This is a genomic window from Rhodococcus sovatensis, from assembly GCF_037327425.1.
Lineage (GTDB): Bacteria > Actinomycetota > Actinomycetes > Mycobacteriales > Mycobacteriaceae > Rhodococcoides > Rhodococcoides sovatense.
The window spans coordinates 4,028,083-4,085,591 of record NZ_CP147846.1 but is presented as its reverse complement, the minus strand read 5'-3'; the positions used below and the strand labels follow the sequence as shown (position 1 = coordinate 4,085,591).

The 57,509-nt window shown below is 63.7% G+C and carries 54 protein-coding genes (1 of these 54 running past the window's edge); 35 read left to right on the top strand and 19 right to left on the bottom strand.

The window, feature by feature from the left end; all coding sequences use genetic code 11:
• Window positions 1-48: 48 nt before the first annotated feature.
• The 11 genes from WDS16_RS19015 (at window position 49) to WDS16_RS18965 (ending at window position 14,825) form a co-directional block, all read left to right on the top strand.
• Complete coding sequence (locus tag WDS16_RS19015; protein WP_338886798.1) at window positions 49-1,347, top strand: DUF6779 domain-containing protein; 1,299 nt, start codon at window positions 49-51, stop codon at window positions 1,345-1,347.
• A gap of 148 nt (window positions 1,348-1,495) precedes the next feature.
• Complete coding sequence (locus tag WDS16_RS19010; RefSeq protein WP_338886796.1) at window positions 1,496-2,446, top strand: Rossmann-like and DUF2520 domain-containing protein; 951 nt, start codon at window positions 1,496-1,498, stop codon at window positions 2,444-2,446.
• Window positions 2,443-3,342, top strand: a complete 900-nt coding sequence (gene panC / locus WDS16_RS19005; protein WP_338886794.1) for a pantoate--beta-alanine ligase — start codon at window positions 2,443-2,445, stop codon at window positions 3,340-3,342. The genes WDS16_RS19010 and panC overlap by 4 nt, the downstream gene beginning before the upstream one ends.
• Before the next feature lie 75 nt (window positions 3,343-3,417).
• A complete protein-coding gene (gene panD, locus WDS16_RS19000) occupies window positions 3,418-3,849 on the top strand; it encodes an aspartate 1-decarboxylase (RefSeq protein WP_338886792.1) in 432 nt (143 codons plus the stop codon).
• Between the two features lie 2 nt (window positions 3,850-3,851).
• A complete protein-coding gene (locus tag WDS16_RS18995; RefSeq protein WP_338886790.1) occupies window positions 3,852-4,652 on the top strand; it encodes a type III pantothenate kinase in 801 nt (266 codons plus the stop codon).
• Between the two features lie 222 nt (window positions 4,653-4,874).
• The gene (locus WDS16_RS18990; RefSeq protein ID WP_338893534.1) at window positions 4,875-5,387 is read left to right on the top strand and encodes a cysteine dioxygenase family protein; all 513 of its coding nucleotides are present in this window, start codon (window positions 4,875-4,877) and stop codon (window positions 5,385-5,387) included.
• Complete coding sequence (locus WDS16_RS18985) at window positions 5,384-5,806, top strand: rhodanese-like domain-containing protein (protein ID WP_068376772.1); 423 nt, start codon at window positions 5,384-5,386, stop codon at window positions 5,804-5,806. Before WDS16_RS18990 ends, WDS16_RS18985 begins: the two co-directional genes overlap by 4 nt.
• Window positions 5,807-5,917: 111 nt before the next feature.
• Entirely contained in the window at window positions 5,918-7,435 is a 1,518-nt protein-coding gene (gene lysS / locus WDS16_RS18980; RefSeq protein ID WP_338886787.1) for a lysine--tRNA ligase, read from the top strand.
• Window positions 7,436-7,744: 309 nt separating this feature from the next.
• The gene (locus WDS16_RS18975) at window positions 7,745-10,282 is read left to right on the top strand and encodes an ATP-dependent Clp protease ATP-binding subunit (RefSeq protein WP_338886785.1); all 2,538 of its coding nucleotides are present in this window, start codon (window positions 7,745-7,747) and stop codon (window positions 10,280-10,282) included.
• A gap of 283 nt (window positions 10,283-10,565) precedes the next feature.
• A complete protein-coding gene (locus WDS16_RS18970; RefSeq protein WP_338886783.1) occupies window positions 10,566-12,182 on the top strand; it encodes an MFS transporter in 1,617 nt (538 codons plus the stop codon).
• 267 nt (window positions 12,183-12,449) lie between these two features.
• A complete protein-coding gene (locus tag WDS16_RS18965; protein ID WP_338886780.1) occupies window positions 12,450-14,825 on the top strand; it encodes a bifunctional diguanylate cyclase/phosphodiesterase in 2,376 nt (791 codons plus the stop codon).
• Window positions 14,826-14,837: 12 nt separating this feature from the next.
• Here WDS16_RS18965 and mhuD read toward each other — a convergent pair whose 3' ends face one another.
• Window positions 14,838-15,155: a mycobilin-forming heme oxygenase MhuD gene (mhuD, locus tag WDS16_RS18960; RefSeq protein ID WP_338886779.1), complete on the bottom strand. Its 318-nt coding sequence runs from the start codon at window positions 15,153-15,155 to the stop codon at window positions 14,838-14,840.
• Window positions 15,156-15,234: 79 nt separating this feature from the next.
• On the opposite strand from mhuD, the gene WDS16_RS18955 reads away from it, so the two are divergent.
• Both WDS16_RS18955 and WDS16_RS18950 read left to right on the top strand, forming a co-directional pair.
• Complete coding sequence (locus WDS16_RS18955) at window positions 15,235-15,972, top strand: alpha/beta hydrolase (protein WP_338886778.1); 738 nt, start codon at window positions 15,235-15,237, stop codon at window positions 15,970-15,972.
• Window positions 15,969-16,784 carry an alpha/beta hydrolase gene (locus WDS16_RS18950; protein ID WP_338886776.1) on the top strand — a complete coding sequence of 272 codons (816 nt, stop codon included), beginning with the start codon at window positions 15,969-15,971 and terminating at the stop codon, window positions 16,782-16,784. Before WDS16_RS18955 ends, WDS16_RS18950 begins: the two co-directional genes overlap by 4 nt.
• Here the strand turns inward: WDS16_RS18950 and WDS16_RS18945 are convergent, their stop codons facing one another.
• The gene (locus WDS16_RS18945) at window positions 16,785-17,681 is read right to left on the bottom strand and encodes an A/G-specific adenine glycosylase (protein WP_338886773.1); all 897 of its coding nucleotides are present in this window, start codon (window positions 17,679-17,681) and stop codon (window positions 16,785-16,787) included.
• Between the two features lie 70 nt (window positions 17,682-17,751).
• Between WDS16_RS18945 and WDS16_RS18940 the strand changes: the two genes are divergently transcribed.
• Window positions 17,752-18,375 carry a carbonic anhydrase gene (locus tag WDS16_RS18940; protein WP_338886772.1) on the top strand — a complete coding sequence of 208 codons (624 nt, stop codon included), beginning with the start codon at window positions 17,752-17,754 and terminating at the stop codon, window positions 18,373-18,375.
• Window positions 18,376-18,451: 76 nt separating this feature from the next.
• Complete coding sequence (locus WDS16_RS18935) at window positions 18,452-19,189, top strand: hypothetical protein (protein ID WP_338886770.1); 738 nt, start codon at window positions 18,452-18,454, stop codon at window positions 19,187-19,189.
• A 22-nt stretch (window positions 19,190-19,211) separates the two neighbouring features.
• Here WDS16_RS18935 and disA read toward each other — a convergent pair whose 3' ends face one another.
• The 3 genes from disA to WDS16_RS18920 all read right to left on the bottom strand — a co-directional run bounded on the left by disA (window position 19,212) and on the right by WDS16_RS18920 (window position 22,514).
• Window positions 19,212-20,309, bottom strand: coding sequence for a DNA integrity scanning diadenylate cyclase DisA (disA, locus tag WDS16_RS18930; RefSeq protein WP_338886768.1), 1,098 nt, complete (start codon window positions 20,307-20,309; stop codon window positions 19,212-19,214).
• Between the two features lie 82 nt (window positions 20,310-20,391).
• Entirely contained in the window at window positions 20,392-21,801 is a 1,410-nt protein-coding gene (gene radA / locus WDS16_RS18925; RefSeq protein WP_338886766.1) for a DNA repair protein RadA, read from the bottom strand.
• 35 nt (window positions 21,802-21,836) lie between these two features.
• Window positions 21,837-22,514 carry a hypothetical protein gene (locus WDS16_RS18920; protein ID WP_338886764.1) on the bottom strand — a complete coding sequence of 226 codons (678 nt, stop codon included), beginning with the start codon at window positions 22,512-22,514 and terminating at the stop codon, window positions 21,837-21,839.
• Window positions 22,515-22,891: 377 nt separating this feature from the next.
• On the opposite strand from WDS16_RS18920, the gene carD reads away from it, so the two are divergent.
• The 6 genes from carD (at window position 22,892) to WDS16_RS18890 (ending at window position 28,076) form a co-directional block, all read left to right on the top strand.
• Entirely contained in the window at window positions 22,892-23,380 is a 489-nt protein-coding gene (gene carD, locus WDS16_RS18915; protein WP_068376833.1) for an RNA polymerase-binding transcription factor CarD, read from the top strand.
• 3 nt (window positions 23,381-23,383) lie between these two features.
• A complete protein-coding gene (ispD, locus tag WDS16_RS18910) occupies window positions 23,384-24,067 on the top strand; it encodes a 2-C-methyl-D-erythritol 4-phosphate cytidylyltransferase (protein ID WP_338886760.1) in 684 nt (227 codons plus the stop codon).
• The gene (ispF, locus tag WDS16_RS18905) at window positions 24,064-24,528 is read left to right on the top strand and encodes a 2-C-methyl-D-erythritol 2,4-cyclodiphosphate synthase (protein WP_338886758.1); all 465 of its coding nucleotides are present in this window, start codon (window positions 24,064-24,066) and stop codon (window positions 24,526-24,528) included. Before ispD ends, ispF begins: the two co-directional genes overlap by 4 nt.
• Before the next feature lie 23 nt (window positions 24,529-24,551).
• Window positions 24,552-25,967, top strand: coding sequence for a cysteine--tRNA ligase (gene cysS, locus WDS16_RS18900; RefSeq protein ID WP_338886757.1), 1,416 nt, complete (start codon window positions 24,552-24,554; stop codon window positions 25,965-25,967).
• On the top strand, window positions 25,967-26,944 hold the full coding sequence (rlmB, locus tag WDS16_RS18895; protein ID WP_068376846.1) for a 23S rRNA (guanosine(2251)-2'-O)-methyltransferase RlmB: 978 nt from the start codon (window positions 25,967-25,969) through the stop codon (window positions 26,942-26,944). The genes cysS and rlmB overlap by 1 nt, the downstream gene beginning before the upstream one ends.
• A gap of 133 nt (window positions 26,945-27,077) precedes the next feature.
• Window positions 27,078-28,076: an iron-siderophore ABC transporter substrate-binding protein gene (locus tag WDS16_RS18890; RefSeq protein WP_338886755.1), complete on the top strand. Its 999-nt coding sequence runs from the start codon at window positions 27,078-27,080 to the stop codon at window positions 28,074-28,076.
• Between the two features lie 31 nt (window positions 28,077-28,107).
• Here the strand turns inward: WDS16_RS18890 and WDS16_RS18885 are convergent, their stop codons facing one another.
• Genes WDS16_RS18885 through WDS16_RS18860 form a run of 6 tightly spaced genes read right to left on the bottom strand, consistent with a single transcriptional unit; the run spans window position 28,108 to window position 33,045 of the window.
• Window positions 28,108-28,968, bottom strand: a complete 861-nt coding sequence (locus WDS16_RS18885; protein WP_338886753.1) for a biotin-dependent carboxyltransferase family protein — start codon at window positions 28,966-28,968, stop codon at window positions 28,108-28,110.
• Window positions 28,965-29,567, bottom strand: a complete 603-nt coding sequence (locus WDS16_RS18880) for an allophanate hydrolase subunit 1 (RefSeq protein ID WP_338886751.1) — start codon at window positions 29,565-29,567, stop codon at window positions 28,965-28,967. Before WDS16_RS18880 ends, WDS16_RS18885 begins: the two co-directional genes overlap by 4 nt.
• Window positions 29,567-30,325 (bottom strand): 5-oxoprolinase subunit PxpA, encoded by a 759-nt coding sequence (locus WDS16_RS18875; protein WP_338886749.1) that lies wholly within the window; start codon window positions 30,323-30,325, stop codon window positions 29,567-29,569. The genes WDS16_RS18880 and WDS16_RS18875 overlap by 1 nt, the downstream gene beginning before the upstream one ends.
• Before the next feature lie 10 nt (window positions 30,326-30,335).
• The gene (locus WDS16_RS18870) at window positions 30,336-31,181 is read right to left on the bottom strand and encodes a metal ABC transporter permease (RefSeq protein ID WP_422395844.1); all 846 of its coding nucleotides are present in this window, start codon (window positions 31,179-31,181) and stop codon (window positions 30,336-30,338) included.
• 29 nt (window positions 31,182-31,210) lie between these two features.
• Complete coding sequence (locus WDS16_RS18865) at window positions 31,211-32,032, bottom strand: metal ABC transporter ATP-binding protein (protein ID WP_338886746.1); 822 nt, start codon at window positions 32,030-32,032, stop codon at window positions 31,211-31,213.
• A gap of 38 nt (window positions 32,033-32,070) precedes the next feature.
• Window positions 32,071-33,045 carry a metal ABC transporter solute-binding protein, Zn/Mn family gene (locus tag WDS16_RS18860; RefSeq protein ID WP_338886745.1) on the bottom strand — a complete coding sequence of 325 codons (975 nt, stop codon included), beginning with the start codon at window positions 33,043-33,045 and terminating at the stop codon, window positions 32,071-32,073.
• Window positions 33,046-33,173: 128 nt separating this feature from the next.
• Between WDS16_RS18860 and WDS16_RS18855 the strand changes: the two genes are divergently transcribed.
• On the top strand, window positions 33,174-34,262 hold the full coding sequence (locus WDS16_RS18855; RefSeq protein ID WP_338886744.1) for a LacI family DNA-binding transcriptional regulator: 1,089 nt from the start codon (window positions 33,174-33,176) through the stop codon (window positions 34,260-34,262).
• A 216-nt stretch (window positions 34,263-34,478) separates the two neighbouring features.
• Here the strand turns inward: WDS16_RS18855 and otsB are convergent, their stop codons facing one another.
• A complete protein-coding gene (otsB, locus tag WDS16_RS18850) occupies window positions 34,479-37,025 on the bottom strand; it encodes a trehalose-phosphatase (protein WP_338886743.1) in 2,547 nt (848 codons plus the stop codon).
• Between the two features lie 52 nt (window positions 37,026-37,077).
• Window positions 37,078-37,752: a cholesterol catabolism transcriptional regulator KstR gene (gene kstR / locus WDS16_RS18845; protein ID WP_338886741.1), complete on the bottom strand. Its 675-nt coding sequence runs from the start codon at window positions 37,750-37,752 to the stop codon at window positions 37,078-37,080.
• A gap of 93 nt (window positions 37,753-37,845) precedes the next feature.
• Between kstR and WDS16_RS18840 the strand changes: the two genes are divergently transcribed.
• The 6 genes from WDS16_RS18840 to WDS16_RS18815 all read left to right on the top strand — a co-directional run bounded on the left by WDS16_RS18840 (window position 37,846) and on the right by WDS16_RS18815 (window position 44,650).
• The gene (locus WDS16_RS18840; RefSeq protein ID WP_338886739.1) at window positions 37,846-39,963 is read left to right on the top strand and encodes an acyl-CoA dehydrogenase; all 2,118 of its coding nucleotides are present in this window, start codon (window positions 37,846-37,848) and stop codon (window positions 39,961-39,963) included.
• An 89-nt stretch (window positions 39,964-40,052) separates the two neighbouring features.
• Window positions 40,053-41,063 carry an acyl-CoA dehydrogenase family protein gene (locus tag WDS16_RS18835; protein ID WP_338886738.1) on the top strand — a complete coding sequence of 337 codons (1,011 nt, stop codon included), beginning with the start codon at window positions 40,053-40,055 and terminating at the stop codon, window positions 41,061-41,063.
• Complete coding sequence (locus WDS16_RS18830; RefSeq protein WP_338886736.1) at window positions 41,048-42,199, top strand: acyl-CoA dehydrogenase family protein; 1,152 nt, start codon at window positions 41,048-41,050, stop codon at window positions 42,197-42,199. Before WDS16_RS18835 ends, WDS16_RS18830 begins: the two co-directional genes overlap by 16 nt.
• Complete coding sequence (locus WDS16_RS18825) at window positions 42,196-43,107, top strand: bifunctional MaoC family dehydratase N-terminal/OB-fold nucleic acid binding domain-containing protein (protein ID WP_338886734.1); 912 nt, start codon at window positions 42,196-42,198, stop codon at window positions 43,105-43,107. The genes WDS16_RS18830 and WDS16_RS18825 overlap by 4 nt, the downstream gene beginning before the upstream one ends.
• Window positions 43,107-43,484, top strand: coding sequence for a MaoC family dehydratase (locus WDS16_RS18820; RefSeq protein WP_338893533.1), 378 nt, complete (start codon window positions 43,107-43,109; stop codon window positions 43,482-43,484). Before WDS16_RS18825 ends, WDS16_RS18820 begins: the two co-directional genes overlap by 1 nt.
• Window positions 43,481-44,650 (top strand): lipid-transfer protein, encoded by a 1,170-nt coding sequence (locus WDS16_RS18815; RefSeq protein WP_338886732.1) that lies wholly within the window; start codon window positions 43,481-43,483, stop codon window positions 44,648-44,650. The genes WDS16_RS18820 and WDS16_RS18815 overlap by 4 nt, the downstream gene beginning before the upstream one ends.
• On the opposite strand, the gene WDS16_RS18810 is transcribed toward WDS16_RS18815, so the two are convergent.
• Window positions 44,622-45,365 (bottom strand): FadR/GntR family transcriptional regulator, encoded by a 744-nt coding sequence (locus WDS16_RS18810; RefSeq protein ID WP_338886730.1) that lies wholly within the window; start codon window positions 45,363-45,365, stop codon window positions 44,622-44,624. The two genes, WDS16_RS18815 and WDS16_RS18810, sit on opposite strands and share 29 nt — an antisense overlap.
• A gap of 70 nt (window positions 45,366-45,435) precedes the next feature.
• Between WDS16_RS18810 and WDS16_RS18805 the strand changes: the two genes are divergently transcribed.
• The 6 genes from WDS16_RS18805 to WDS16_RS18780 all read left to right on the top strand — a co-directional run bounded on the left by WDS16_RS18805 (window position 45,436) and on the right by WDS16_RS18780 (window position 49,306).
• Window positions 45,436-46,332: an alpha/beta hydrolase gene (locus WDS16_RS18805; RefSeq protein WP_338886728.1), complete on the top strand. Its 897-nt coding sequence runs from the start codon at window positions 45,436-45,438 to the stop codon at window positions 46,330-46,332.
• A 317-nt stretch (window positions 46,333-46,649) separates the two neighbouring features.
• Window positions 46,650-47,144, top strand: a complete 495-nt coding sequence (locus tag WDS16_RS18800; protein ID WP_338893532.1) for a gluconokinase — start codon at window positions 46,650-46,652, stop codon at window positions 47,142-47,144.
• A 149-nt stretch (window positions 47,145-47,293) separates the two neighbouring features.
• Complete coding sequence (locus tag WDS16_RS18795; RefSeq protein WP_338886726.1) at window positions 47,294-47,596, top strand: WhiB family transcriptional regulator; 303 nt, start codon at window positions 47,294-47,296, stop codon at window positions 47,594-47,596.
• Between the two features lie 11 nt (window positions 47,597-47,607).
• Window positions 47,608-47,952, top strand: a complete 345-nt coding sequence (locus tag WDS16_RS18790) for a hypothetical protein (RefSeq protein WP_338886724.1) — start codon at window positions 47,608-47,610, stop codon at window positions 47,950-47,952.
• A 48-nt stretch (window positions 47,953-48,000) separates the two neighbouring features.
• Window positions 48,001-48,729: a DUF2637 domain-containing protein gene (locus tag WDS16_RS18785; RefSeq protein WP_338886723.1), complete on the top strand. Its 729-nt coding sequence runs from the start codon at window positions 48,001-48,003 to the stop codon at window positions 48,727-48,729.
• 79 nt (window positions 48,730-48,808) lie between these two features.
• On the top strand, window positions 48,809-49,306 hold the full coding sequence (locus tag WDS16_RS18780; RefSeq protein ID WP_338886722.1) for a DUF427 domain-containing protein: 498 nt from the start codon (window positions 48,809-48,811) through the stop codon (window positions 49,304-49,306).
• A gap of 3 nt (window positions 49,307-49,309) precedes the next feature.
• Here the strand turns inward: WDS16_RS18780 and bluB are convergent, their stop codons facing one another.
• The 5 genes from bluB to kstD form a co-directional block, all read right to left on the bottom strand.
• On the bottom strand, window positions 49,310-49,951 hold the full coding sequence (gene bluB, locus WDS16_RS18775; RefSeq protein ID WP_338886720.1) for a 5,6-dimethylbenzimidazole synthase: 642 nt from the start codon (window positions 49,949-49,951) through the stop codon (window positions 49,310-49,312).
• Window positions 49,948-52,185 carry a bifunctional diguanylate cyclase/phosphodiesterase gene (locus WDS16_RS18770; protein WP_338886719.1) on the bottom strand — a complete coding sequence of 746 codons (2,238 nt, stop codon included), beginning with the start codon at window positions 52,183-52,185 and terminating at the stop codon, window positions 49,948-49,950. The genes bluB and WDS16_RS18770 overlap by 4 nt, the downstream gene beginning before the upstream one ends.
• A gap of 108 nt (window positions 52,186-52,293) precedes the next feature.
• On the bottom strand, window positions 52,294-54,015 hold the full coding sequence (locus WDS16_RS18765; protein ID WP_338886717.1) for a cholesterol oxidase substrate-binding domain-containing protein: 1,722 nt from the start codon (window positions 54,013-54,015) through the stop codon (window positions 52,294-52,296).
• Window positions 54,016-54,066: 51 nt separating this feature from the next.
• The gene (locus tag WDS16_RS18760) at window positions 54,067-54,927 is read right to left on the bottom strand and encodes a MaoC/PaaZ C-terminal domain-containing protein (RefSeq protein ID WP_338886715.1); all 861 of its coding nucleotides are present in this window, start codon (window positions 54,925-54,927) and stop codon (window positions 54,067-54,069) included.
• Window positions 54,924-56,588 carry a 3-oxosteroid 1-dehydrogenase gene (kstD, locus tag WDS16_RS18755; protein WP_338886713.1) on the bottom strand — a complete coding sequence of 555 codons (1,665 nt, stop codon included), beginning with the start codon at window positions 56,586-56,588 and terminating at the stop codon, window positions 54,924-54,926. Before kstD ends, WDS16_RS18760 begins: the two co-directional genes overlap by 4 nt.
• A 116-nt stretch (window positions 56,589-56,704) precedes the next feature.
• On the opposite strand from kstD, the gene WDS16_RS18750 reads away from it, so the two are divergent.
• Window positions 56,705-57,509, top strand: partial view of an FAD-binding protein gene (locus WDS16_RS18750; protein WP_338886712.1) — the 5' portion only. The gene runs 821 nt beyond the window's last position; 805 of the gene's 1,626 nt are visible here — the first part of the coding sequence; its start codon is at window positions 56,705-56,707; the stop codon falls past the right edge of the window.

Below are 57,509 nucleotides of genomic sequence, written 5' to 3'. Positions count from 1 at the left end.
AATCGAGGTTGACCTTTAGCCGGCGATTCGCCAGCTACGCTGGTTGGCATGACCGAACAGACTCGCGCGAAAGCCGGCCGTCGCTCGCGGCGCAGTGCGAGCCAACTGTTCATCGCAGCGCTCGTCATGTTCGGGATAGCCGCGAGCGTTCTTCTGTTGTTCAGTGAGAACATCCAGTGGCTTCGTGTCGGACTGGTGTCGGCGCTGTGGGCCGCGATTGTCGGCGCCTTCGCGATGACCAAGTACCGGCGGGAATCTGTCGCCGACCAGACGAAGGCGAAGGACCTCCAGACCGTGTACGAGCTACAGCTCGCACGCGAGATCTCCGCGCGTCGCGAGTACGAACTCGGCGTCGAAGCTCGGGTCCGGAGTGAGGTGCAGGTCGAGACAAGCGAGATCGCGGCGCTACGTGCAGAGCTCGCTCACCTCCGGAACAACCTGCAGATGCTGTTCGACGGCAACCTCCCGACCGAACGCGTCGCCCTGCGCGCGGAAGCGACCAGGATGGCGGAACTCGGCGGCAGTCGAAATTACGACAGCTACCAGCCTGCACCGTCGGGACTGTACGTGCCCGGACGGCCGAATGCGGCAGGCTCGCACGACGCAGAGGTCCCCGACGGCGCAGATGCCGGACAAGTCGGGTCGGTGCCGGGTCTCGCTACCCCGTACGACGAACCAGTCACAGCCGAAACCTCGGTCGTGTATCCGGATACGTCGAACGGTCGCGCACCAACTCGCGATTACTACTCTGAATCGACGCGAGTGACCCCTTCTCGACGTCCGGAGCCACGAGTACCTGGTGGCGGCCGACCGACCCCGACGCCTCCGCGCGTGTCGGGACCCGTGCGGCGACCTACAACTCCTGCTGATTCGGATGCTGCCGACTACGGCAGTGCTGTCGAGAACGTCGGTGAAGTGCAGGGACCGGAGAGCAGTACAGCGACGTCGTGGGATGACTACGCAACGGAATCCGACTCGCCGCCGGCCTTCGAGCAGGCGGACGCTGCCGAAACCGCGGACTACCCGCGGGATGCGGGCGATGCCGTGTTGTCGCAGCCGTCGGACGATTTCGCCCCAGCCCCAGCCCCAGCCCCAGCCCAGACCCCCGACCCGACCCCGGCACCGACCCAGACCCCTGACCCGGAGCCGGCGAGCGCCAACGAGTCCACGTCCGGACAATGGGATCTCCCCGAGCCTGCTCCGCGCCGTCGGCGTCGGGCAGACCCGGACGCGGCGGCGAGCTCGGGAGCTCACTCCAACGGCCGGTCCGTGGCGGAAATCCTCGCTGGGCTTCAGACAGGTGAAAACGAGCCGACCGAGCGTCGACACCGCCGCCGCGCCGACTGACGCCCCGAACGTGCATGCGTCGAGACAGCCGGAAGAGTGAAGTAGATCACCGGTAACTTCGTGGCCGCAGCACATCCATGCCGCTATCCTTCCTGCAGGACGTCTGGTACCCGCCGAGCGGGACTGGAACGAACGAGAGGACTTTTCGGTGAACTCACCTGAGCTCACTGCTGACCCTGCACCCGCGCGTTTGACGGTAGGAATCGTCTCGGCCGGACGTGTGGGCACAGCCCTCGGCGAGGCTCTCGAGCGCGTCGGGCACCTGGTGGTGGGTTGTGCGGCGGTATCGGAGGCTTCGCTTCGCCGCGCTCGAACTCGACTCCCCGACTCGCAGATCCTGCCGGTCGACGAGGTCGCCACCCGCGCCGAACTGCTCGTTCTCGCTGTTCCGGACACCGAGCTCGGATCGCTCGCCGCCGGGCTGGCGGCGACGGGCGTCATCGCACCGGGCAAGCTCGTCGTACATACCTCCGGCGCCAACGGAATAGGCGTACTCGAACCGCTGACAGCTCTTGGGGCGATCCCGCTCGCAATCCATCCCGCGATGACGTTCACCGGGTACCCCGAGGACACCGATCGACTGTCCCGCGCGTGTTTCGGAATCACCGCGGCCGACGAGATCGGCTACGCAGTCGCCCAGGCGATCGTTCTGGAACTGGGCGGGGAACCTGTCCACGTCACAGAAGCGAACCGTGCGCTGTATCACGCGGCCCTCGCGCACGGCTCGAATCATCTCGTCACTCTTATCGCAGATGCAGTCGACGCTCTTCAGGTTGCTCTCGACGGCCCTGGATTCCCGGGTACGGACACCGACCATGACTGGGAGCGCAGCCCGCGGAGTGGCCGTGAAACCGAGGTGGCCCAACGTGTTCTGGCTCCGCTGGTGACTGCGGCTCTGGAGAACGCGCTACAACGCGGGCAGTCGGCACTGACTGGTCCGGTTGCGCGTGGCGACCTGGACGCCGTGCGCACCCACCTCGACGTGTTGGGAGCGGTAGATCCGCGTATCGCGGCCGGCTACCGAGCACTGTCTCTTCGTTCGGCGCAGCGAATCGGAGCTTCTGCCGAACTCCTCGACTTTCTGAAAGGTGATCGATGACGCTGGCAGGTAGCTTCAAGGCGGGTGAAACGACCGTCCACCATGACCCTCTTGTGGTGAACTCGGTGTCGAAAGCTCTTCGGGCCGTAGGTAAGACCGTGTCTCTGGTGCCGACCATGGGGGCGTTGCATGCGGGGCACCTCCATCTCGTCCGCCAGGCAAAGCGGACGGGTGCGGTCGTCATCGTGTCGATCTTCGTCAACCCGCTTCAGTTCGGCGCCGGCGAAGACCTCGACGCGTACCCGCGGACGCTCGACGCGGACGTCGAACTGCTGCGTGCGGAGGGCGTCGAGCTCGTCTTCGCGCCCTCGGCTGCCGATATGTATCCCTCGGGACCTCGAACGACCGTCCATCCTGGTCCGCTCGGCGGCGAGCTGGAAGGTGCGAGCCGGCCGACGCATTTCGAGGGAATGCTGACCGTCGTCGCGAAACTGTTGCAGATCGCTGCTCCCCACGCCGCCTATTTCGGCGAAAAGGACTACCAGCAACTGACGCTGATCCGGCAGATGGTGCGGGACTTGAATTTCGACGTCAAGATCTTCGGCGTTCCGACCGTTCGGGAGCAGGACGGGCTGGCGCTGTCCTCACGTAATCGTTTCCTCGATGCAGGACAGCGGGATGCCGCTGTGGTCCTGTCTGCTGCTCTTGTTGCGGGTGCACATGCCGCGGCCGGGGGAGCGCCGGCGATCCTGGCCACGGCGCGTGGGGTTCTCGACTCTGTGGCCGAGGTGAAGGTCGACTACCTCGAACTCCGGGGAGTGGATCTCGGCCCTGCTCCCGAGTTCGGCGACGGTCGACTGCTCGTGGCAGCCAGGGTCGGAACCACACGATTGATCGACAACGTGGGGGTCGCCGTGGGCACCGGTTTTCTGGCAGGAATGGAGCTTGCGGAATGACCCTTGTTGCCGGAATGGAGCATACGGAATGACGAGAATGACCGGTCCAAACGTTTCGAGGGTTCAGGAGAGATTATGTTTCGCACGATGATGAAGTCGAAGATCCATCGAGCAACGGTGACTCATGCCGACCTGCATTACGTGGGATCGGTGACCGTCGACCAGGATCTGATGGAGGCCGCTGATCTGCTCGAAGGCGAGCAAGTCACCATCGTCGACATCGACAACGGTGCCCGTCTGGAAACCTACGTGATCACCGGTGAGCGTGGCAGTGGCGTCATCGGAATCAACGGTGCAGCAGCGCATCTGGTGAACCCGGGCGATCTTGTCATTCTGATCGCATACGGCGTGATGGACGAGCAGGAATGCAAGGACTACGCGCCGCGGGTTGTGTTCGTGGACGAGAAGAACCGTCCGGTAGAGCTGGGCAGTGACCCTGCATATGCGCCGGAGGGGTCCGGCCTGATCACCCCTCGCACGCTGCGTGCAGACTCCGTGCTGGTGTAGCGATGCTTCTCGCAGTCGACATCCGCAACACGTCGACGACCCTCGGGCTGTTCAGCGGTAGTGGCGATCATGCGAAGTTGTTGCGCGACTGGCGGATGCGAACCGATCCACGGGTCACCGCTGATGAACTGGCGCTGATGGTGCGCGGGCTCATCGGTGCCGAAGTGGATCAGATCACCGGAGTGTCGGCCCTGTCCACGGTGCCGTCGGTGCTACGTGAGACTCGGACGATGCTCGGGCGGTACTGGGAGCATGTTCCCCATGTCGTCGTGGAACCCGGTGTGCGTACCGGTGTCCCACTGCTCGTGGACAATCCGAAAGAAGTCGGCGCAGACCGCATCGTGAATACCTTGGCGGCCCACGATCTGTACGGAAGCGCTTGCATCGTAGTAGATTTCGGGACGACGACCTGTGTGGACGTCGTATCGGCGAAAGGCGAGTTTCTCGGTGGAGCAATCGCGCCTGGCCTCGAAATCTCGACGGCGGCGATGGCGTCGAGATCAGCGGCGCTGCGTGAAGTCGAGTTGATGCGTCCGCGATCGGTCGTCGGAAAGAACACGGTCGAGTGCATGCAGGCCGGCGCTGTCTTCGGTTTCGCGGGCCTAGTGGATGGACTCGTCGGGCGAGTCAGACGCGAATTGGCCGAGTTCGCGGGTAGCGACGTGGCGGTGATCGGAACCGGTGACAGTGCACCGCTGATCATGGCGGAGAGCTCGGCGATCGAGCACCACGAACCGGATCTGACGCTCGAGGGGCTGCGGTTGGTCTTCGAGCGCAATCTCGCCAAAAGGCGCATTCGCTAGCGCTCGCCGCGTGCCTGTGTAACAATCTTCAGCGTGATGACGTGCATGGGACCCCAGGAGTGTTGTCGAGGCTGACCGCTGCCTCGTTCAATTACCGACCCTGGAGTAGTCCCTGTGCTGTCCACACCTGTCTTTTCTGGATCTGTCTCGTCCAGACCCTCTCTCAGATCTGCGTCCGCTAGAACTGGATCATCGAGATCCGCCTCGTCGCCGCGGCTCACGCTGCCGACCCGGTTGCAGCCCCATGACCTGCTACGCATCACCGATGAAGGCGCCTCCGATGTCCTCGAAGGCCGGTTCGATCACCTGCTTCCCGACGGCGGGGTCTGGCCCACCGAGGAACGTTGGGCGACCCGACTGCACACCGACGACGACCTCGACGTCTGGCTCATCAGTTGGGTCCCGGACCGTTCGACCGAGCTGCACGACCACGCCGGCTCGCTCGGTGCATTGACAGTCCTGAGTGGCTCACTCGTCGAATATCGTTGGGCTGGTGCCGGACTCAAGCGTCGGCGTCTCGACGCTGGTGATCAAGCCTCGTTCCCGCTCGGGTGGGTTCACGACGTGATGAGGGCCCCTGCAGCCGACATCCCGACACCCGAAGCGCCGACGTTGAGCGTGCACGCCTATTCACCGCCACTGACGGCTATGTCGTACTACGAAGTGACAGACAAGTCCTCGCTCCGCAGAACCCGATCCGAGCTGACCGACGAACCCGAAGGGCCTTCGAAATGACCATCGCCCGGATGTTGGAAGAAGCACGCGCCAAGATCGACCGCATCACCGTCTTCGAGTTGCGCGACGCTGTCGCCCGCGGTGCGATCGTCGTCGACATTCGGCCGCAGGCGCAGCGAGCCGTCGAAGGAACGCTGCCCGGCGCGCTGGCGATCGAGCGCAATGTCCTCGAGTGGCGTCTCGATCCGACTTCGGATGCGCGCCTGGTTGCGGCAGTCGATCACGACATCGAGTGGATCGTCATCTGCTCCGAGGGATACACCTCCAGCCTGGCTGCGGCGTCGCTGCAGGAGCTCGGGTTGCACAAGTCCACCGATCTGGTCGGTGGGTACAAGGCACTCAAGTCCGCAGGCCTGCTCGGTGTGCTGACTCAGGCCGCGCACTGCGTGCGCGAAGCCGAGGCCATCTCGGCGCACTGAGCCGCCGCGGTTCAGGCGGTAGCGATTCTGGTTTGCCGAGCGGTAGCGATTCTGGTTTGCCGAGCGGTAGCGATTCTGGTTTGACGGACGTGGCAGATAAAGTGTGCGTCTGTGACTGACGCAGCTGCCCCGACGATCGACGACACTCCGGAACAGCTACGGATTCGTCGTGCCAAGCGGGACCGGCTGCTCGAACAGGGCCAGGAGCCCTATCCCGTCTCGGTTGCGCGTACGCACTCGCTTCGCGAGATCCGCGACCTCTTTCCGGCGCTAGAGGCCGATTCGACGACGGGCCAACTCGTCGGTGTGGCGGGCCGAGTCATCTTCGTCCGCAATACCGGAAAGCTGTGCTTCGCGACGCTCCAGGAGGGCGACGGCACTCAGCTCCAGGCGATGATCAGTCTGGCTGGGGTCGGCGAGGACGCGCTCGTTGCGTGGAAGTCCGACGTCGACCTCGGTGACTTCGTGTTCGTGCACGGCGAGGTCATCTCCAGCCGTCGCGGCGAGCTCAGCGTGATGGCCGACTCCTGGCAGATCGCGTCCAAGGCGCTGCGTCCACTTCCCGTCGCACACAAGGAACTGAACGAAGAGACGCGGATCCGGCAGCGCTACCTGGACCTCATCATGCGACCGGAAGCCCGCGAGGTCGCCCGCAAGCGCATCGCCGTCGTTCGTGAACTGCGCAACGCGCTTGAACGTCGCGGATTTCTCGAAGTCGAGACTCCGATGCTGCAGACGTTGCACGGCGGTGCTGCCGCTCGGCCGTTCGTGACGCACTCCAACGCGTTGGACACCGATTTGTTCCTGCGAATCGCACCGGAGCTGTTCCTCAAGCGCTGCGTAGTCGGAGGAATCGAGAAGGTCTTCGAGATCAACCGGAACTTCCGCAACGAGGGCGCCGACTCGTCGCACTCACCGGAATTCGCGATGCTCGAGACCTACGAGGCCTACGGCACGTACGACGACTCGGCGAGGATGACTCGTGAGCTGGTCCAGGAAGTCGCGCAGGCAGCTCTCGGTACGCAGGTTGTCCTGCTTCCCGACGGCACTACCTACGACCTGAGCGGCGAGTGGACGACGCTCGAGATGTACCCGTCGTTGTCGGAGGCCATCGGTGTCACCATCACCCCGGAGACCGGCGTCGACGAGCTCCTCCAGCTGGCCGACAAGGTCGGACTGGAGATTCCGCGCAAGGATGGCAAGCCCATCTATGGGCACGGCAAGCTCGTCGAGGAACTGTGGGAACACCAGATCGGCGACGACCTGTTCGCGCCGACGTTCGTTCGAGATTTCCCGGTCGAGACTTCCCCGCTGACTCGTCAGCACCGCAGCATTGCAGGCGTCACCGAGAAGTGGGATCTCTACGTTCGCGGATTCGAGCTGGCAACCGGCTACTCGGAGCTGGTCGATCCTGTGATCCAGCGCGAACGGTTCGAGGATCAGGCGCGTCAGGCTGCGGCAGGCGACGACGAGGCGATGGTGCTCGACGAAGACTTCCTTGCGGCGATGGAACAAGGCATGCCGCCCACCACCGGAACCGGAATGGGAATCGATCGCCTGCTGATGGCGTTGACCGGACTCGGTATTCGCGAAACGATTCTGTTCCCGATCGTCAAGCCGCAGGGCTGACCGGCGCCCGTCGGGGCTGAGACGCTGTTCGCCAGCAGCGGACAGAAAATCGGAAACGAAATCGCATCTGCCCGCGTTATCACCTATAAGCAGGCACTGGACTACCCCGCGTCGACGAGAACCGTCCTCGTTAAGGGGGGCCGAGGGTCGGCAAGTGAACCACCGGCCAACTACAGTAAAGGTGGAGACGCGGACGCAACAGTGTTGGCGTTATACCTTCAGTGCCGAGCGAACCCGCGTTACTGGATACTGTGGTGCTAGAAGACCTGGTGGGAAGTGCTACCACCCACCAAGAAGTGAGGGAGAGCGATGTTCGAGAGGTTCACCGATCGCGCGCGGCGTGTTGTCGTCCTGGCTCAAGAAGAAGCCCGGATGCTCAACCACAACTACATCGGCACGGAGCACATTCTGCTTGGCCTCATCCACGAGGGTGAAGGCGTCGCAGCCAAGTCTCTGGAGTCGTTGGGTATCTCCCTTGAAGGAGTCCGCAGCCAGGTCGAAGAGATCATCGGCCAGGGTCAGCAGGCTCCGTCCGGTCATATCCCGTTCACCCCGCGCGCCAAGAAAGTACTCGAGCTCAGTTTGCGTGAAGCGCTGCAGCTCGGCCACAACTACATCGGAACCGAGCACATTCTGCTGGGTCTGATTCGCGAAGGCGAAGGCGTCGCGGCTCAGGTTCTGGTCAAGCTCGGAGCCGACCTCAACCGGGTGCGCCAGCAGGTCATCCAGTTGCTGTCCGGGTACCAGGGCAAGGAACCGTCGGAATCCGGCAGCAGTCGCGGCGAGGCGGGAACGCCGTCCACGTCGCTCGTGCTCGATCAGTTCGGTCGCAACCTGACCCAGGCTGCACTCGAAGGCAAGCTCGACCCGGTTATCGGGCGCGCAAAGGAAATCGAGCGCGTCATGCAGGTCCTGAGCCGCCGCACCAAGAACAACCCTGTCCTCATCGGCGAGCCCGGTGTCGGTAAGACCGCTGTCGTCGAGGGCCTCGCACAGGCCATCGTCAACGGCGAGGTACCCGAGACGCTCAAGGACAAGCAGCTCTACACCCTCGACCTCGGATCCCTGGTCGCAGGCAGCCGCTACCGCGGTGACTTCGAAGAGCGCCTGAAGAAGGTTCTCAAGGAGATCAACACTCGCGGCGACATCATCCTGTTCATCGACGAGCTGCACACGCTCGTGGGTGCAGGTGCGGCCGAGGGCGCTATCGACGCGGCCTCGATCCTCAAGCCGAAGTTGGCTCGTGGCGAGCTGCAGACCATCGGTGCGACCACGCTGGACGAGTACCGCAAGTACATCGAGAAGGACGCGGCACTTGAGCGTCGTTTCCAGCCCGTCCAGGTCGGCGAGCCGACCGTCGAGCACACCATCGAGATCCTCAAGGGTCTGCGCGACCGCTACGAGGCTCACCACCGCGTCTCGATCACCGACGGTGCTCTCGTGGCGGCGGCAACACTCGCCGACCGGTACATCAACGATCGGTTCTTGCCGGACAAGGCAATCGACCTCATCGACGAGGCGGGCGCGCGGATGCGCATCCGCCGGATGACCGCGCCGCCAGACCTGCGGGAATTCGACGACAAGATCGCCGACGCTCGCCGCGAGAAGGAATCTGCGATCGACGCGCAGGACTTCGAGAAGGCTGCGAACCTGCGTGACAAGGAAAAGCAGCTCGTTCAGCAGCGCGCCGAGCGGGAAAAGCAGTGGCGAAGCGGTGACCTCGACGTCATCGCCGAGGTCGACGACGAGCAGATCGCCGAGGTTCTCGGAAACTGGACCGGTATCCCCGTCTTCAAGCTCACCGAGGAGGAGACCACCCGTCTGCTCCGCATGGAAGACGAGCTGCACAAGCGGATCATCGGGCAGGTCGAGGCCGTCAAGGCAGTCTCGAAGGCCATCCGTCGTACGCGTGCGGGTCTGAAGGATCCCAAGCGTCCGTCCGGCTCGTTCATCTTCGCCGGCCCGTCCGGTGTCGGTAAGACCGAGCTGTCGAAGGCACTCGCGAACTTCCTGTTCGGCGAGGACGATGCACTCATCCAGATCGATATGGGCGAGTTCCACGACCGCTTCACCGCGTCGCGACTCTTCGGTGCTCCTCCCGGATACGTCGGATACGAAGAGGGCGGCCAGCTCACCGAGAAGGTCCGTCGCAAGCCGTTCTCCGTCGTGCTGTTCGACGAGATCGAGAAGGCACACCAGGAGATCTACAACACGCTCCTGCAGGTGCTCGAAGACGGTCGTCTCACCGACGGCCAGGGACGCACGGTCGACTTCAAGAACACCGTGCTGATCTTCACCTCGAACCTCGGTACCTCGGACATCTCGAAGGCAGTCGGCCTCGGCTTCTCCTCGGGTGAGGGCACCGGCTCCAACTACGAGCGGATGAAGCTCAAGGTCAACGACGAGCTGAAGAAGCATTTCCGCCCGGAGTTTCTCAACCGTATCGACGACATCGTCGTGTTCCACCAGCTCACCAAAGACGAGATCATTCAGATGGTCGATCTCATGCTCAACCGAGTCGAAGGTGCGCTCAAGAACAAGGACATGGCGATCGAGGTCACCGAGAAGGCGAAGTCGCTCCTCGCGAAGCGCGGATTCGACCCGGTACTGGGTGCGCGGCCGTTGCGCCGCACCATCCAGCGCGAGATCGAGGATCAGCTGTCCGAGAAGATCCTGTTCGGCGAGATCGAGGCCGGACAGATCATCCTGGTCGACGTCGAGAACTGGGACGGCGAAGGCCAGGGCGAGGACGCCAAGTTCACGTTCCGTGGCGAGAAGAAGGCAATCGTCGTTCCCGACGAGCTGCCCGTCGACCTGGCCAAGGCCGCAGGCGACGACAGCGAGTAAGTAGCCGTAGCTCTACCGAAGCGGGCCGTACCCATGTACCGGGTGCGGCCCGCTTTGCTGTGTGTCCGGCCCACCATCGCTTGAATGGTCCATCGATACGGTCAGATGGCTTCGGGGGTTCATTCAAGCGGACGCGAGGTGGACTCCGGACCGCTTGGATGGTCCATCGATACGGTCAGATGGCTTCGGGGGTTCATTCAAGCGGAGGCAAGGTGCGAGCGATTGGATACTTCGCACTCCGCAGGTGAGGCACACCCCGCGGCAGTGCGCTTGACTGATCCCCGTGACTACCGTCGAGAAGGGCTCTGTCCCCGCCCGCGCAGGGCTGGTGTTGTTCGTACTCATCCTCGTTGCCGCGGTGGCGAACCTCAATCTGGCGGTGGCGAATGTCGCGCTTCCTGAGATCGGACGGGACTTCGACGCCAGTCAGACTCAGCTGAATCTCATCGCTGTGGCGTACTCGCTCGGCCTCGCGGCCTCGGTGTTGTATTTGGGTGCGCTCGGCGATCGGTACGGCCGAAAGATGCTGCTGGTGCTGGGGATGGCGCTCTCGATCCCCGCATGCATCATCGCTGGTTTCGCGCCGAACTTCGAGGTGCTGTTCGGTGCTCGGTTGCTCGGTGGGCTGTCGGCGGGCCTCGCGTATCCGACTACGCTCGCGCTGATCACTGCGCTGTGGTCAGGCCCGCCGAGGACGAAGGCCATCGCGCTGTGGTCGGCGCTCGGTGGTGCATTGTCCGCGCTCGGGCCACTGCTGTCCGGTGCTCTGCTGGAGAAGTTCCACTGGGGTTCGGTATTCGTCGTCACGCTGCCGCTGGCTCTCCTTGCCTTGATCCTCGCGTCAGTGTTCGTTCCCTCGCACGTCAACGAGACAACCGATCCCGTTGACAACCTCGGCGGCATGGTGTCGGTGGTATTCATCGCGGCTCTCGTGCTCAGCATCAATTTCGCACCGGTCGACGGTATGGGCACGCTCGCGATCGGGCTCGGCGCGATCGCACTCGCCGCGGGTGCGGTATTCGTATTCAGGCAATCTCGGGCGAAGTTCCCGCTCTACGATCTGCGTATTGCACGGCGTCGGACTTTTTGGGTCGCTGCACTTGCCGGGATCATCGTGTTCGGTTCGCTGATGGGTGTGATCTTCGTCGGCCAGCAGTTCTTGCAGAACGTACTCCAATACTCGACGCTTGCCGCGGGAGCGGCAACGCTTCCGGCTGCGGCCGCGATGGTCATCGTCGCGCCGCAGTCGGCGAAACTCGTCGAATCTCGCGGTTCGAGGTTCACGCTGTTGCTCGGCTACGTCTTCATTGTCGTCGGCCTCGTTCTGGCGTGGTTGACGTGGAAGGAGGATGTGTCGTATTGGGTGGTCGCGGTCAGCTACGCACTGCTCGGTATCGGCATCGGCCTCGCTGGAACGCCTGCGTCCCGCTCGTTGACCGGGTCTGTGCCAGTCGACCGTGCGGGGATGGCGTCGGGCACGGCTGACCTGCAGCGGGATCTAGGTGGGGCGATCATGCAGTCGACGCTCGGTGCGCTACTTACGGCCGGATACGCGGCGTCGTTCACAGCACAGATCGCACAGTCGCCTCAGGCCGGCAGCGTCAGCGAAGAAACCCAGTCGGTGCTTACCAAGTCGTTCTCGTCGGCAGCCGATCTGGCCGAACGGTATCCGCAGTACGGCGAGCAGATCATCGCGGCGGCGAAACAAGCATTCCTGGATGGTGACCAGAAGTCCTATGCCGCTGCGATTGTCGTGGTGCTCGCCGGAGCTGTGCTCGTCTTCTTCGCGTTTCCGAAGCGCGACGAGGAGAAAAGGCTTCTGGCTCAATATCATTCGGAAGATGCGCAGGGGCCCGAGGCGACCGAAGCCTCATCCAGCATGCCTGGGAATGGCCTCTGACCGACTGGAGTCACTGGTGATGCCGGCGCGGAGCGCGCTCCATGCCTAGGCGCTGTTTTGTACGGGTTCAGTGAGCAGAAAGTGTGGTTCGAGCGCTGTCCGATGAAGAAAAGGTCTACCTGTGTGGTTGTTCGGTCACTGCGTCTGAGATCCTTGCCTATGTAACCAATCCGTTCGCCGTTCGGTGTCGAATGGCGAACGGGCGAATGGTTCGGGGGCAATAGCCGACGCAGCGGCGGTTGGGGGACCAGGAAAGGACTGACTCGTATGAGATGGTCGAGGTTCCTGGTGTTGGGGGCAGCCGGCGTCGCGGCCTACCTTGCGGCCCCCGACGGTTATCCCCGACTTGCGGTCTACGTTCTGTGTTCCTTCGCTTGCGTGGTGGCTGTGTTCGCAGGCCAGCGACTCAAGTCCACGAATCGTTCCGCCTGGGGCTTGCTCGCATTCGGAGTGTTGGCATGGAGTCTGGGCGATCTGATCATCGGGTTCCGTCTGACGACTCAGATGATCGTGCCGACGGTGTCGGTCGCCGACGCCGCGTATCTGTTCGGTCACGTCGCCTTCGTGTTGGGCGTTCTGAAGCTCGAGGACGATGTCGGGCGACGGCTGTTCGGCATCGAGGACGTGCTCGAAGGCCTGATCGTGGCGACCGGTCTCGGGTTGATCGCCTGGATCTTCGTCGTCGGCAATCGGACCGACGCAATGCTCGGTGGCGCGACCCTCGCCGAGTTCTGGCCGGTCGTCGTGTACACGGGGGCCGACGGGTTTCTGCTGTCGCTGGTGGCCACTCTGATACTGGTCAAAGGCGCTCGCACTACTGCGTTCACGATGACTGCTGCAGCATTCATCCTGTTCTCGTTGTCAGGATGGGTGCTGTACGTCCTGGTAGACGGGCTAGGGTTCGTCGACGTCCCTTTGGTCAACGCGGGATGGCTCGTCGGATACGTGTTGCTGGCCTCTGCCGCACTGCGTCCGCAGGAGCTGACGTGGCGAGCGCGAGAGACATCGTCGAGTCCGCATCGCATCGTCGACCGCACTCGACTTGTGAGCTTGAGTGTTGCGATACTCATGCCCCCCGCTGTGATGGGAACTCAGATTGCCAACGGTGTGCCGGTCGCCGAGTGGGGTTGGCTCGTACTCGGTTCGTCGGTGGTTGCGGTCGTCCTCGTATCCGCTCGGATGGCTTGCTTTCTCTCTGCTCTGCGCAAGCAGGCCGATGCTCTGTCCCTCGCGTCGATCACCGATCCGGTGACGGGCCTTGCGAATCGTCGTCACCTCGGCGACCTCCTTGGCAAGTCAATCGACTCGGCAGGGCCTGGTGGCGTCGTCGTTGTCATCGTCGACGTCGACCGGTTCGCGCAGATCAACGAGACTTTTGGCTACCCGGTTGGGGATCGCGTACTCCGTGAGATCGGTCAGCGCCTGTCGGCTGCGTCGGCGGGCGATTCCGTTGTAGGGCGTCTCGGCGGCGATCAGTTCGTCGTTTCGATGGCCGCCGACCTGATGGTGATCTCCCCGACGGAGTATGCCGATCACTTCCGCAGCGTCGTGAGTCGGACCATGTTCGTTCGCGACATCAACGTGGCACTGGACGCGACGGTAGGGGTCGTCGAGTCCTCGAAGCTGAGCGACGTCGACGCCGAAGCCCTGCTGCAGCATGCACACGTCGCGTTGACCGCCGCCAAACACTCGCATATGCGTTCGTCGATCTACACCCCGTCGATGGACTGCAACCGACATGATCAGATGCGTCTGCTCGGTGAACTCGAAACAGCGCTTCGTGAGCGGCAACTGCGAGTGTTCTTCCAACCGTGTCTCGATCTGGCGTCGGGCACAGTATCCGGTGTCGAGGCGCTGTTGCGATGGCAGCATCCGCGTGAGGGACTCATGTCTCCGTCGTCGTTCCTTCCCGACGCGGAACGGACCGGATTGTTGCCCGCCATCACGGCGTACGTGCTCGAAGACTCCCTCAGGTGTTGCAGCGCGATGCGGCGCATCCGCCCAGATTTCGGCATCTCGGTGAATCTGTCTGTACGAAACCTGCTGGACTCTGCGCTCGTGGAGCACGTGGCCCACGCACTACAGAGGCACGAGGTACCGGCCGCCGCAGTCGAATTCGAGGTCACAGAAACCACTGCGATGACCGACCCAAGGCGTTCGGTCGACTCGCTCGTCGCGCTACGAGATATCGGGGCTTCGATTGCCATCGACGATTACGGAACCGGATACAGCTCGCTGGCGTACCTTCGATCACTCCCTGTCCAGACGCTCAAGATCGACAAGACCTTCGTGACGGCGATGAACAGTCAACCGACGAATGCATCGATCGTCGGTTCCACGATCGATCTGGCGCGAAGCCTCGGCATGACCGTGGTCGCCGAGGGTGTGGAGGACGCACGAACACTCGAGAGGCTGCGCACTCTCGGATGCGACGGTGCGCAGGGCTTCCACGTCGGTCGGCCGGTTCCTGTAGACGAGTTGGACGCTCTCGTCGACGCTATCGAGGGCCGATCCAACACGACCTCGAAATCTAGAACGTCGAAATCTGCAGCGTCGAAATCTGCGGCACCGACGGACTGGGACTACGCGGCAACTGTGGACGCTACCGCCGGTGTCGTTGGATCAGCTGTGAAGCCGGTCTGAGCAGTCGGGGCGTTACTCCGGCTTGCTGCGCGCGGGCACGTCGAGAACAACCTCGAACTCCAACAACGATGCGCCTGACGCGACCGGCTTCGCGCGCTCACCCGAGTGGGCGGCTTTGGCCGGCCCCGCTGCCCACGCCTCGAAGGCTTCTTCTGTCTCCCACTGCGTGACTACGAAGTAGCGGTCCTCGCCCTTCACCGGCCGCAGCAGCTGAAATCCGAGAAAGCCTGGTGAACCTTCGACGGCGCCCGCGCGCGCGGCGAAGCGCTTCTCCAGCTCGGGGCCTGCACCTGAAGGAACTTCGATTGCATTGATCTTCACGACTGCCATGTTCGAGAGGCTACTCCGCCGCTCGGACTCGCAAATGGGACCGTGCGTCGGCCGAGGACTCGACATTAGGATCGGGTGTGTGCTGCACGATGAGGGTGGGAACGGCAATCCGATCCTTCTGCTGCACGGACTGATGGGGAGCGCGCAGACGTGGCGGCGTCAGCTTCCATGGCTACGTGAACTCGGCCATGTCTACACCTACGACGCACCCGGGCATCGTCGCCGCGCTCCGTCGTCGCTACGCACCGAGGCGTTCGTCGAGGACTTGACCGAGCACGCCGAGAAAGTGGGGCGGGCAACCGTCGTCGGACATTCGATGGGCTCGCTGCACGGATGGTGCTTGGCCGCTGCCAGACCGGATCTTGTGGCTGCGCTCGTCGTCGAGGACATAGCTCCCGACTTTCGGGGGCGAACGGCCGACGACTGGGCCGCGATGATCAGGCGTTGGCCGCAACCGTTTTCAACCGAGGACGACGTGCGTAGCTTCTTCGGGGATGTCGCGGGTCGGTACTTTCTGGATTCCTTCGTCGAGCGAGAAGACGGCTGGTATCTGCACGGCTCGGTGTCGACGTTCGAGGCAATTTCCGCGGAGTGGGGAACTCGACACTTCTGGAGCGAATGGGAGTCGGTCGACGTCCCGTCGCTGTTGTTGGAAGGTGAGTTCGGCATCACACCGGACGGTCAGATGGCCGAGATGCACGCGCGAAACGCCAAGTCGGAGTATGTCCTGGTGCCTGGCGCTGCGCACCTGATCCACGACGAGCGTCCCGAGTTCTATCGCGAAACGGTGACCAGCTTCCTACGCCAACTACGATGACGCGAATGTCGCTGGCGAAGATCAATGGAATTGAAATCAACTACGAGGTTGCCGGCTCCGGCCCGCTCGTCGTGTTGGTGATGGGTACAGGCAGCCCGGGGCGAGTATGGAAGGCGCATCAGGTGCCTGCCCTCGTGAAGGCTGGTTTCCAGGTGGTCACGTTCGACAACCGCGGTATCTCACCGTCCTCGGAGTGTGCGGACGGGATGGTCCTGGACGACCTGGTCGCGGACACCGCGGCGCTCATCGAGCATCTCGGCGGAATGCGCGCCAGGGTCGTCGGGACGTCGATGGGATCCCGGGTCACCCAGGAGCTTGCGCTCGCCCGCCCGGATCTGGTGTCGCACGCAGTCATGATGGCCACCTACGGGCGAGCATCGGCGATGCAACGGGCGTGGTCGAAAGCGGAACGCGAGTTGTACGACGCGGGAATTACGCTGCCGGCGTCGTACCGGGCGGCGATCACTGCGATGAACAACTTCTCGCCGGCGACGCTTCGCGACGAACAGGCGATCGGAGATTGGCTTGCGGTCCTCGAGTTCTCGGGCGGCCAGCCCAGTGCCGGCAAGCGCGCCCAGATCGGGCTGGAGATGCGGGCCGGGTCGGAACGTCTGACCGCATACCGAAAGATCACCGCCAAGTCGCTCGTCGTCGGATTCGCGGACGACCGGCTGATCCCCGTGCATTTGAGCCGTGAGGTGGCGCAGGCGATTCCGGGTGCTCGCTACGAGGAGATCGCCGATACCGGTCACTTCGGCTATCTGGAGCGACCTGAGATCGTCAACAAGGTGCTGGTGGATTTCCTGCGTTGATCATTCGCGTGAGGGAGTGCCCTCTCCCTCACCGGCCAGCGCGAACAGTCCCGAGTCGGTCTGTTCGATCAAACCGTCGAGTAGCAGTGAGTCCAGTGCCCGATCTCGCTGTCCCGGATCGGTGAGCCAGACTACGTCGAGTTTCGTGCGTTCGACGGGACCACTGCTCTCGCGCAGGACCGACATCAGCTTCCCGCGTACCTGACGGTCGGTGCCGGCGAATTTCTGGACCTTCTTCGCCGGACCTGTGTGCGCAGGCCGACCCGCCTCGATCCACGAGCACTCCGGAAGCGGACACAGCAGGCATGCCGGATTCTTCGCCGTGCAGATCAACGCGCCCAGTTCCATCAACGCAGCGGAATAACGCGCTGCCTTCGCGCGCGGGCGGGGGAGGAGTCCGTCGACGTCGGCTAGATCTCGCGTCGTCGACGGGTTGCCGGCTTCGGCGGTCCCGTGGACAGCTCTGGCGACGACGCGCCGAACGTTCGTGTCGACGACGGGTACGCGTTGCCCGTACGCGAAACATGCGACTGCGCGCGCCGTATATGCGCCGATGCCCGGCAGTCCGAGGAGGGTGTCGACGTCCGCGGGTACGACATCGCCGTGTTCGGCCGCCAGTACTCCAGCGCATTCGTGCAGTCGCAGAGCGCGACGCGGGTAGCCCAGCTTGCCCCAGGCTCGTAGTACCTCCGCTCGAGACGATTCGGCCATCGCGGACGGCACCGGCCAGCGTTCGACCCACTGCTCCCAGATGGGCGCCACACGTGACACCGGCGTCTGCTGCAGCATGATCTCGCTCATCAGGATCTGCCATCCGGTCACGCCCGGGCGTCGCCACGGCAGGTCACGTTCCTCGGTGTCGAACCACCCGAGGAGTGCGTTGGTATCGATCGGCACTGTCTCTCCCGCACCCTTTCTCCGATAGCCCGACTCGCCGGTAGCAGACGGCCCAGGCACAATGACACCCATGCCCGCATCGAACCCAGTTTCAGCATGGAAGTCTCTCAAGGAGGGTAACCAGCGCTTCGTCGCCGGCGAGCCGCTGCACCCCAGCCAGGGGATCGAGGACCGCACCCGTCTCGCCGAAGGACAACATCCGAGCGCCATTCTGTTCGGCTGCGCCGACTCCCGCGTCGCCGCCGAGATCATCTTCGATCAGGGCCTCGGAGATATGTTCGTCGTTCGCACGGCAGGCCACACGATCGATTCGTCCGTGCTCGGCTCGATCGAGTACGGAGTTGCCGTCCTGGGCGCGCCGCTGATCGTCGTGCTCGGCCACGACAAGTGCGGTGCGGTCCAGGCCACGATCGACGCGCTCGACTCGGGTGACACCCCCGGGGGTTACATTCGCGACGTCGTCGAGCGGGTGACTCCCTCTGTGCTGTCCGCGCGCCGGGACGGGTACGTCGCGGTCGACGACTTCGAGGCCCGCCACGTCGAGGAAACCGGAAATCTGCTGATGCAGCGCTCGCGAATCATCGCCGACAAGGTCGAGGCGGGAGATGTTGCAATCGTGGGCTTGACCTACAAGTTGTCCGAGGGGACCGCGCGGTTGCGCGAGGTAATCGGCAATATCGGCGAAGTGCCCTGATCAACTTCTTTCTCTAGTTGCGACACGCCGCATGCGCTTGCCAGATGCGTGAGCCACTGGCACCTACGGTTGTTCTGTGTTGGAACCAACCGGGCCTTTGCCTCCCGAAATCTACTGGCGTCGTCGTGCGCTCGCCATCGGTGCGGCCGTCGTCGTGCTCGGATTGATCGTGTGGTTCATCGCGTCGCTCGGCGGTAGTGGGGACAATAACCAGCAGGCCGAGCCGGCTGGTGTCGTGTCGTCGGCAAGTTCGACGACGGCGGCTCCGACTACCACCCCGCAGCAACAGGGAGCAGCATCCGGCGGGTCCAGTGCGGCAGGCGGATCCGGTGGGTCAGGTGGCACCGCCGCGTCTACCGGGTCGGATTCCAGTGCCGCCCCTGCCACAGATGCCCCTGCCGCGGACGCCCCTGTCGCAGCGAACCAATGCCCGGACCAAAGCCTGGCGATCAAGGCAACCCCGGACAAGGCGTCGTACCGAGTGGGCGAAGAGCCGGGATTCACGGTCGTCATCACCAACATCAGCTCCACCGAGTGCCAGCGCGACGTCGGTGCCGGTCTGCAGCAGGCCCTGGTCTACACGCTGTCGGATCAGCGGATTTGGTCCAACACCGACTGCTTCCCCGACGCGCAGTCGGATCTGCGAACCTTCAAGCCCGGCGAACAAGCGGGTTTCACGGTGAAATGGTCCGGAACCAATTCCGTTCCCGGCTGCGGGGAAGAACGCATTCCGGTCGGTGCAGGCTCGTACAAGGTGATCGCTCAGCTCGGTGAACTCCGTAGTTCACCGGAGCCGTTCAACATGACGACATAGCGGCCGTCAGGAATAGCGGCCGTCAGTCGAACGGCCCGGCGATCGAGGACTCGGCCAGCCGGGACAGGCCTTCTCTGATATGTCGGGCCCACAGTCCGCCGATGCCTTCGACGGACTGCAGGTCTGCGGCAGTTGCCGCCAAGAGTCCCTGCAAAGTGCCGAAAGATGCTACGAGACGGTGGATTTGGCTGAACTGCAGCCGAGGCACGCGCGTCAGGACTCGGTATCCCCGTGGACTCATGGGAGTGTCGAGTGCCTCGATCGTTGCGGGATAACCGAATGCCCGTGCGAGCGTGGTCAAGTCCAGCAGGTCGACGTCGGTGAGTTTGTCCAGCGCGCCGAGCGCCCGCTCCACTGCTGCCGTGCCTGCAGGTTCGGTGCCTGCGAGGTAGTCACGGACGACCAGCTGACGGTCGACGTCGTTGTCACCGAGTAATTCTTCGAGTTGAAGCGCCAATTGCCTACCGTCGGTGCCGAGTTCGAGAACGTTCTGTTCGATCTCCACGGATACGCGTCGTACCATCTCGAGCCGCTGTGCGACGGTGAGGGCGTCTCGTAGCGTCACGAAGTCCTCGATCTCCACGACCGACAATTGACGGGTGTTGTCGTCGAGACGAGCCTTGTACCGTTCGAGCGTTGCGACGGCCTGGTTTGCTCTGGATTGAATTGTCGCCGAGCCTTCGACGACATGTCTGACCCCGGCGACGTACACGCTGACGATGCTCATCGACTGGCTAACCGAGACGACGGGGTAGCCGGTCTGCATTGCGGTGCGCTCGGCCGCCCGGTGGCGGGTGCCCGACTCCACAGTCGGGATCTTGTGATCGGGAACGAGTTGCACGTTGGAGCGCACGATGCGCTTGCCGTCGGTCGAGAGCACGACGGCCCCGTCCATCTTCGACAGCTCCCGCAGGCGCGTCGGGGCGAACTCGACATCGAGTTCGAATCCGCCGTCGCAGATGGCCTCGACTTCGTCGTCGTATCCGAGAACGATGAGTCCGCCTGTGCGACCACGCAGTATGCGCTCCAACCCGTCTCGCAGGGCCGTACCGGGCGCCAATCGGGCAATGGTCTCTCGTAGGGCGGGGGAGGAGGACTCGCCGCGTGTTGTGTCGTCCATGATCATCCCCTCGTCGCTTCGGAGTTGCTGCGATTGCATGCCTGCGGATTTCGCCCTCGCGGTAGAGGTTACTGGAGCCGAATCACCGAGAACGCGTTCGCACCGAATTCAGTGCGTCGCCGAGGTTCGTGACGGTCTTGACCTTCATCCCCGGTGGGATCGGGTCGTCGTGTTCCGGGGTGATGGCATGAGTGAAACCGAGGCGGGCAGCCTCAGCGAGCCGACGACCGAGACCGGAGACTCGACGCACTTCGCCGGCGAGGCCGACCTCACCCAGGATGACGAAGCCGGGGGGAACGGGCACGTCGGTTACCGCCGACGCCACTGCGGCAGCCAATGCCAGGTCGGCGGCAGGTTCGCTGGTCTTCATCCCGCCGACCGTGGCCGCGTAGACCTCGCTCTTGGCGATCTTCATTCCACAACGCCGTTCGAGCACGGCGAGGATCATCGCGACGCGCGCGGCGTCGAGCCCACTGACGGCGCGACGGGGAGAAGGCATGTGAGTGTCGACGACGAGTGCCTGGACTTCGGCCAGAAGAGGCCGCTTGCCGTCCATCGTGACGGTGACGGCGGTTCCCGGTACCGCGTCGGTGCGGTGGTGCAGGAACAGGCCCGACGGGTCGGTGATGCCCTCGATGCCGGTGTCTCGCAGTTCGAAGCAGCCGACCTCGTCGGAGGCGCCGAAGCGGTTCTTGACGCCTCGGATCATGCGCAGTGTCGAGTGTTTGTCGCCTTCGAAGTGCAGGACAACGTCCACCAGATGCTCGAGCGATCGTGGTCCGGCGACGGCGCCGTCCTTGGTGACGTGACCGATCAGAAGCACTGCGACGCCGGTGGTCTTGGCGAGAGAGGTGAGGGCGCTGGTGATCGCACGCACCTGGGTGACTCCGCCGATTACCCCGTCGACATCGGCGGCGAGCATCGTCTGCACGGAGTCGACGATGAGCAGGCTCGGCTTGACCTGTTCGACGTGGCCGAACACCGTCGCGAGGTCGGATTCGGCGGCGAGAAACACTCTTTCGTGTACGGCGCCGGTGCGATCGGCGCGTAGGCGCACCTGCCCCGCGGACTCCTCGCCGGTGACGTAGAGGGCTCGTCGGTCCTCGCCGGTGCGCGCCCACCGGTGTACGACCTCGAGAAGCAGCGTGGACTTACCGACGCCCGGTTCGCCGGCAAGCAACACAACCGAGCCGGGTACGAGTCCGCCGCCGAGCACACGGTCGAACTCGGGGATACCGGTGGAGTTGGCCTGGGAGGTCGTGCTGCTGACCTGAGTGATCGCGGCGGCCGGAGACGACGGGATCATCGCCGCCATCGCCGAACGGGTATTTCCGGCGCCGAGTCCTGACGCCCCAGCGCGATTGGCGACCGGAACCAGGACAGGAGCTTCGTCCATAGAACCCCAGCTGCCACACTCAGGACATCGCCCGACCCACTTGCCCACGGTGTGCTGGCAGGCCGAACATCGGTAGTTGGTCTTCGCTTTCACCACTCGGGAAGACTAGATGCAGCTACCGACAGGAAACCTCAGTTGTTGCCGTCGGTTGCTTCTTCGACCTGAGTTTCGATGATGCTGTGCTCGGCCTCTTCCGCCTCGCCGTGCAACTCGGCCTCGATGGGCGACTTCGCGGAGACGTCGCGTGGCAGCACCTGACCGGCGTCGACCGGTACGAGCAGTTCGACGTCTCCGGCCTCTTCGAACGTGAAGGTGATCGGAACCGTGAGCCCGGGGCGGACCTCTTCACCGATGCCGTTGAGTTCCACGACGACGAACTGCAGCGGGATATCGGGGTTCACGGCCTCGTTGTCGACCGGCGCGCCTGCACCGAGAGCGGTCAGCGGAGCGATCTCGGTACCGCCGGGCTCCTCGCCCACGGTGATCGAGGAAGCGGCTGTAGTCGAGATGCGGGTGAGAGTGTCCGAGTTCGCCGGGCTGTTGTTGACGGCGATGAATCCGAGCTCGACCTTGCCACCCGGCTCGATGGAGTACTCCTCCGTCTGCGGGTACACGACGTGGACGTTGCGCAGCGAGATGTCGCCGACATCGGCGAAGTTTCCGTTGACCGCGGCGACCTGGGTGGCCGTTTGTGAAATCTGCCCGGCACCGCACGAGCTCAGTGCCAACACCCCGCCCGCCGCGATGGCGAGTGCCGATGCCAATCGACGGGTCTTTCGGTTCGCAGTCGCAGCAATGAACGCAGTCACGTCGTCGTCCTTACAGTTGTGGCCGGTGTAGTGGGCGCGGGCGATGCGGCTGCGTCGGTCAGCCGATCCGTCATGTCCACTAGGCAGAGTAGTAGTCAACTCGCAGCAGCGGATCGCTGGGGCGTAAAGAGGTTTCCGATCGTGCTCTCGACGACCTGGTTCGGGGACGCCGCGCGACGTGGTTCGCGGGCGCTCATCGGCGTGTTGACCGGCGTTTCGTGTTGCCTCCGCCACAGCCTGGAACTGCATTCGCGGACCCTTCGGATACACGTTCCGACGTCGGTGTCAACCCCGACGGAGACGGCTCGGCGCCCCTGACCTGCGCCGTTGATCTGAGCGCGTGGTAAACTGGGAAAATCGAAAGGGGCACGGGACACATGATTTTCAAGGTCGGAGACACCGTCGTTTACCCCCATCACGGAGCGGCGCTGATCGAAGCGATAGAAACCCGCACCATCAAGGGTGAACCACGAGAGTACCTAGTTCTCAAAGTCGCACAAGGCGACCTCACCGTTCGAGTTCCTGCAGACAATGCCGAGTACGTCGGTGTTCGCGATGTGGTCGGACAAGAGGGTCTGGACAAGGTCTTCCAGGTGCTTCGCGCACCGCACACCGAGGAGCCCACCAACTGGTCTCGCCGTTACAAGGCGAATCTGGAAAAGCTTGCTTCCGGTGACGTCAACAAGGTCGCCGAGGTCGTTCGTGACCTGTGGCGCCGTGAACAGGATCGTGGTCTGTCGGCAGGCGAGAAGCGCATGCTGGCCAAGGCACGTCAGATCCTCGTCGGTGAACTGGCGTTGGCCGAGGGAACCGATGAGGCCAAGGCCGACACGATTCTCGACGAAGTTCTCGCTGCCGCTTCCTGAGCGGTGGCACGTTCCAACTCAGGTCCCGTCGTCGCGCTCGTTCCGGCGGCGGGCCGAGGTCTTCGTCTCCAGCGTGGAGAACCGAAGGCCTTCGTCGAAATCGGAAACCGATCCCTGCTGCAGCGTTCGGTCGACGGCCTGATCCGATCGGGCGCCGTCGACCGCATCGTTGTGATCGTGCCAGCCGAGCTGGTGCAGCACACGCGTGATCTCCTGGGATCCGATGTGACCGTCGTCGAGGGCGCATCCGAACGGACCGGTTCGGTTCGACTGGGACTGGTTGCTGCCGAAGATGCGGGCATCGTGCTCGTCCATGACGCAGCTCGCGCACTCACTCCGCCGTCGCTCGTCGCACGCGTGGTGGCCGAAGTGCAGGCCGGGCGCGGCGCCGTCGTACCGGCTCTACCTGTCACCGACACAGTCAAGGCCGTCGATTTCATGGGCGCCGTTGTCGGGACGCCCGATCGAAGCACTCTGCGTGCGATACAGACGCCGCAGGGTTTCCGCGCGGACCTGCTTCGCCGCGCATACGATGCAGCGTCCGACGCAGCTACCGACGACGCCGGTCTGGTCGAACGCCTCGGCGAGACGGTGCACACCATCGTCGGCGAGGCACTTGCTTTCAAGATCACCACGCCTCACGACCTGCTGCTTGCAGAGGCAATCATTGCTCGGGAGGCCTCATGAGGGTTGGAATCGGCACCGACGTCCATCCCATCGCGCCAGGCCGCCCCTGTTGGCTGGCAGGTCTGCTGTTCGAGGGCAGTGACGGACTGGAGGGCCACTCGGACGGTGACGTCGCCTCCCATGCGCTGTGCGACGCTCTGTTGTCAGCGGCCGGCCTGGGTGACCTGGGCTCCGTGTTCGGCACAGGACGGCCCGAATGGGATGGCGTCAGCGGTGCTGCAATGCTGACCGAGGTGCGCCGATTGCTGTCCGAGAACGGGGTCGTCATCGGCAACGCGGCGGTGCAGATCATCGGCAATCGTCCCAAGATCGGACCACGGCGGATCGAGGCACAGGAAGCGCTGTCGGCGGTGCTCGGTGCGCCGGTTTCGGTGTCTGCAACCACTACGGACGGTCTGGGGTTGACCGGCAGAGGCGAGGGAATCGCGGCTGTCGCGACTGCACTTGTCATGACGGAGTAAAAGCACCGGTAGCATTGCTGGTCGTGACCCTTCACTTGTACGACACCGAGACGAGGGCCCTGCGGGAGTTTTCCCCCTTGGTCCCTGGCCATGTATCGGTGTATCTATGTGGGGCAACAGTGCAGGGTGAGCCGCACATCGGCCACGTGCGCAGCGGAGTAGCGTTCGACGTCCTGCGTCGCTGGCTCAGTGCCCAGGATTACGACGTCGCGTTCATCCGCAACGTGACCGATATCGACGACAAGATTCTGAACAAGGCCCGCGACGCGGGACGCCCGTGGTGGGAATGGGCCGCGACCTTCGAGCGTTCGTTCACGTGGGCGTACGACAAGCTCGCGGTTCTGCCGCCGTCGGCGGAGCCTCGCGCAACCGGTCACGTCACGCAAATGGTCGAGCTCATCGAACAGCTCATCGAGTCGGGCCATGCCTACGCCTCGGAAGGCGACGTCTACTTCGACGTCGTGAGCTTCCCCGACTACGGCGCTCTGTCGGGCCACAAGCTCGACGACGTTCATCAGGGAGAGAGCGCGGCTCTCGGCAAGCGGGATCCGCGAGACTTCACCCTGTGGAAAGCTGCCAAGCCCGGGGAGCCGTCGTGGCCTACGCCGTGGGGACGTGGACGACCCGGATGGCACCTCGAATGCTCCGCGATGTGCAAGGCGTACCTCGGTCCGGAATTCGACATTCATTGTGGTGGTTTGGACCTGGTGTTCCCGCACCACGAGAACGAACGCGCCCAAAGCAAAGCGGCCGGTGACGGGTTCAGTCGGTACTGGTTGCACAACGGGTGGGTCACCATGGGCGGTGAGAAGATGTCGAAGTCGCTCGGCAACGTTCTCTCCGTGCCCAATGTGCTCAAAAACGTTCGCCCGCAAGAGCTTCGATACTATCTTGGAAGCGCGCACTATCGGTCGATGCTCGAGTACTCGGACACCGCACTCCAGACCGCAGCCGTGACGTACCGTGGGATCGAAGGCTTCGTGAGGAGAACCGTCGAACGTGCGGGTGAGGTTCCGCTCGGTACGTGGACCGACGACTTCGCCGACGCCCTGAACGACGATCTCGGCGTGCCGAAGGCTCTCGCTGCCGTGCACGCGACCGTCAAGGCAGGCAACAACGCGCTCGAAAGCGGCGATCTGACCGGCGCCGTCGAGTGGGCGTCGAAAGTTCGGGCGATGCTTTCGATACTCGGCGTCGACCCGCTCGATCCGCACTGGGCCGCCGATTCCGGCGACAACGACGCTGTCGTCGGCGCACTCGGTGTATTGGTCGATGCTGAGCTGCAGCGTAGAGCGCAAGCGAAAATAGACAAGGACTGGCCAGCGGCGGATGCGATCAGGGATCGACTCGCCAAGGCCGGAGTAGACGTGACAGACACCCCCAATGGACCTGTTTGGTCCGTCGGGGCAACCAGTAGTACCGACGAAGCAGGGCAGTGATGGCAGGCAATTCCAGTAGGCGCGGCGCAGTTCGAAAGACCGGCACAAAGAAGGGGCAGGTCGCCGGCTCCGGTGGCAATCGTCGCAGGGGTCTCGAAGGACGCGGTGCGACGCCACCGGCCGAGGCCAGGACCAAGCATCCCGCATCCCGTCGAGCGAAGATGGCGGAGAAGTCCGCGCAGAATCAGAGCGGTGGTAGGCAGGGCGGCGGCCGCGTCGCGAGCCGCAAGAACGACGACGCCCCCGAGGTCGTACTCGGGCGCAACCCGGTCGTGGAGTGCCTGCGCGCGGGCGTGCCCGCGACGGCTCTGTGGGTGGCAGTCGGAACCGACAGCGACGAGCGGCTCAAGGAAAGCGTCCAGCGTGCAGCCGACGCGGGCATCTCGATCCTCGAAGTTCCGCGATCGGACCTGGACAAACTCAGCGCCAACGGACTTCACCAGGGCCTGGCTCTGCAGGTGCCGCCGTACCGCTACGCGCACCCCGACGACCTGATCAGCGCTGCTCGCACCCACCAGGAACCAGCGCTCCTCGTCGCTCTCGACAACATCACCGATCCGCGAAACCTCGGTGCCGTCGTACGGTCGGTCGCGGCGTTCGGTGGCCACGGCGTCGTCATCCCGCAGCGTCGTAGCGCGAGTGTGTCGGCCGTGGCCTGGCGTACCAGTGCCGGTGCTGCTGCGCGGCTCCCCGTCGCCAGAGCGACCAATCTGACTCGTACGCTGAAGGATTGGCAGACCAAGGGCGTCACCATCGTCGGTCTCGACGCGGAGGGCGACACCACGCTCGACGAGTTCGACGGAAGTGGGCCGGTGGCAGTCGTCGTCGGGTCCGAGGGCAAGGGTCTGTCCCGCCTGGTCCGAGAAACCTGTGATTCGATTCTGTCGATCCCCATGGCGGGCCCGGTCGAATCGCTCAACGCTTCGGTGGCAGCCGGCGTCGTGCTCGCGGACATAGCGAGGCAGCGTAGGCGCTGAGTTCTTGGGGCGGCTCCGCCCGCCAGTGGTGTGGTTAAGTGCCCTGGCGGGCGCTTAACCACACCACTGGAGGCGAGTGCTCACAACCTCGAACAAGGTGTTAGGTTAGCCGAACCTGACGAAAGGTTTGGTTGTGTCCATTGGTCGATTGATCGTTGCCTCTATCGCATCCGGAGTGCTGTTGCTGAGCGCCGGTGCATGTTCTTCCGCCGACGACGACTCGGCGGCGACCGAGACACGCTCCGTCGTGCACAAGCTCGGTACCACCGATGTACCCGTCGATTCGGGACGAGTTGTAACCATCGGCTACTCGGATCAGGACACGCTGCTCGCATTCGGCGAGGTGCCCGTCGGAGTCACCGATTGGTACGGCGACTACCCCGACGCGACGTGGCCTTGGGCGCAGAACGCTCTCGGAGAGCAGCATCCGGTGGTGTTGAACCGCGGCCAGTTCACCGGCCAGGCCAACATCGACTACGAAGGTATCGCTGCGCTTGCGCCGGACTTGATCATGGCGCAGTACATCGACGTCAGTACCGACGCGTACTCGCGCCTCAGCGAGATCGCTCCGACCGTGACCGGATCGCCCGACTACCCCGACTTCGGAATGCCCTGGCAGGAGAACGTTCGGCTTGTTGGCGAATCGCTCGGCGAGCAAGAGAAGGCCGACGAGCTGGTCACTTCCGTCGCTGATGAACTCGATGCACAGCGCCAGGCCCATCCTGAGTTCGAAGGCAAGACCGTGGCTGTTGTCGAGGCAGGCAACCCAGGCAAGTTCTGGGTCCGGTCGCCCAACGATCAGCGCTCGCGGTTGCTGACCTCCTTGGGTTTTGTCATTCCTGAGCAGATAGCCGATCTTGCCGGCGACAAGGATGCATTCGAGATAAGTACAGAACAACTGGGCATGCTCGATCTCGACGTGTTGGTGTGGAACACCGGAAGTACCGCGGGTACGAGCGATCAGGTCCGAGCGGTGCCCACCTATCAAGCGCTCGACGTCGCCAAGGACGGGCGGGACATATTCGTCGACGATCCGATCGTGTCGGGTGCACTCACCTGGGGGACCGTGTTGAGCCTGCCGTACGCCATCGAAGCGTTGGTCCCGCAGTTGGCAGTCGCTGCTTCGAAGTGAGGGCTAAGCGCTCGGTGGCGGGTTCGACTGGTTATCCGGGCGCGAGGTCGCGCAGCGTGAAGCGCACCGAATCGCCCGGCCGCAACTGGCCCAGCAGCGGTATGTCGAAGCTGCGCACCACTCCGATGACCGGGTAGCCGCCGGTGACGGGATGGTCGGCAAGGAACACGACGGGCATGCCGTCCGGGGGGACTTGCAACGCGCCGACGACCATTCCCTCGCTCGGCAATTCCTTCGAACTCGTTCGCTTCAGCGGAGTTTCGCCGTCGAGTCGCACCCCGACACGGTCGGCGTCGGCAGTGACCGCCCAGTCCTGGGCGAAGAGACTCTCGGTGTCGGTGAACCAGTCGGCGCGGGGCCCGAGGACGACGCTGATGGCGCCCGGACGCTCCGGTGGCAGTGCCCAGTGTTCGGCGGGCCATTCGGAAGATCCGTCTCCCACCGGGCAGTTGTCGCCTGCCGCAACAGGCGCTGGCCCGAGCCCGGACATGGTGTCCGTGGATCTGCTACCGAGCACGGGTTCGACGCCGATGCCACCTCGAACCGCCAGATAGGTCCGCAGTCCGGACAGTGGAGTGCCGATGAACAATTCGTCGCCGTCGGCCAGGACGATCGTGCAGTACATGCCGTCGGCGACGCCGTTGATCGTGACCGGGCTCGGAGCGCCGGTCACGGCCGCGACGACGCGTCCGTGCGCGCGGACTCGGAGGCCACCGAGAGTGGATTCCAGAGTTGCGCACCCGATGCTGTTGCCCACCAACCGGTTTGCAGCGTCATGCGCGCGAACGTCTGCTGCGCCGCTCCGGCCGACGCCGATTGCCGAGTATCCTGGCCTTCCTCTGTCCTGCACCGTGCACAGTGGTCCCGAGGCAAGAACGTGCAGTGAGCTCATAGCTTTTCGAACCGAACCGTGACCCCCGGACGAAGCATGGCCGGAGGATCGCGTTGTGCGTCCCACAATGGCGCATCGGTGCTTCCGATCAGCTGCCAGCCTCCCGGTGAACTGCGTGGATAGACGCCGGAGAACTCGCCCGCGAGACCGACTGCGCCGGCGGGCACCGTGGTGCGAGGTCTAGTGCGCCGCGGAACATGCAGGCGCGCATCGGTGCCGACGAGATAGCCGAATCCGGGCGCGAATCCGCCGAACGCGACCGTCCAGGTCTGTTCCGAGTGCGCGCTGACCACTTCGGCGACGGTCAGGCCAGTAGCGTCGGCGACGTCGTGGAGATCGTCGCCGTCGTAAACGACCGGAATGACAATTGGTTCGACCGTCAACTCCGTCGTGGCTTCGGAAGGTTCGGTGTCGCGCACCCATGTGAGAACTCGATCACGGTTTCCGTTGTGCCGCACGAGAACTGTACGAGCCGCCGGAACCAGGTCCTCGACGTCCTCGATGGTGCTGTCGGCGAGTGCGCGGTAGAAGGCCATCGTCTCGGTCAGATCCGGAAACTCGACGAGAAGTGCGCGGTCCCCGGCGTCATGGACGATCATCAGACGAATGCTTTGGTATCGATATCGTTGTCGAACAGTATTTTTCGGATAGCAAAAGCCATGTCGACTGCGCCCGGAGAATCTCCGTGCACACACACCGACTCGGCATCGACGTCGACTGTCGACCCGTCGATCGCCTCGATGGTGCCGTCGCGAACCAGCCGAAGGACGCGCTCGGCGACCGTCGACGGGTCGGACAGTACCGCACCTTCGGATCGCCTGGGCACCAGCTCGCCCGACGCCGTGTACGCGCGATCGGCGAACGCTTCGGCGACGGTTCGAAGTCCGGCGTCGCGGGCTTCGTCGAGAAACACCGAACCGGGCAGGCCGAGCACGGGAAGCGTCGGGTCGTAGGTGCGCACGGCATCGACGACGGCACGCGCTTGCTCTCGGTGAGTGACGATGGCGTTGTACAGCGCACCATGCGGTTTGACGTAGGCGATGGCCGATCCTGCGGCCTGCGCGAGACCGTCGAGTGCGCCCATCTGGTACAGAACGTCGGCCATCAGATCGGCAGCATCCATGTCGATGAAGCGCCGTCCGAATCCGGCGAGATCACGGTAGCCGACTTGGGCGCCGATGCGTACGGCATTGTCGGCGGCCGCACGGCACGTGTCGAGGATCGTTCGAGGGTCACCGGCGTGGAAACCACACGCGATGTTGGCGCTGGTGACGATCGACAGCATGGCGTCGTCGTCGCCGAGTGTCCAGGTACCGAAGCTCTCGCCGAGGTCCGAGTTGAGGTCGATGGAGGCCATTGCAGGCAGTCTAGGCCGTTATTGTGCGACCGGAGTTCGCCTTGCGCCGAGACCCGACCGCCCGGCAGATCAGGTAGATCACGAACGAGATCGTCGTGACGAAGGTCGACACCGGCAGCCCGGGAGCAAGTGAGAGCAGGATGCCACCGACTGCGGCTGTTTCGGCGAAGACTACAGACAGTAGCGTCGCCTTCAGCGGGCTGGCGGTCACGCGGGCGGCTGCGGCAGCAGGAGTGATCAGTAGTGACAGGACCAGCAGAGCGCCGACGATCTGAACTCCGAGGGCACAAGCAACGCCCACCAGGACGGCGAACACGACGGACAGGCCGCGAACCGGGACGCCGCGTGCAAGCGCGACTTCGGGATCGGTGCTGGCGAACAGCAACGGACGATAAACGATGACCAGCACTATCAGAACGACGATCGCGCAGACGAGCAGTAGCTGCAGCCCGCTCTGCCCGACGCCGACGATCTGGCCGATGAGAAGGGCGAAGCTGGTACCGGTACGTCCGGGGTAGAGCCAGATGAACAGGACGGAAAGGCCGAGTCCGAAGGACATGATCACGCCGATGACCGAATCGCGGTCCCGGGCTTTGGAGCCGAGCAGAGCAAACATCACTGCGGCGACGACCGATCCGACGATCGCGCCGAGCCCGACGGTTATGCCGACGAGCAGTGCAGCTGACGCTCCGGTGAGGGATAGTTCGCTCGAGCCGTGGACGGCGAACGCCCACTGGCGGCTGACGATCAAGGGTCCCAGCGCGCCGGCGAGCAGACCGAGGATCACAGCGGCGATGAGAGCTTGCTGTACGAAGTCGTAGCTCAACAGGTTCGCGGTAGTGCTGAAGTCGAACATATTGGAGAGCGCGTCGACCACTTTCTCGTTCAATGCGGATCCTCGGTCGGTGGATGGTGCGCGCCCGCGGTGCCCAGTGCGTCGATGGAATCTCCGGTTCCGACGACGATGAGCCTGCCGCGGACGCTGAGGACCTCTACCTCGGTGCCGTACAACTCGGAGAGCACTTCGGTGGTCATGACTTCTTTGGGCGTGCCGATGCGGAACTTTCCGTCGACGATGTAGACGACACGGTCTACGAGGGGGAGGATCGGATTGATCTCGTGGGTGACGAACAGGACGGCGGTTTCGTGCTCCCGGCGTCGTCGATCGATCAGTTCGGACACCAGCCTCTGGTTGGCGAGATCGAGGCTGAGCAGAGGCTCGTCACACAGCAGTACCGACGGGTCTCCGACGAGTGCCTGCGCGATACGCAACCGCTGCTGTTCACCGCCGGACATGGTGCCGACAGGTGCTCCGGCGAAAGAATTTGCGCCCACCTGGTCGATCGCGTGCTGGACGATGCGCCTGCGTTCCCGCATCCCGCGGAATCCGATGCCCCACCGGTGACCGTCCCACCCGAGGCCGACGAGATCCCGCCCGCGCAAAGGGAGATCGTCGTCGATACTGCGTTGCTGGGGTATGTAACCGACCCCGGATTGGCCGCGATGTACCGACGCACCGGCGATCGCCGCGGTACCGGAAGTGAGGTGGTTCTGGCCGAGCAAGACCTTCAGCAGCGATGTCTTGCCGGAACCGTTCGGGCCGAGGACGGCAACGAATTCTCCGGGCTGGACGGTGAGATCGAGGTTCTGCCAGAGCGTACGCTCGCCGAACGCCAGCCCGGCGTCACGCAGTTCTACAGCAGACATGCGCTATAGCTTTCCAGGGCCGGCGAGCCTACGCCCAGTCAGGATGCACTCAGCGCGGCATCGAGATCCTGAGCCGCCTTGGTTTGCCATTCGATGTAGGTCTGACCCTCTGGGAGTGTCTCGGTGACCTCGACGACGGGAATGCCGGCTGCTTCGGCGGTCGAACGGATGTCTTGCGTGACCGCGTCCTGGGTCTGGATGTTGTAGATCAATGCCTCGACGGAGTTGGACGTGAACAAGTCACGGGTGGCTGCGATCGACGCGGGCGACGGATCGGTGCCTTCCTCGATGGCGTCCTTGAAGTCCTCGGGGGTCTTGTCGTCGAGACCGGACTCCTCGATGAGGTAGTGCGCGATCGGCTCTGTCTGCGCCACCGGCACCGCGGGGTGGTCGGCGGCGATCTTGGCCGTCACGTCGGTGATTGCGTGAACCTGCTCGTGGAATGCCTCTGCGTTGGTGGTGTACTGCGCAGCGTTCTCGGGGTCGAGCTGCCCCAGCTTGTCTGCGATGGATTCTGCTGTGGCAGCAGCGGTTTCGACGTTGTACCAGACATGCTCGTTGACCTCACCGTGGCTGTGACCGTCGGCGGACTCGTGGGCCGTGTTCTCGGACTCTTCGTGTGCATGGTCGGAATCGAGCAGTTCGAACGCGTTCACCGACGGCACATCCTTGCCTTCCGAGCTCAGGATGTCGGTGATGAACTCGTCGTATCCGCCGCCGTTGTAGACCACGAGCGATGCTTCGGCGACCTTGGCGGCGTCACCGGGTGATGCCTCGTACGAGTGCGGATCGGCCGAAGGGTCGGCGATGATCGACTCGACGGTGGCCAGGTTTCCGGCGACGGCTTCGGCGACACTGCCCCAGACGTTCGTCGACGCGACGATGGTGATCGGCCCGTCGGCGGCGGTGGCAGGAGCCGAGGTGGTCGGAGTCTCGGCGTCCGAACTGCATGCGCTCAGAGTCAGAGCGGCGGCGCAGGACAGTCCGACGAGCGCTGTGGTGGTACGACGCATTGGGAAGCTCCTCGAGCGGCAAATTAATGCAATTGGAAACCGTTACCGTTGTACTCTAGCGAGTCGGGTGCTCAGTATCGAATCGGGCCGATTTTCGCTGGAACCTGGTTTGCGACTAACGTCCGGGTATGTCCAGGTCGAGGGAGCCGCGGCGCCCGGCTACGTTGGCGTCCATCGCGGCCGAGTTGAAGGTGTCTCGCACTACGGTGTCGAACGCGTACAACCGTCCCGACCAGCTGTCCCCTGAGCTGCGCGAACGCGTGCTCATGGCGGCGAAGCGGCGCGGCTATGCGGGCCCGGATCCGGTGGCGCGTTCGCTGCGCACACGCAAGGCAGGTGCGGTCGGACTCGTGCTGACCGAGGCTCTCAGCTACTCGTTCCGGGATCCTGCCGCGATGGCGTTCCTCGCCGGCCTCGCCGAGTCGTGCGAGGCAGCCGGGCAAGGACTGTTGCTCATTCCTGCTGGTCCGGATCGCGAAGACACCGCAGCCGCAGCCGTCGTCCAACAGGCAGGTGTCGATGCGTTCGTCGTCTACTCCGTCGCCGACGACGATCCCTACTTGCTGGCGGTCCGCGAACGACACCTGCCGATCGTCATCTGCGACCAACCGCGGGGCGTGCCCGAGGCTGCACTCGTCGCGATCGACGACCGCGCCGCGATGAAGCTCCTCGCCGAACAGGTCATAGCGCTCGGCCACGAGCACATCGCCGTTCTGTGCATGCGATTGGGGCGCGACCGTCGCGACGGCGTCGTACCCCCAGCGAGACTGGCGGACAGTCACTTCCACGTTCAACGTGAGCGAATCGCGGGAGTCAAGGAAGCGATGGTCGACGCCGGACTCGACCCGGACTCGTTGACCGTCGTCGAACGGTTCGAACACACCATGCGTTCCGGTCACTCGGCAGCTGCGCAGGCGTTGCAGGCCAATCGCGACACCACCGCCTTGCTGTGCACCACCGACGTCCTCGCGCTGGGAGCACTCAACTTCGCGAAGGTCACCGGCATCGATGTACCCGGTCAGCTCACGGTCACCGGATTCGACGGTGTCGAAGACGCCATCCGGGACAACCTCACCACCGTCCGTCAGGATGCCGAGGAAAAGGGGCGACGGGCGGGTGCGCTGCTGATGTCCACCTCCAGATCCGGCGTCGTATCGACCGAATTCATGCCCACCGAGCTGTTCAAGGGGCGTACCGCTGGGCCGCCACCGGCCTGACGTTCGCCGCCGTCCGGTTTGCCCGGCCCGGTTTGCCCGCCCACCATCGCTTGAATGGACCTTCCCAGCTATCTGATCGTATGGATGGACCATCCAAGCGATGGTGGGTGGGCGGCCGGTTCGCTTGAATGGACCTTCCCAGCTATCTGATCGTATGGATGGACCATTCAAGCGATGGTGGGTGGGCGGGCGGGCGAAAAACAGGCGGGCGAAGGATCAGCTCAGCAACGCCGCACACCGCAGCAGTCCGAGGTGACTGTAGGCCTGCGGATGGTTGCCGAGGGACCGCTCTGCGACGGGGTCGTACTCCTCGCTGAGGAGGCCGGTCGGTCCGGCAGCGCTGACGAGTTGGGTGAACAGAGCTTCAGCTTCGGAACGTTGCCCGGTCAGTAGGTATGCCTCGACGAGCCACGCGGCGCATAGGTGGAAGCCGCCTTCGCCGCCGGGCAATCCGTCGTCGTGGTGGTAGCGGTATACCGTCGATCCGCTGCGTAGCTCTGCTTCCGTGGCGGTGACCGTCGCGGCGAACCGCGGATCCGACGCGTCGATCAGCCCGGAAAGCCCGATGTGGAGTGTCGCGGCGTCGAGGTCGGAGCCGTCGTATGCGGCGGTGTAGGACTGGACCTCTTCGTTCCAGCCCTGCTCGAGGACCTCGGCTCGAATCGTCGAACGCAGTGTCTCCCAGCTGGGTTCGGTCTCGCGATCGAATGTGGACGCGAGGGTGAGGGCGCGGTCGATGGTCATCCACCCCATCACCTTGGAGTAGACGTGGTGACGTGGGTTGCCGCGGATTTCCCAGATGCCGTGATCGGGCTCCGACCAGCGACGCTCGACGGCCTCGACCATCGACCGGACGAGCGACCAATCGTTCTCGGACAGTGCTTCTTTCCCGTGCAACCCCTTTGCCTCGCGGGCGTGCGACAGGGAGGAGATGAGGTCGACGATCGGTCCGAACACGTCGAGCTGCACCTGCTGGTTCGCGGCGTTTCCGACGCGTACCGGCCGGGATCCGGCATAACCGGGAAGCTCGTCGATGACGGCTTCCGGCGGCAGCCCAAGACCCCAAATGGTGTACAGCGGATGCAGGCGCTCGGGGCCCGGAACCGACTGCAGCACACCGTGAATCCAGGAAAGGTAGTTCTCGGCTTCCGCTGTCGAGCCGAGATTCACCAGCGCGGACGCGGTCAGTGCGGCGTCTCGTAGCCAGCAGTAGCGGTAGTCCCAGTTGCGGACGCCGCCGATCTCCTCCGGCAGAGAGGTGGTGGCCGCAGCCATGATCGAACCCGAATCGGAGTGCACCAAACCACGTAGCGTCAACGCCGACCGCTTCATCAGATCGCGCTTGAGCGGTGGCAGGGTCAGGCCGTCGACCCAGTCCTTCCAGTAGGCCTCGGCGCGCTGGCGTCGTTCTGCCTCCGGAACCGCGGAAGGTTCGAGATCTTCGCTGCCGAGCCGTAATTCGAGAACGATGGGTCCTGCGGACGGGTCGACTTCGGCGTGTGCGGTCTGCTGCGCGCCGTCGGACACGATGTTCCACCGCACACCCGGACTGCGGAGCACCATCGGATCCGCGGTGCCGTAGATGCGCAGACCGTCGTTCTCGGGTTCGAGGCGAACCCAGACCTTGCCGAACTCGGGCCTCGGCGCGAATGTCACGACGGCGGTTGCTTTACCGGTGATGACGCGGGTCAGCGATGTCTGGCCGCTAGGCACGTCGTGTGGCAGATAATCGGTGACCTGCAGGCTCGACCATTTGGTCTGCACGGTCATGGTGCCGTCGACGTACTGCTGGCTGAGCGGCAGGGCCGCACGGGTGGGTCCGACGCTGAAATGGCCGGCTTCGTTGCCGCCGAGGAGATGCGCGAATATTGCCGCCGAGTCGGGTTCGGGGTGGCAGAGCCAAGTCACGTTCGCGTCGGGAGTCACGAGCGCGACGGCGTTGGGACTTGCCAACATGGTCAACCGCTCGATACGCGGGGCGTCTGCCCCGGACAGCCATTGGCGACGCTCCTCGAGGAGGAACGCGAGGGCGAGAGCGACCTGTGCGGTGCTGTCGATGCGGAACTCGGCCGCGCTGTCGCCGGAGCCGACCTTGACGCCGATGTCGGGGCCGTGGAGCCGAGCGAAGGCCTTTTCGTCGGTGACGTCGTCGCCGAAGAAGACCGCCGCTGTCGCCCCTTCCTGGTGGCGAAGGATGTCGAGGGCGACGCCCTTGTCGGTGACGATGACGGCAAGCTCGATGACCGATTTTCCCTCGGTGACCTGCACGCCGTCGCGCAGGGCAACGCCGTTTCGGACCGCGTCGAGGGCGCGTTCGGCATCGCTGGGTTCGGCGTTGCGCACGTGCAGGGCCGCACTCGCTGGTTTGACCTCGACGGTCACGCCCGGGCAGCGAGCAGCGATCGACTCCATATCGGCGGCGATGTCGTGCAGGAGCCTCTTGGCCTCGTCGTCGATGGCGTGAATGAAGCCCACGTCGAATTCGCTGCCGTGGCTGCCGACGAGCTGTACTTCGGCAGGAAGACGGGACAGTGTTGCCAGGTCGCGCAGTGCTCGACCGGAGATGACAGCGGCGGTCGTCCCGGCGAGAGTGGCGAGACCGCGCATTGCGCTCACGGCTTCGGGGTGCGGAAACGCCTTCAACGGATCGGACACGATGGGTGCCATCGTGCCGTCGTAGTCGGAAGTGACGAGCAATCGAGGGGTCCGGGCAACGCCGATGAGGGCGCGGCGAAGTTCCAGCGGCAGATCCAGTGCAGTCACGTGAACGAATCTAGGCGATCAAGGCACAACCGCCTACTCGGACATTGCTTGGCTAGTCGAGAGCCTTGGAGTCTCCGAGCAGAAGGTCGACGGTCAGTTCGAGTCGCGCTGCCACATCTGTGGCGGAGGATCGCCGGGTCAACCATGCCACTAGATTCGACAGCCACACATCGCTGATGACGCGAGCGATACTGAGCTGCAACTCCGTCGGCTCACCGTCGCTCATCGCCTTGGCGAACAATCGGTCCATCAGGCGCCCGACTTGATCGACCTCGGCGGCGGCGGACGCGTCGGCGAACATGAAGGCGCGCGTCATCGCTTCGGTGAGAAGCGGGTCACGTTGCATGGCCCGTGTGATCTGCCCGAGGATCAGGTGCATGCGCTCTTGCGGCGTCTGGCCGGGGGGAAGTTTGCGGCGGGAATCGATCTTCTCGAATTCGCGAGCCAGGGCCGATACCAGTAGATGCACCTTCGACGGAAAGTAGCGATACAGGGTTCCGACGGCCACATCGGCGCGCTCGGCGACGGCACGCATCTGGACGGCTTCGTACCCGCCCTTGGATGCGAGCGCGAGCGTCGAATCGAGGATTCGCTTGCGGCGTTCGCGCTGTGCGTTGGAGCTGAGATCGTCGTCCGTGAGCACGCCGACCGGACGGAGTGGCGTCAGATCGCCCGATCCGTTCTTGTCGGAAGGGCTCACTGCGCCCGACCTGGATGATGAGGTCATTGACGTTTTCCTTCGCACCTTGACTCGTGACCAGCTAGCGTATTAGAACACGTTCTAGATGGAAAAGTCATCACGAGACCTGGGGAAACCATTGTGACAATTGCCACGACCGAGGACCAACACGACGTCCAGCAATCGATTCGATCGTGGGTCTCTTCGGCCGATCCGATCGGAACCCTACGCGCCGACGAGCAGTCCGGATGGCGAAGCCACTGGCAGGCGCTCGCCGATCTCGGGGTGTTCTCCGTAGCGGTGCCGGACAGCGCGGGCGGTGCGGGCGGCACCACGGCGGACCTTGCCGCCATGCTGGAGGAGACGGGCGCAGGTCTCGTGGGTGGGCCGGTCCTCGGGACGGTCCTGGCTGCGATCGTCCTCGGCAAGCATCGATCGGCCGCAGATATCTGCGATGGGCGCACTCCCGTTGCCGTGGTCCTGTCCGGTGCAGTTCCCGAGGCCCGAGAGGGTGAGAACTCACTGATCGTCGACGGCAGCGTCGAACTGGCCTTCGGTGGAGCCGACGGCGTCGCGGTTCTATTGCCGGTCAATCGGGGTGGTGAGCAAGTCTGGTGCATCGTTGCCGCGGATACCCCAGGACTGAAGATCGAATCAGTTCTCGGAGTGGACCGGACGGTTCCGCTCGCGCGGGTGTCGCTCGAGTCGGTTCGAATCCCGGCCGAGGCCGTGTTCGAGAACGTGTCGACGCAGTACGTACACGACCTGGCGGTCACCCTCGCGGCCGCCGAAGCCGCAGGCATCGCTGGATGGTGTCTGCGGACCGCGGTCGAGCATGCGAAGTTCCGCGAGCAGTTCGGCGCGCCCATCGGGAGCTTTCAGGCCGTCAAACATCTCGCTGCCGACATGTTGTGTCGCGTCGAGAAGACGCGGGCAGCGGCGTGGGACGCCGCGGTGGCAGCGGACAGCGCATCCGGGGAATTTTCACTGTCAGCGGCAGTTGCGGGTGCGATCGCGCTGGATGCCGCCGTCGACACCGCCAAGGATTGCATTCAGATCCTGGGCGGAATCGGCTTCACCTGGGAGCACGACGCGCACCTCTACCTGCGACGGGCGCTCGCTGTGCGGCAATTGCTCGGTGGCGCGAGGCGGTGGCGCACACGCGTCACCGATCTGACACGCACGGGCATCCGCAGGACCCTTTCCGTCGATCTGGGTGCGGCGGAGGAGCTGCGCGCGAAGACCCGAGACGAAGTCGGGGCGATCGTCGCGTCCGAAGACCCTCGTGGGGCTCTCGCGTCGTCGGGACTGGGCGCCGCGCACTGGCCGAGGCCGCACGGGCGCGATGCGAGTGCCGCGGAGCAGCTGCTCTACGCCGAGGAACTCCATCGCGTGGGCTTGACGCCGCCGGATCTGGTGATCGGTTGGTGGGCAGTCCCGACGATCCTCGAACACGGCACCGAGGAGCAGATCGAGCGCTTCGCTGGTCCGACATTGCGAGGCGACATCACGTGGTGCCAGCTCTTCAGTGAACCGGAAGCGGGCTCGGATCTGGCCTCGCTACGGACCACGGCGAAGAAGGTCGACGGCGGATGGACGCTGCAGGGACACAAGATCTGGACGTCGCTCGCGCGAGAAGCGGACTGGGCGATCTGCCTGGCCCGAACCGACCGCGACGCCCCGAAGCACAAGGGGATCAGCTACTTCCTCCTCGACATGGCCTCGCCGGGAATCCGTATCGAGCCACTTCGCGAGATCACCGGTGACGCGGTGTTCAACGAGGTGTTTCTCGACGGCGTCTTCGTCCCCGACGACTCTCTCGTCGGGCGCGAGAACGACGGGTGGAAGCTCGCGCGGACTACCCTCGCAAACGAGCGCGTCGCGATGAGCAACGGCTCCACGCTTGGGTCTGCGCTCGAGGACGTCGTCGTGACGACGGTCGACGATGCGAGTGTGGCGGATCGACTCGGCGGGCTCATTGCCGACGGGCTCGTCGGTTCGCTGCTCGAATTCCGCGCGACGCTGCGGAGGCTCGGCGGGCAGGATCCGGGTGCGGAATCGAGCGTGCGCAAGCTGGTCGGCGTCCGTCATCGTCAGGATCTTGCCGAGTTCGCGTTGGAAGCGGCGGGACCCGTCGGGGCGGTGGAAGGTTCGCTCGCCAAGGAAATGCTGCTGACGAGATGTCTGTCGATCGCAGGCGGAACGACGCAGATTCTGCTGACGGTTGCTGCCGAGCGGATCTTGGGGCTGCCACGGTAGCGGGGTGGGTCTGGTGATTGTCGCCCGAAGGTGTTAAAAATAGAACACGTTCTACCAATGCTGGTTCTCCCGTCGATAGGTGATCAGGCGTGGACTTCACACGAGATTCGACCCAGACGACCATCGCTGAGATGGTCTCCGGACTACTGGCGCGCGAGCCCTCGGACCTGTGGGCCTCGCTCTGGGACGCAGGACTGCTCACGATGTTGTTGCCCGAGTCGGCAGGCGGCGACGGTCTCGGTCTCCCTGAGGCCGCGACCGTGCTCACCGAACTTGCGCATGCCGGCGCGGTCGGTCCTGCACTTGCGACCATCGGCTTCGGTATCGTCCCGCTGGCCATGCTTGCGCCGGATGCAGTCGATGGACGCATGCCGCCGGGATCGATCCTCACTGCTGCCCTCGCCGAACCTGGGCGTCCGTTCCCGTCGAATCCCTCGACGACGAGCACGCCCGACGGTGACCACATGCGCGTCACGGGTACGAAGATCGCCGTTCCGTACGCAGAACAGTCCTACCGAATCCTGGTGCCGACTTCGGCAGGAATCGTCCTGGTCGACCCGAAGAGTGACGGCGTTCGGCTCACCCGCACGCCATCGTCGTCCGGCGACCCGGAGTACTTCGTCGAATTCGATTCGGCACCTGGCCAATTCATCGCTGGCGACGTCACAAGCCTGTACCGGATCGCGCTGGCGGCCATCGGTGCTGTCGCCGACGGACTTGCCGCGGGAGCTGCCGAGTTGACGGCCTCCCATCTGGGAAGCAGGCATCAGTTCGGAAAACCGCTGGCGACGTTCCAAGCGGTCGCAGGCGAGATCGCCGACGTCTATGTCACAGCCCGAACGATCCACGTGGCCGCGGTATCTGCGGTGTGGCAGGCGTCGCAACGGCGAGAAGCCGATGACACCGACGTCCTGGCCTACTGGATCGCCGCCGAACTACCTGCGGCGATGCAGATGTGTCATCACCTGCACGGGGGCATCGGCGTCGATGTCACCTACCCGATGCACCGCTATTACTCGGCGGCAAAGGATCTCGCCCGACTCGTCGGAGGTTCGTCCTACCGACTCGACTTAGTGGGGGCAGCGTGTTCGTCGAATTGACCGAAGACCAACTGAAACTTCAAGCGGAACTGCGTCACTACTTCGCCGACCTCGTCGACGAGCACGACGCCGACATCATGATGACCGAGCGGCACGGTGAGACTTACCGCAAGATCATCAAGACGATGGGCCGCGACGGGTGGCTCGGAGTCGGATGGCCGAAGGAATTCGGCGGCCATGGCTTCGGTGACCTCGAACAGTCGATCTTCGTGAACGAAGCTGCCAGAGCCGATATTCCGCTACCGGCCGTGACGCTCCAAACCGTCGGTCCGACGCTGCAGAAATACGGTACCGAGGCCCAGAAGGCCAAGTTCCTCACGGCAATTCTCGCGGGCGACGTCCATTTCGCCATCGGTTACACCGAGCCCGAGGCGGGTACCGACCTCGCCTCGCTACGCACGACAGCGGTTCGGCACGGCGACGAGTACGTCGTCAACGGGCAGAAGATCTTCACCACGGGTGGGCACGACGCGGACTACGTCTGGTTGGCAGTGCGCACCGGCGCACCGGATTCACGTCACCGTGGCATTTCGATGCTCATCGTCGACACCAGCGATCCTGGCTACTCGTGGACTCCGATCATCACGTGCGACGGCGCTCATCACGTCAACGCCACGTACTACAACGACGTGCGAGTTCCCGTCGACATGGTGGTCGGGGAGGAGAACGCCGGGTGGCGACTCATCACCACTCAGCTCAACCACGAGCGGGTGATGCTCGGGCCTGCCGGACGAATCGCCGGTCTGTACGTGCGGTTGCGTAGTTGGGCCGAGCATCACTCGCTGCTGGGTGAATCCGATGTGCAGCGCGTCCTCGGTGAGATCCAGGCAACGTTCCGCATCAACGAACTATTGAACTGGCAGGTGGCATCGAGTACTGCCGATTCGGTGGACATTGCGGATGCCTCGGCTACGAAAGTGTTTGCAACCGAGCGTATTCAGCGGGTCGGTCGAATCGCGGAGGGAATGGTCGGGCGGCACGGAAACCCGGCGGACCCCGATACCGCAAAACTGATGGACTGGCTCGACAAGCAGGTCAAACGCAATCTCGTCATTACCTTCGGCGGTGGTGTGAACGAAGTCATGCGTGAACTCATCGCCACCTCCGGTCTCGGGTTGCCGAGGGTGATCCGGTGAGCGAGTCGATCGCCGAGGCGGCCGAACGCATTGCCGCGGCGGGTGACAGCGCGCCGAAGCCAGGCCGCGATCCCGTCAACCAGCCGATGATCAACAACTGGGTCGAAGCCATCGGCGACACCAATCCCATCTATGTCGACGCCGCCGCAGCCGAAGCGGCCGGGCACCCTGGCGTCGTCGCGCCGCCAGCGATGGCGCAGGTTTGGACGATGGGCGGTCTGCACAGGACTCGCGCTGCGGACGACCCGCTCGGTCAGATCATGGAGATCCTCGACGAGGCCGGCTTCACATCGATCGTTGCCACCAACTGCGAGCAGACGTATCACCGGTACCTGCAGCTCGGGGAAGAGGTGACTTTGACGGCCCGCCTCGGTGACGTAGTGGGGCCGAAGAAGACGGGCCTCGGCATCGGCTGGTTCGTGACGGTGCACAACACCTGGTATGTGGGCGAGGAGGCAGTCGCCGAGATGCTCTTCCGGGTACTGAAGTTCGCACCTGTCGCGAAAGTAGTTCCAGCCGAACAGATCCGACCAGTGGCTTCGCAGGAGACCGAGTTCTTCTGGGAAGGAACCAAGGTCGGTGAGCTCAGAATTCAACGGGTACAGGACGGTTCACTCCGACACCCGCCGATACCGGCGATCTGGCAGGACAAGAACAAACCCATCGACTATTGCGTTTCCGTCGGAACGGGCAGCGTGTTCAGCTACGTCGTTCACCATGCACCGAAGGTTCCGGGACGAACGTTGCCGTTCGTGGTTGCGCTCGTCGAACTCGACGAAGGAGTCCGGATGCTCGGAGAACTACGAGGTGTGGATCCGGCCGAGGTAGCCGTCGGACTACCCGTGCAGGTCGAGTTCGTGCGTATCGACGACGATCTGACGTTACCGGCGTGGAAGGTCGTGAAATGATCGCCGCCGTCGGAGATGTTCTCCCCGAGTTGCAGATCACTGCCGATCCGACGTTCGTGGTGTCGACGGCGTTGGCCACCAGAGATTTTCAAGATGTGCACCACGACCGGGACAAGGCAGTCCAGCGAGGATCGAAGGATATCTTCGTCAACATTCTCACCGACACCGGGCTCGTACAGCGATTCGTCACCGACTGGGCCGGTCCGTCCGTGGTGTTGCGATCGATCGCGTTGAAACTCGGTGTGCCGTGGTACGCCTACGACACGCTGACACTGACGGGGATCGTGTCGCGGGTGCAGGACGGTGAGGTCACCGTGGACGTTCGCGGCACGGACTCTCTCGGGGATCACATCACGGCGACGGTGAGGCTGGTATGAGCGGATTTTCCAGAGAAGCGGCGATCGTCGGCATCGGGGCAACGGATTTCTCGAAAGACTCCGGGCGGAGCGAACTTCGGCTCGCAGCCGAGGCCGTGACCGCCGCTCTGGACGACGCGGGCCTCACGCCGAACGACGTCGACGGACTTACGTCGTTCACTATGGACACCAACACCGAAACAGCTGTTGCGCGAGCAGTCGGCATCCCCAATCTCACCTTTTTCAGCCGTATTCACTACGGCGGCGGTGCGGCGTGCGCGACGATCCAGCAGGCCGCGATGGCCGTCGCAACGGGCGTCGCCGATGTCGTAGTCGCGTATCGGGCGTTCAACGAGCGCTCAGGCGCGCGGTTCGGGCAGGTGGCGTCACATCTTGCAGCCGCACCGACGTCGTCCGGCATCGACGCCGGTTGGTCCTACCCGCACGGTCTCGGTACCCCGGCGTCCTTCGTCGCGATGGTCGCCCGACGATACATGCACGTCTACGGCGCTACGAGCGAGGATTTCGGCAGAGTTGCTGTCGCGGACCGCAAGCATGCCGCCAACAACCCGGCCGCGTTCTTCTACGGTAAGCCGATCACGTTGGAGGACCACCAGAATTCGCGGTGGATCGCCGAACCGCTGCACCTGCTGGACTGCTGCCAGGAATCCGACGGTGGCATCGCACTCGTCGTGACGAGTGCCGAGCGTGCAAAGGACCTTCCCAATCCGGCGGCCGTCATCACCGCGGCAGCGCAAGGAAGTGGGCCAGATCAGTACATCATGACCAGCTACTACCGCGACGCACTGACGGGTCTGCCGGAAATGGGACTCGTCGGAGATCAGCTGTGGGCGCAGTCCGGTCTGACTCCGTCGGACATGCAGACGGCGGTTCTGTACGACCACTTCACGCCATTCGTGCTGATGCAGTTGGAGGAATTAGGGTTCTGTGGCCCGGGAGAGGCCAAGGATTTCGTCTCCGACGGCGCCATCGAACTCGGCGGTAGATTGCCCCTCAACACCCACGGAGGACAGTTGGGGGAGGCGTACATCCACGGCATGAACGGAATCGCCGAGGGCGTCAGGCAGATTCGTGGAACCTCGGTGAACCAGGTACCCGACGTGGAGAACGTCCTCGTGACGGCAGGTACCGGCGTTCCTACGTCCGGTCTGATTCTGTCGAAGTAGAAGTCGCGGAGGTAGCGGTCATCGCTGTGGACGATTCGGCGACGATTTGTTCCATCGCCCGTTCGGCCGCGTGCGCGTCACCTGCCTGAATCGAAGATGCGACGACGCCGTGCAGGCGAATGGCCTCGGGATCGGCTTGATGCGGCATCAGCGCATGACGGGTACGCCCGGCCAGTACCTCGACGACGATCTCGGACATCGAACGCAGCATCGGATTGCCGGATGCGGCAAGAAGAGTGCGGTGAAAGTCGGAATCGTGGGCCAGGTAGGCGTCGGAGTTCGCGGCACGGGAGGTCGCGGACATTCCGATCACTGCCGCAGTCAGCTGTCCGCACTGTTCGGGTGTCGCCCGCTGCGCGGCGAGCCGCGCCGCCAAAGGCTCGATTCCCGAACGCAATTCGCTGAGGATCGCGAGTTGGGCTGCGCGGTTGGGTCCGGCCAGTTGCCATCTGATCACCAGTGGATCGAGCGAATTCCACTGTGAGGAGTCGAGCACGGTGATGCCGACTCGGCGACGAACGGTGAGGAGTCCGAGAGACTCGAGGACGCGAACGACTTCGCGTACGACCGTTCGCGATACCTCGAACCGGGTCGCAACGTCGTCCGCTGAAATCCTGGTTCCTGCGGGCACGGTCCCGTCCACGATGTTCCGTCCCAGTTTTTCGAGTACGGAATCGTGTAGTTGTAGGAAATCTGCGCCTGCTTCGACCACCACTGTTCGATCGTGCCACGTATACGCGGGCTTCTCTCGCCGCTATTGTCTTCGGCACACATGGAGGTGGGTTATGACCAAGCGTTACGACGTGCGTTTTCCATCCGGTTCGGTCGACTGCAGTGCCTGGTTCTACGAGGGCGCAGTGGGAGCTCCGGTAATCGTCATGGGCCATGGACTCGGGGGAGTCAAGTCGATGCGTCTCGATGCGTTCGCCTCGAGGTTCGCGGCCGAGGGGTATTCGTGCCTGGTATTCGATTACCGCCACTTCGGCGATAGTGAGGGTGAGCCGCGCCAACTTCTCGACATCGACCGGCAGCTGCAGGATTGGGCTTCGGCAATTGCGTACGCGCGATCGCGTGGCAGTGAGAGCGGCAGTGACAGTGTTGTTCTGTGGGGGACATCGTTCGGCGGTGGCCATGTCATCGTCGCGGCGGCGCGGGACGGTGGTGTGGCCGCCGTGGTGTCACAATGCCCGTTCACCGACGGTGTGGCATCCGCTCTGGCCACGAGCCCGCTCGTTGCAGCTCGGGTGACGGCGCGCGCGGTACGAGACCGGGTCGGCTCACTGCTCGGCCGAGAACCGACGTTCATCCCGCTGGCAGGCCCGCCGGGTTCGACAGCCTTGATGTCCGCGTCCGACGCGCTCGACGGCTATCTGGCGCTCGTGCCCGAGGGCAAGACGTTTCGGAACGAGGTGCTGGCCCGGGTCGGTCTCGACATTCCGCTGCGTCGCCCTGGTAGGCATGCGGGAAAGGTGACGTGCCCGATCATGTTCTCGGTGTGCGAGACCGACACCGTAGCGCCGGCCAAGGCAACCCTGCGGCATGCGAAGCGTGCCCCGAAAGGCGAGGTCGTCGTCTATCCGGACGGCCATTTCGACATCTATGTCGGGGATGCGTTCGACCGTGTCGTCGTCGATCAGATCGAGTTCCTGTCCCGTGTTGCTCCCGCAGTGAAGCCACAGTAATTAGTATTACGAATCACCCCAAGGGTTGCTTTAAGTACTACTTTTAGGGATAGTGAGCAGAGTCACCTCGGTCCGACGAGGCTGACTGTCTCACCTTCGTCCGGAAAGAACTCGTTTTCGCCGACCCTCTGGCTTGTGTACGACGCAGGAGCGGGGTTGGTGCAAGGAGTATCTGGGTACTTCGGACGTGCGGAACCTGAAAACTTGGAGTGTGATGGAATGCGCTGTTTCTCAGACGGCCCTAGCCGGCGCGATGACTTCGAGTGTGGTGAGCTGACGTGAGTTCGCCACAGAATCCCCATCCGGTACTCGTGATCATGGGTGTGTCAGGGTCTGGGAAGTCCACTGTCGCAGGCATTCTTGCGGGTGCGTTGAAGTGGGACCTGCAGGAGGGGGATGACCTGCACCCTGATTCGAACGTCGAGAAGATGGCGTCGGGCCAGCCGTTGACCGATGCCGATCGCTGGCCGTGGTTGGAGACCATTGCCGATTGGATCCGAGCGCACACTGAAGCGGGCGAGCCTGGAATCGTGACATGTTCAGCGCTCAAGCGGAGCTACCGCGACGTCCTGGAGCGGGGGTCGGAGGGGCGCGTGGTATTCGTCCACCTGGCGGGTACGAGGGAGCGAATCAGCGGCAGGTTGAACGCTCGGATGAATCACTTCATGCCGAGCGGCCTCCTCGACACTCAGCTATCGACTCTGGAGTCGATCGGATCCGACGAAGAAGCAATCGTCGTCGATGTGGGCCCGCCACCAGCGGAAATCGCGGCTACGATCATCGCGGAACTCGAACGGACACGCGGAATATGAAGCAGCAGCGCTGGTTTTTAGGCATACGAATGTACGACATTCTTGCCAAAAGTATGTTGAATGCGGGAAAGTGAAGTGGTTCACGAAGACATCCGCGCGCGCAGACGGGTCACAAACCTCGTTGCGCCAGCGCTCATGAGGAGACCCCGATGGTGAGAGGCGTGCCGTCCCGGCCGGTCGAATTGCCGGTTCCGAATGCCGACGTGTGGGATTGGCAGCTGGACGGATTGTGTCGCGGCTACGACTCCTCGGTCTTCTATCACCCCGAGGGGGAACGGGGCCGAGCCCGCGCGATGCGGGAAAGGAAAGCCAAGGCCATCTGTTCGGCCTGTCCGGTACTTCTTCAATGTCGATCGCATGCATTGTCGGCGAACGAGCCCTATGGCGTGTGGGGTGGAATGTCCGCCCACGATCGTGCCGATCACTACCGCGCCGAGGCTCGGCTGGCTTAGCCTTTCTCGCTGTGACCGAACCCGGGAAGTCCTCATCGGTACGTGGATGGGACGTCGTGATTTCGGTGACCGCGCTCGTGTTCACGGTGATGCTCGGCGGCTTGGCAGTCCTGGTCGGGATCTTCTCGGTGGCATTCCTCGACCACCGCACCAATTCGAGTGCGGACCGGGCCGTCGCCGCTGTTGTTGTCACTCTTGCCGTGGCCGGACTTCTCGGGATCATCGGGTTCACAGCGACTGCCGTCAGGCTCGCCCGTCGCCGGATCGCGTGGCCGTTCTCGGTGGGAACGCTGGTGGTCTGCATGCTGACTCTCATGTCGGGAGCGCTCTGGTTTGCCTCGGCAGTAGGCGCCTGAGCCTGTGGACAGGTTTCGTGTCGGTGGCCTCGTGCACCATGTCGAAGCATGAACAAGGTCTTGCGTGCGACGCTCGCCAGTGCGGTCGTCATCACCACTGTCATCGGCATCGCATCGTTCGTCCTGAGCTTCGCGGCGCTGTGGGATCTCGCCACGATGGCGGGTGTGCCCAGAAGTCTGTCTTGGCTGTGGCCGGTCATTGTCGACGGCACCATCCTTCAAGCCACCATCTCGGTCATCGCGCTGGCGCAATTCGAGGACCAACGAAGTGGGCGACGGTTCTTCTGGGCAGTCCTCGTCATTGCGGCGTTGGTGAGTATCGGGGCGAATGCCATGCACGCGTTCATCTCTGAGGCCGGCATGCTGCACCCTGCGCTGTCGGCAACTATTGCCACCGTTGCGCCGGTCAGCCTGCTGGCTGCCACCCACGGGCTCGGCATCCTCGTCAGACTGCCAGCACTCGGTCCGTCCGAGCACTCATCGTCCGAGCACTCATCGTCCGAGATTTCATCGACCGAGAACTCATCGATCCACGAGACAGCGTTCGCTCAGGACGCCGCGGCTGCGCCGCGACCTCCCGCACCCGAACCAGTCGAGATTCGGGCTCGTGAGGAAATCACGGCCCCTAAGAGGTCGAGCGCCCCTGCCACCGTGCGGCTGAACAACTCTGTCGCCGAGCGGTTGAGCGACCCTGTGACCGATCCATTGGCAGAGGTGGACCGGTGGATCCTCGACGAGGACCGATCCGACGATCTCTACCCGGTAGACGCACCTTGACCTACTGTGGCCCTGGTGTGCGTCGGCCCTACTGTGCGTCCGCCCCAGCAAGCGCTGGATGCGTGGCACTATCGGGAGGATGAGCATAGTGACACCGCAGGTGCCCGGACCAGGTCAAGAATCGGTGTGGGACTATCCGAGGCCCCCGAAACTCGAGCAATCGAACCGGTTGATCACGGTTCGGTTCCAGGGTGTCCTGGTGGCCGAGACTCGCGACGCTTGGCGCGTTCTCGAAACGAGCCATCCGCCGACGTGGTACATCCCACGGGATGACGTGGCCGCCAATGCGCTACGCCCCTCCGAAGCGCGGTCCACGCACTGCGAATGGAAGGGCGCGGCGACGTACTGGGATGTGAACGGTCATGATGCGGTAAGTGAAGGTGCGGCCTGGAGCTACGAGACTCCGACGGAGCAGTTCCTTCCCATCACCGGGCACCTTGCGTTCTCGCCGAGCCGACTCGAGTGCGAGGTCGACGGGGAGCGCGCCACTCCGCAGGAGGGTGGGTTCTACGAAGGCTGGATCACCAGCGACGTCGTCGGGCCGTTCAAGGGAATTCCCGGCAGTTGGGGCTGGTGAAACTCAGCCGCCGAACTTCTCGCGGTGTATGGCTTGTGACAGTGGGCGACGAGGGCGCCACCCGAATCGTTCGAGGTCGGGGACTGTCTGAAATTCCGACACGGGACCGACACACAGCCACGCGATCGGGCGCACGGGAGCAGGTATGCCGAGCAACTCGGACAGAAACTGCTCCTGATAGAACGACACCCATCCGACGCCGATGCGTTCCGATATCGCAGCGAGCCAGAGGTTCTGTACGGCCAACACGGCAGAGAAGATGCCGGTTTCGTCGACGGTGGCCCGGCCGAGGACATGCTGGCCGCCGCGTTCAGGGTCGTAGGTGACGACGATTCCGGTGCCGGATGTCTCGATACCCTCTATTCGGATGGGATCGAACGTTTCTCGTCGATCTGCGGGGAGCGATTCTGCGAACGCCACACGTTCATCGGCGACGTGTTTTCCGAATTCGGCCAGTGTTTCGGGGGACCGTACGATCACGAAATCCCACGGTTGGGTATTGCCCACGCTCGGTGCATGATGGGCGGCGTCCAAAATCCTGTGCAGCACATCGTCTTCGACGATCTGTCCGGTGAACTCGGCACGAACGTCGCGGCGTGATCGGATTGCGGTGTAGACCGACATCGGGTTTTCGGTGTCGCTCATCGGGTATCCGTGCACTCCTTCAGTTCTGCGTTCAGCTTGGACACCGAAGCCGGTATCTCCTCGGCCGGCACCGGACGTCCAACATAGTATCCCTGGGCATAGTTGCAGCACAGCGCTTTCAATTCCATGAGGGTGTCGAGGTCTTCGACGCCTTCGGCGGTGATGGTGAGACCGAGGGTGCGTGCCAGGTCGATTGTCGATCGTACGATGACTCGATGCGCAGGGGCCGTCATCATATCGAGCACGAACGTCTTGTCGATTTTCAACTGCTGCACCGGTAATCGCTGAAGGTAGGCCAGCGAGCTGTACCCGGTTCCGTAGTCATCGATCGCGAGGCTCACTCCCAGCCGACGCAACTCGGCCAGGGTTTCGATGGCCAGCGGTGGGTTCGTCATCGACGAAGTCTCGGTGATCTCGATCGTGAGCATTCGCGGGTCCATGCCGGCGTCGAGCACCCGTCGAACCCGCTCGACGAGTGTGGTGTCGAGCAAGTTTCGAGTCGAGACGTTGATGGAGAGTGCGAGATCGATGCCCTCGCGTCTCCACTCGAGGTGCTGCGTCGTCGTCTGAGTGAGCACGAAGTCCAGAAGCGGGCGGATCAAGCCGGTGCGCTCTGCCATCGGCAGAAACGAGTCCGGTTCGATCAGTCCGCGGACAGGATGGTTCCACCGCAGTAGAGCTTCGACGCCGACTGCCTCCATGGCTGTGAGATCGACCTGAAGTTGGTAATAGAGCTCGAGATGATGCTGATCGATTGCCGTGGTCAGCTCGCTGAGAAGAAGCAGCTGGGCACTGTTGTCGCGAGCCATCGAACTGTCGTACACGGCGGTGCGAGGTTGGACCGTCTTGGCCGATTCCATCGCCAGGTAGGCCTGTTGGCCCACGGTCTCCGCCGTCGATTCTGCCGACATCGAAATCCCGATACTGACTTCGATGAACAGCGTCGCATCTGCGGTGGTGACCGGCCGACGTAGCGAGTGGTGCACGTCGTGGGCGATGCCCTCCGCTTCGAACGGGTAGGTCGTGGTGGCGATCAGGAACTCGTCGGCGCCGACCCGGGCGACTACTCCGCGCAGGCCGACTGCGCGAACAACGCGGTGGGCGACGGCCCGGACCACGTCGTCGCCGATTCGGTGGCCGAAGGTGTCGTTGATGTCCTTGAATCGATCGATGTCGAGCAGCAGGAATGCAAGTGGTCGCTGGTCGGTGTCGTTGACGTCGATCCATCGTTCGAGACCGCGGCGGTTCAGTAGGCCGGTGAGATGATCGGTGTCGGCCACGTTCCGTAGCGTCTTCGTCTGCCGTTGCAGTAGCAGAAGTAGTTCGCTCACCCGCACGAAGACCAGGCAGACGAGGATTGTTGCGCTCAGCACGACACCCCATCCCCATTCCCGCACGGGTTCATCGCGGATCAGCATGATCGCCATGACCGCGGGTGTGGTCAGTGCAGCCGCGGTGACGATGAGCACGGTGGGGAAGTTGAACGACGCCGCGATGGTCGAAACGCTGCTGCGGGGTGACGGGGCGGACAGCCGGCGCATCGAGGGGTGTAGTGCAGCGGTGCCGACGAGGATGTTGTAACCCAGGTAGCCCGCGTCCGCGACATCGTGTCCGGCAACGGTGAAAGCTACGAGTTCCGCTGCAGTGTCGGCGGCGAGGACAAGCACGACGGCGGCTATGAGCAGTCGGAATGCCGCATTCTGCCACTGTGTCGCGCTGACGAAATGGACGAGAAGGCCGAGTAGAAAAATGTCCATGGCGGGGTAAACGACGGCAAGGAGTCCGGCTTCGGTGGAGACGTCGACCGCGTTTGGGTGCACGACGAATATCCACAGCATCAAACCGAATGCGATCATGACGATCGTGCTGTTGGCGACGTGCCCGAGATCGCCTCTCCGCCAGCCGTCGTGGACCAACAAGTAGAGACCCGCCGCGAGTACCGGGTAGCCGACGAGGTAGATGTAGTCCGCAGGGGACGGCATCGGGACGGTGCCCTGGCTCTGCGAGATGTAGAGGTACATGGCGTCGCCCGCAACCCAAAGTGCAGACCCGGTTGCGATAAGCCCCCATGCCCGCGTTGTGGCGGGCCGGTAGTTCCAGATCCCTGCAACAACTGCCGATACCGAGATCAGTCCGATGCCGACGAACACCGATTCCGAGACGAGTCCTGGTGGACTTGCGAAGTATCCAGCGCACGCCACGACGCCGAATACCAGAAACAACCACGACTTCACCGGTTGTCCCTCCCTCTCACCGCCACCACGAGTTCGCAGTCCCAACATTCCACATTCGATCACTCAGGACACTTCGAATGCGCGATCGGGGCGTAGCGACCTGGGCAATCAGGGTAGGAGCTGGTCGATCAGGGTGTTGCTGTAGATGCGGTGCGGATCGAAGGCGTTGTATACGGAGAGGGCGGTGTCCCAGTTCTCGTCAGACGGGACGCCCTCGCGATAGGTATTGGGAAGAATCGTGTCGATGACATCGGCGTCCTTGTACGGGAGCTCGGAGCTGAAGGCCCATCCCTTGGACCACTCGGGTCGGAAGGTTGCCCACTGGCCCGAGTAGTGACCGCGCATCCACTGTTCCATCTCGCGGTAGAACGCAAACATACCGGGAGTGCCGGGGACTCCGAGTACGTTGAGCCATACCGCGGTGTTCCACTCTGGGTGGTCCGGGCGAGGTCGCATGGCAGAGATGGTCGGTGGCCCGGCCGAATCGACGATGACGTCGGCGGGATCGTCCATACCGCAGCATCGGATTTCCACCGGACCGTTGATGGGGAATTGTCCGATGGACTGGTAGTAGGACACGCGATCCTCAAACCACACGGCGAAGTCGTGAATTACCTGCGCGACGTTGGCCCTGGAGGTGATGACGGCGCCCCCGCCCTCGGTCAGGAGAAGGGTGCTCGGTTTGATGTAGAACTGTAGGTCCTTCGCCCATCCCCAGAGATCGTACGACGCGGTTGCGGCGAGCCCGGCGACCGTCGTCCCGTAGAAGACCTGACCGAATGCCGGTGCGATGGAGGTATTTCCGACGGTGAGCTGTCCGATCAGATCCGAGGCGATCTCGGGCAGGTTGTCCGAGAACGGATAGTTGTACGGACCGAACACTTCTCGTGCAGTAGGCGGCTTCTGCGGGGAGATCGACCATACTTTGAGCCACGGGTTTTCGGTGAACGGGTACCAGATTGCCTCGACGCGGCCGGTCCGATCGAGGTAGCTCTCGAAGGTTCGTCCTGGTGCTCCGCTGACGGCGAACAGTTCTCGCCAGCCGATGTCGGTGAAACTCTCGCAACGCATTCGAGTGTTTGCGCCTGCCTGCAGCGTCACCGAGGTCAGGAAGGTGCGCCCTAGATGCGCGAGCAGGGGAGTGATCTCGGGCTCCGACCTATCGAAGGTGCGCAGTGCGTACTCGGACCCGTTCCAGACCACTGCGGTCAGTGACGTGATCAGGTTGCTCATCGAGCCGTATGTCGTTCCCAGGGGGGCTGATTCGCCCACGGCGGGCACCGCTGCACCGTGCGCATCGACTGCGAGCGCTCCGGCGACGGACAGTACGCCCGGTGCGGGCACGCTCGCCCATCCCAGTCCGTTGTTCTGCAGCTGCTGAAGAATTGCCTCGATCGTGGCTCCTGCTCCGGCTGACACGGTCCCCGCGCCGGCATTCACCGAGATGCCGTTCAGGTGAACCATCGTGTCCACCAAAACGGTTCGATCGATGTTTTCCCCGTTGACGATGGTCAGGGGGGTCCACCCGTGCATGGCGCCGCGCGGGCGAATGCGATATCCATTTGTGTGTGCCCAGTTCGCCAATCGGACAACGTCTTCCGCCGTAACAGGCGAGCACGTCCAGATGGCGTCGAGAATGATCTCCTTCGACCAGTTCTGGTAGCGCTGCTGATACAGCGGAATGCCGGCGGGAAAGTTGGGCGGTGCGGGGATCGTCGTATCGACGCTGCCGAAGGGGGCGGCACCGGCGGGTACCGCACGCATCACCGAGGCGGCAGCGAGAGCGCCTGCCCCGGCGGCGATGAACTGTCGACGCTTCAGCTCGGACATGATTCTCCGTCTTCTTCAATGTGGCTCAGGGGCTCAGGGGCGCGGTTGGGCTCAGCGGGCGGCAATGACGACATCGGCGAGAGCGGGGGCGTCCTCTCGCCCGGGTACGGTCACGCCGACAATATGGTGATCGCCTTCGTGCCAGATGCGGCACGCGAGATCCTCGCCGGGGTAGACGACGCCTGCGAAGCGCGCTGCGATGCTGCGCATGGCGTCGGCGTCGCCGTCGAGGACGGTGTCCGTCACAGCCTTCGCGACCATCGAATACGTGCACAGACCATGCAGAATCGGTTTCGGAAATCCTGCTGCACGGGCGAATTCGGGGTCCGAGTGCAGTGGATTTCGATCACCGCACATGCGGTACATCAACGCCTGCTGCGGCAGGATCGGAATGCTCACTTCGGCGTCCGCAACCCGGTTCGGCAGTGCCACCTTGGTGGACGGACCGCGCTCGCCACCGAATCCACCCTCTCCTCGTGCGAAGATCGACGACCGTGCTCGCCAGAGTGCGGTGCCGTCGAGTGCCGTGGTGATCATTTCCTGCACGATGACAGCAGCACTGCCCTTGTCCCAGATTTCGGTGATTCGGGTGACCGTTTCGGCCTCGCCCGATGCCGGGATAGGTGCGTACGTCTCGATCTCTTGGCTACCGTGCACGACCTTTGCCAGGTCGATGTCGATTCCGGGGAATCGCACCCGGGGAGCCTCCGTGCTGTGGAACGTCGCAGCGACGGTCGCGAACGTCGGAAGTACCTGTGGCTTCGCGTCGTCGAGGTAGCGCAGTTCCCGGCCCTCCAGTGGCGACGATCCGGCGCCGAGAGCGAGGTGATAGGTCTGAACATCGTTCGGAGTCCAGGAAAAGCGTTGTCGAGGGAGTTCGGCCCCGAGCGCGGTATCGAGATCTATGCTCATTGCGACGCCCGGCTGATCATGTCGAGTACCGCAAGGTAGCCGAAGGTCATTGCCGGCCCGATGGTCGCGCCGGGTCCGGCATAGGTGTGCCCCATGACCGGGGCGCTTGCATTGCCGACCGCGTAGAGACCGTCGACGACACTCCCGTCCTCACGCAGTACCCGCGCGTCGGCGTCGGTGAGGAGACCGCCCTTCGTACCGAGGTCGCCAGGCACCATCTTGACGGCGTAGAACGGCGCTTTGTCGATGGGGCCGAGGCTTGGGTTCGGCTTGTTCGTCGGATCACCGTAGTACTTGTCGTACCCGCTGTTTCCGCGACCGTAATCCTCGTCGACGCCGGTGCGCGCGAATCCGTTGAAGCGCTCCACAGTTGCGCTCAACTCGGCGGGTGGAATGCCGGTCCGTTCGGCAAGTTCCGAGATGGTATCCGCCTGGACGACCACCCCCGCTTTCAGCCATCGAGAGGGGAACCGCTTCTTCGGTTGCAGACCGGCGAAGATGTATCGATCTCGGTACCGCTGGTCGATGATCATCCAGGTCGGAATGTTCTCGCCGGGTCCATCGCCGACGCCGTATTCCCCGCCGTACATCGAATGCACCGCCTCGACGTAGGGGGCTGCCTCGTTGAGGAATCGCTTGCCCGAAGTGTTCACCATGATGCCGCCGGGCAACGTGCGTTCGGCGATACAGAACCATGGTCCGCCGGTCAGTGGAATCGACGGCCCCCACCACGCGTCGTCCATCAGATCCAGGGCAGCGCCGAGCTTCTGGCCGGCGCGAATACCGTCGCCGGTGTTTGCTTTCGCCCCGACGGTCCACTCCGTCCCGATCGGTTCGCGCTGGTACTGCTTGCGCATCTCCTCGTTGTGTTCGAAACCGCCGGAAGCGATCGCGACGCCGAGGCCGGCGCGAAGAACAGTGCCGTCGGCGGTTTCGACGCCTCGAACTCGACCGCCCTCGACGACGAGATCCACCATCGGGGTGTCGAGAAGCACGGGCACGTTCTTGTCCTGAAGCCCGGCCCGCAGCGCGGCAGCGAGAGCCTGGCCTCGGCCGAGAAGGTGCTTGCCGGTGAGTTTTGCTGCCATCCAACGCATTCCGACGCGCATTACCCGTGCAATCCCACTTGGATGGCGCCGTAGCAGATTGATCGTACGGTAGTCCGCCTGCGTGAGCACGACGTTGAGTGGCGCCTTTCCGTAATCCGGTTCCAGGTTGTTCACCTCGGTTCCGAGGCAGGAGGCGTCGAACGGGGTCGGTTCGACCGACCTGCCTCCGACGCGTCCGCCGGGGGCTTCCGGGTAGTAATCCGAGTAGCCCGGTACCCACTGCATTTTCAGCGGTGAGTTCGCGAGAACGAAGCTCAGCATCTCGGGACCGCGCTCGAGGTAGGTGTCGATGCGTTCCTTCGAAACGACGTCGCCGATTATCGCGTGGAGGTAGTCGCGGGCGGCCTCTGGAGTGTCGTCGACTCCGTCTGCCTCGAGCGCCTCGTTGTTGGGGATCCAGACGCCGCCGCCCGAGCGGGCCGTCGACCCGCCGAAGTGCCGGGACTTCTCGATCACGACGACGCTCAGTCCGCGGTGCGCCGCGGTCAGTGCGGCGGTCATCCCGCCAGCGCCACTTCCGACCACGACGATGTCGTATTCCTGCGTGCTCATCTAGAACACGTTATAGAATGATCCTGGTTCGAGTCCATGCTTTCGGGCAGCGAAGATGGAGAGAATTTCGTTCATAGACCGAAACGCGTTCCAGTTTACTAGTTCGGAGGTTGCGAGTGACGTGGGATCTACACGCCGACGTCGTAGTGGTCGGTTTCGGAGCGGCTGGAGCTGCGGCGTCCATTCAGGCACGAGAGTCGGGCGCCGAGGTCATCGCGCTCGACCGCTACGCGGGCGGTGGGGCCAGCGCATTGTCGGGCGGAGTCGTATATGCAGGCGGCGGTACATCCGTCCAGGACCTTGCCGGGGTACGCGACAGTGTCGAGCACATGTTCGAGTATCTCCGGAAGGAAGTGGGTGACGCAGTCAGTACCGCGACGCTGCGACGTTTCTGCGAGGAAAGCCCACAGATGATCGAGTGGCTGCAGGCGCACGGTGTGCCGTTCGAAGCGTCACTGTGCCCGTACAAGACCTCGTACCCCAGCAACCGGCATTACCTTTACTACTCCGGGAGTGAAGCGGCGGGGGAGTTCCGCGCGGTCGCGACGCCTGCCCCTCGGGGCCACCGCGCGAAGGGTAAGGGAACGAGCGGGAAGATGCTGTTCTCTCCGCTTGCATCGTCCGCTCTGAGTTCCGGTGTACACCTGGTGCCGCAGACGCGAGCCGTGTCTTTGGTCGTGTCGGACGGGCGCGTCGTGGGTGTCGAGTGTCGGTCGATGAGCCGAGCTCCGGCCCGTATTCGAATGCTGCATCGACGACTTGGACTCCTCTCGGCCAAACCCGGCATCTACGCTCCGCAACTGAGGTACTTGCTCGAGCGTCGACTCGCCCACCTGGAGAAGAGGTATTCCGAGGTACTCCGAGTCGAAGCACGACGCGGCGTCGTACTCAGCGCGGGTGGGTTCGTAGCCGATAGAGCCA

What these genes read in the sequence shown, in the direction of transcription:
- WDS16_RS18885 (WP_338886753.1), bottom strand. Translation starts at nt 28,968, where the DNA reads ATGAGCTCACTGCACGTTCTTGCCTCGGGACCACTGTGCACGGTGCAG.
- WDS16_RS18860 (WP_338886745.1), bottom strand. Translation starts at nt 33,045, where the DNA reads ATGCGTCGTACCACCACAGCGCTCGTCGGACTGTCCTGCGCCGCCGCT.
- WDS16_RS18975 (WP_338886785.1), top strand. Translation starts at nt 7,745, where the DNA reads ATGTTCGAGAGGTTCACCGATCGCGCGCGGCGTGTTGTCGTCCTGGCT.
- WDS16_RS18765 (WP_338886717.1), bottom strand. Translation starts at nt 54,015, where the DNA reads ATGTCCGAGCTGAAGCGTCGACAGTTCATCGCCGCCGGGGCAGGCGCT.
- WDS16_RS18865 (WP_338886746.1), bottom strand. Translation starts at nt 32,032, where the DNA reads ATGTCTGCTGTAGAACTGCGTGACGCCGGGCTGGCGTTCGGCGAGCGT.
- WDS16_RS18805 (WP_338886728.1), top strand. Translation starts at nt 45,436, where the DNA reads ATGACCAAGCGTTACGACGTGCGTTTTCCATCCGGTTCGGTCGACTGC.
- WDS16_RS18950 (WP_338886776.1), top strand. Translation starts at nt 15,969, where the DNA reads ATGACGCGAATGTCGCTGGCGAAGATCAATGGAATTGAAATCAACTAC.
- WDS16_RS18940 (WP_338886772.1), top strand. Translation starts at nt 17,752, where the DNA reads ATGCCCGCATCGAACCCAGTTTCAGCATGGAAGTCTCTCAAGGAGGGT.
- mhuD (WP_338886779.1), bottom strand. Translation starts at nt 15,155, where the DNA reads ATGGCAGTCGTGAAGATCAATGCAATCGAAGTTCCTTCAGGTGCAGGC.
- WDS16_RS18985 (WP_068376772.1), top strand. Translation starts at nt 5,384, where the DNA reads ATGACCATCGCCCGGATGTTGGAAGAAGCACGCGCCAAGATCGACCGC.
- ispF (WP_338886758.1), top strand. Translation starts at nt 24,064, where the DNA reads ATGAGGGTTGGAATCGGCACCGACGTCCATCCCATCGCGCCAGGCCGC.
- WDS16_RS18785 (WP_338886723.1), top strand. Translation starts at nt 48,001, where the DNA reads ATGAACAAGGTCTTGCGTGCGACGCTCGCCAGTGCGGTCGTCATCACC.
- kstD (WP_338886713.1), bottom strand. Translation starts at nt 56,588, where the DNA reads ATGAGCACGCAGGAATACGACATCGTCGTGGTCGGAAGTGGCGCTGGC.
- WDS16_RS18800 (WP_338893532.1), top strand. Translation starts at nt 46,650, where the DNA reads ATGGGTGTGTCAGGGTCTGGGAAGTCCACTGTCGCAGGCATTCTTGCG.
- WDS16_RS19015 (WP_338886798.1), top strand. Translation starts at nt 49, where the DNA reads ATGACCGAACAGACTCGCGCGAAAGCCGGCCGTCGCTCGCGGCGCAGT.
- rlmB (WP_068376846.1), top strand. Translation starts at nt 25,967, where the DNA reads ATGGCAGGCAATTCCAGTAGGCGCGGCGCAGTTCGAAAGACCGGCACA.
- panD (WP_338886792.1), top strand. Translation starts at nt 3,418, where the DNA reads ATGTTTCGCACGATGATGAAGTCGAAGATCCATCGAGCAACGGTGACT.
- WDS16_RS18780 (WP_338886722.1), top strand. Translation starts at nt 48,809, where the DNA reads ATGAGCATAGTGACACCGCAGGTGCCCGGACCAGGTCAAGAATCGGTG.
- bluB (WP_338886720.1), bottom strand. Translation starts at nt 49,951, where the DNA reads ATGAGCGACACCGAAAACCCGATGTCGGTCTACACCGCAATCCGATCA.
- WDS16_RS18880 (WP_338886751.1), bottom strand. Translation starts at nt 29,567, where the DNA reads ATGATCGTCCATGACGCCGGGGACCGCGCACTTCTCGTCGAGTTTCCG.
- WDS16_RS18815 (WP_338886732.1), top strand. Translation starts at nt 43,481, where the DNA reads ATGAGCGGATTTTCCAGAGAAGCGGCGATCGTCGGCATCGGGGCAACG.
- kstR (WP_338886741.1), bottom strand. Translation starts at nt 37,752, where the DNA reads ATGACCTCATCATCCAGGTCGGGCGCAGTGAGCCCTTCCGACAAGAAC.
- carD (WP_068376833.1), top strand. Translation starts at nt 22,892, where the DNA reads ATGATTTTCAAGGTCGGAGACACCGTCGTTTACCCCCATCACGGAGCG.
- WDS16_RS18995 (WP_338886790.1), top strand. Translation starts at nt 3,852, where the DNA reads ATGCTTCTCGCAGTCGACATCCGCAACACGTCGACGACCCTCGGGCTG.
- WDS16_RS18870 (WP_422395844.1), bottom strand. Translation starts at nt 31,181, where the DNA reads ATGTTCGACTTCAGCACTACCGCGAACCTGTTGAGCTACGACTTCGTA.
- WDS16_RS18795 (WP_338886726.1), top strand. Translation starts at nt 47,294, where the DNA reads ATGGTGAGAGGCGTGCCGTCCCGGCCGGTCGAATTGCCGGTTCCGAAT.
- WDS16_RS18965 (WP_338886780.1), top strand. Translation starts at nt 12,450, where the DNA reads ATGAGATGGTCGAGGTTCCTGGTGTTGGGGGCAGCCGGCGTCGCGGCC.
- WDS16_RS18875 (WP_338886749.1), bottom strand. Translation starts at nt 30,325, where the DNA reads ATGGCCTCCATCGACCTCAACTCGGACCTCGGCGAGAGCTTCGGTACC.
- disA (WP_338886768.1), bottom strand. Translation starts at nt 20,309, where the DNA reads ATGGACGACACAACACGCGGCGAGTCCTCCTCCCCCGCCCTACGAGAG.
- WDS16_RS18760 (WP_338886715.1), bottom strand. Translation starts at nt 54,927, where the DNA reads ATGAGCATAGATCTCGATACCGCGCTCGGGGCCGAACTCCCTCGACAA.
- WDS16_RS18855 (WP_338886744.1), top strand. Translation starts at nt 33,174, where the DNA reads ATGTCCAGGTCGAGGGAGCCGCGGCGCCCGGCTACGTTGGCGTCCATC.
- panC (WP_338886794.1), top strand. Translation starts at nt 2,443, where the DNA reads ATGACGCTGGCAGGTAGCTTCAAGGCGGGTGAAACGACCGTCCACCAT.